This is a genomic window from Dyella sp. S184, assembly GCF_009766065.1.
Lineage (GTDB): Bacteria > Pseudomonadota > Gammaproteobacteria > Xanthomonadales > Rhodanobacteraceae > Rhodanobacter.
On record NZ_LMUE01000017.1, the window covers coordinates 1 to 54926 of the forward strand.

General features: G+C 63.7%; 61 protein-coding genes and 1 tRNA gene (1 of these 62 running past the window's edge). 40 read left to right on the plus strand and 22 right to left on the minus strand.

All coding sequences use genetic code 11. The features are described 5' to 3' along the window. Positions 1-249: 249 nt before the first annotated feature. On the plus strand, positions 250-933 hold the full coding sequence (locus GSQ75_RS17815) for a rhomboid family intramembrane serine protease (RefSeq protein ID WP_158756234.1): 684 nt from the start codon (positions 250-252) through the stop codon (positions 931-933). A 5-nt stretch (positions 934-938) separates the two neighbouring features. Here GSQ75_RS17815 and GSQ75_RS17820 read toward each other — a convergent pair whose 3' ends face one another. Next, on the minus strand, positions 939-1673 hold the full coding sequence (locus GSQ75_RS17820; protein WP_158756235.1) for a glutamine amidotransferase: 735 nt from the start codon (positions 1671-1673) through the stop codon (positions 939-941). Positions 1674-1705: 32 nt separating this feature from the next. Further along, on the minus strand, positions 1706-3526 hold the full coding sequence (locus GSQ75_RS17825) for a GspE/PulE family protein (RefSeq protein ID WP_158756236.1): 1821 nt from the start codon (positions 3524-3526) through the stop codon (positions 1706-1708). Between the two features lie 98 nt (positions 3527-3624). Here GSQ75_RS17825 and glyQ point away from each other — a divergent pair, with 98 nt between their 5' ends. Both glyQ and glyS read left to right on the plus strand, forming a co-directional pair. After that, complete coding sequence (gene glyQ / locus GSQ75_RS17830; RefSeq protein WP_158756237.1) at positions 3625-4536, plus strand: glycine--tRNA ligase subunit alpha; 912 nt, start codon at positions 3625-3627, stop codon at positions 4534-4536. Then, positions 4529-6676, plus strand: coding sequence for a glycine--tRNA ligase subunit beta (gene glyS, locus GSQ75_RS17835; RefSeq protein WP_158756238.1), 2148 nt, complete (start codon positions 4529-4531; stop codon positions 6674-6676). The genes glyQ and glyS overlap by 8 nt, the downstream gene beginning before the upstream one ends. Before the next feature lie 72 nt (positions 6677-6748). Here the strand turns inward: glyS and GSQ75_RS17840 are convergent, their stop codons facing one another. Further along, positions 6749-7318: a helix-turn-helix transcriptional regulator gene (locus GSQ75_RS17840; protein WP_158756239.1), complete on the minus strand. Its 570-nt coding sequence runs from the start codon at positions 7316-7318 to the stop codon at positions 6749-6751. A 358-nt stretch (positions 7319-7676) separates the two neighbouring features. Here GSQ75_RS17840 and GSQ75_RS17845 point away from each other — a divergent pair, with 358 nt between their 5' ends. Next, positions 7677-9551 carry an MFS transporter gene (locus GSQ75_RS17845; RefSeq protein ID WP_158756240.1) on the plus strand — a complete coding sequence of 625 codons (1875 nt, stop codon included), beginning with the start codon at positions 7677-7679 and terminating at the stop codon, positions 9549-9551. 6 nt (positions 9552-9557) lie between these two features. Here GSQ75_RS17845 and GSQ75_RS17850 read toward each other — a convergent pair whose 3' ends face one another. The 8 genes from GSQ75_RS17850 to GSQ75_RS17885 all read right to left on the minus strand — a co-directional run bounded on the left by GSQ75_RS17850 (position 9558) and on the right by GSQ75_RS17885 (position 14656). Next, complete coding sequence (locus GSQ75_RS17850) at positions 9558-10427, minus strand: beta-lactamase induction protein (RefSeq protein WP_158756241.1); 870 nt, start codon at positions 10425-10427, stop codon at positions 9558-9560. Between the two features lie 131 nt (positions 10428-10558). Beyond that, complete coding sequence (gene nudC / locus GSQ75_RS17855; protein ID WP_158756242.1) at positions 10559-11533, minus strand: NAD(+) diphosphatase; 975 nt, start codon at positions 11531-11533, stop codon at positions 10559-10561. Positions 11534-11544: 11 nt separating this feature from the next. Beyond that, the gene (gene erpA / locus GSQ75_RS17860; protein WP_077518920.1) at positions 11545-11913 is read right to left on the minus strand and encodes an iron-sulfur cluster insertion protein ErpA; all 369 of its coding nucleotides are present in this window, start codon (positions 11911-11913) and stop codon (positions 11545-11547) included. 43 nt (positions 11914-11956) lie between these two features. Next, positions 11957-12391, minus strand: coding sequence for a polymer-forming cytoskeletal protein (locus tag GSQ75_RS17865; RefSeq protein WP_158756243.1), 435 nt, complete (start codon positions 12389-12391; stop codon positions 11957-11959). Then, positions 12378-13130, minus strand: a complete 753-nt coding sequence (locus GSQ75_RS17870; protein ID WP_158756244.1) for a DUF6776 family protein — start codon at positions 13128-13130, stop codon at positions 12378-12380. The genes GSQ75_RS17865 and GSQ75_RS17870 overlap by 14 nt, the downstream gene beginning before the upstream one ends. Before the next feature lie 92 nt (positions 13131-13222). Further along, entirely contained in the window at positions 13223-13693 is a 471-nt protein-coding gene (gene bfr / locus GSQ75_RS17875) for a bacterioferritin (protein ID WP_158756245.1), read from the minus strand. A gap of 141 nt (positions 13694-13834) precedes the next feature. Continuing rightward, entirely contained in the window at positions 13835-14032 is a 198-nt protein-coding gene (locus GSQ75_RS17880) for a (2Fe-2S)-binding protein (protein ID WP_216840712.1), read from the minus strand. A gap of 63 nt (positions 14033-14095) precedes the next feature. Further along, positions 14096-14656 carry an RNA pyrophosphohydrolase gene (locus tag GSQ75_RS17885; protein WP_158756247.1) on the minus strand — a complete coding sequence of 187 codons (561 nt, stop codon included), beginning with the start codon at positions 14654-14656 and terminating at the stop codon, positions 14096-14098. A gap of 173 nt (positions 14657-14829) precedes the next feature. Between GSQ75_RS17885 and GSQ75_RS17890 the strand changes: the two genes are divergently transcribed. The 18 genes from GSQ75_RS17890 to GSQ75_RS17975 all read left to right on the plus strand — a co-directional run bounded on the left by GSQ75_RS17890 (position 14830) and on the right by GSQ75_RS17975 (position 28433). Further along, positions 14830-14906, plus strand: a tRNA-Met gene (locus tag GSQ75_RS17890). A gap of 189 nt (positions 14907-15095) precedes the next feature. Next, entirely contained in the window at positions 15096-15371 is a 276-nt protein-coding gene (locus GSQ75_RS17895; RefSeq protein WP_158756248.1) for a YlcI/YnfO family protein, read from the plus strand. After that, positions 15368-15667: a type II toxin-antitoxin system RelE/ParE family toxin gene (locus GSQ75_RS17900; protein WP_158756249.1), complete on the plus strand. Its 300-nt coding sequence runs from the start codon at positions 15368-15370 to the stop codon at positions 15665-15667. The genes GSQ75_RS17895 and GSQ75_RS17900 overlap by 4 nt, the downstream gene beginning before the upstream one ends. A 48-nt stretch (positions 15668-15715) precedes the next feature. Continuing rightward, positions 15716-16126 (plus strand): hypothetical protein, encoded by a 411-nt coding sequence (locus GSQ75_RS17905; RefSeq protein WP_216840707.1) that lies wholly within the window; start codon positions 15716-15718, stop codon positions 16124-16126. A 468-nt stretch (positions 16127-16594) separates the two neighbouring features. After that, positions 16595-16957 (plus strand): 6-carboxytetrahydropterin synthase QueD, encoded by a 363-nt coding sequence (gene queD, locus GSQ75_RS17910; RefSeq protein ID WP_158756250.1) that lies wholly within the window; start codon positions 16595-16597, stop codon positions 16955-16957. Between the two features lie 151 nt (positions 16958-17108). Continuing rightward, positions 17109-17498 carry a phasin family protein gene (locus tag GSQ75_RS17915; RefSeq protein WP_158756251.1) on the plus strand — a complete coding sequence of 130 codons (390 nt, stop codon included), beginning with the start codon at positions 17109-17111 and terminating at the stop codon, positions 17496-17498. A gap of 278 nt (positions 17499-17776) precedes the next feature. Beyond that, positions 17777-18097: an ATP synthase subunit I gene (locus GSQ75_RS17920; protein ID WP_158756252.1), complete on the plus strand. Its 321-nt coding sequence runs from the start codon at positions 17777-17779 to the stop codon at positions 18095-18097. 3 nt (positions 18098-18100) lie between these two features. Then, positions 18101-18916 carry a F0F1 ATP synthase subunit A gene (gene atpB / locus GSQ75_RS17925; RefSeq protein ID WP_158756253.1) on the plus strand — a complete coding sequence of 272 codons (816 nt, stop codon included), beginning with the start codon at positions 18101-18103 and terminating at the stop codon, positions 18914-18916. Between the two features lie 67 nt (positions 18917-18983). Next, on the plus strand, positions 18984-19262 hold the full coding sequence (atpE, locus tag GSQ75_RS17930; protein ID WP_077440243.1) for a F0F1 ATP synthase subunit C: 279 nt from the start codon (positions 18984-18986) through the stop codon (positions 19260-19262). 93 nt (positions 19263-19355) lie between these two features. Beyond that, positions 19356-19826, plus strand: coding sequence for a F0F1 ATP synthase subunit B (locus GSQ75_RS17935; RefSeq protein ID WP_158756254.1), 471 nt, complete (start codon positions 19356-19358; stop codon positions 19824-19826). A 3-nt stretch (positions 19827-19829) separates the two neighbouring features. Then, complete coding sequence (locus tag GSQ75_RS17940) at positions 19830-20360, plus strand: F0F1 ATP synthase subunit delta (RefSeq protein WP_158756255.1); 531 nt, start codon at positions 19830-19832, stop codon at positions 20358-20360. A 96-nt stretch (positions 20361-20456) separates the two neighbouring features. Next, complete coding sequence (gene atpA / locus GSQ75_RS17945) at positions 20457-22007, plus strand: F0F1 ATP synthase subunit alpha (protein WP_077518931.1); 1551 nt, start codon at positions 20457-20459, stop codon at positions 22005-22007. 113 nt (positions 22008-22120) lie between these two features. Further along, entirely contained in the window at positions 22121-23038 is a 918-nt protein-coding gene (gene atpG / locus GSQ75_RS17950) for a F0F1 ATP synthase subunit gamma (RefSeq protein WP_158756256.1), read from the plus strand. Between the two features lie 123 nt (positions 23039-23161). Continuing rightward, complete coding sequence (atpD, locus tag GSQ75_RS17955; protein ID WP_077518933.1) at positions 23162-24574, plus strand: F0F1 ATP synthase subunit beta; 1413 nt, start codon at positions 23162-23164, stop codon at positions 24572-24574. A 121-nt stretch (positions 24575-24695) separates the two neighbouring features. Further along, on the plus strand, positions 24696-25121 hold the full coding sequence (locus GSQ75_RS17960; protein ID WP_158756257.1) for a F0F1 ATP synthase subunit epsilon: 426 nt from the start codon (positions 24696-24698) through the stop codon (positions 25119-25121). Between the two features lie 145 nt (positions 25122-25266). After that, a complete protein-coding gene (locus GSQ75_RS17965) occupies positions 25267-26346 on the plus strand; it encodes a DUF748 domain-containing protein (RefSeq protein ID WP_158756258.1) in 1080 nt (359 codons plus the stop codon). A 64-nt stretch (positions 26347-26410) separates the two neighbouring features. Next, on the plus strand, positions 26411-27784 hold the full coding sequence (gene glmU, locus GSQ75_RS17970) for a bifunctional UDP-N-acetylglucosamine diphosphorylase/glucosamine-1-phosphate N-acetyltransferase GlmU (RefSeq protein WP_158756435.1): 1374 nt from the start codon (positions 26411-26413) through the stop codon (positions 27782-27784). Positions 27785-27851: 67 nt separating this feature from the next. Beyond that, entirely contained in the window at positions 27852-28433 is a 582-nt protein-coding gene (locus GSQ75_RS17975) for a hypothetical protein (protein WP_158756259.1), read from the plus strand. Positions 28434-28518: 85 nt separating this feature from the next. Here GSQ75_RS17975 and GSQ75_RS17980 read toward each other — a convergent pair whose 3' ends face one another. Continuing rightward, the gene (locus GSQ75_RS17980; RefSeq protein ID WP_158756260.1) at positions 28519-29511 is read right to left on the minus strand and encodes a pteridine-dependent deoxygenase; all 993 of its coding nucleotides are present in this window, start codon (positions 29509-29511) and stop codon (positions 28519-28521) included. 92 nt (positions 29512-29603) lie between these two features. Here GSQ75_RS17980 and GSQ75_RS17985 point away from each other — a divergent pair, with 92 nt between their 5' ends. From GSQ75_RS17985 to fabG, 8 genes are all read left to right on the plus strand, one after another. Continuing rightward, the gene (locus GSQ75_RS17985; RefSeq protein ID WP_158756261.1) at positions 29604-29873 is read left to right on the plus strand and encodes a phosphopantetheine-binding protein; all 270 of its coding nucleotides are present in this window, start codon (positions 29604-29606) and stop codon (positions 29871-29873) included. Positions 29874-29973: 100 nt separating this feature from the next. Continuing rightward, positions 29974-30693: a xanthomonadin biosynthesis protein gene (locus GSQ75_RS17990; RefSeq protein WP_158756262.1), complete on the plus strand. Its 720-nt coding sequence runs from the start codon at positions 29974-29976 to the stop codon at positions 30691-30693. Next, positions 30690-30998, plus strand: coding sequence for a hydroxymyristoyl-ACP dehydratase (locus GSQ75_RS17995; RefSeq protein ID WP_158756263.1), 309 nt, complete (start codon positions 30690-30692; stop codon positions 30996-30998). The genes GSQ75_RS17990 and GSQ75_RS17995 overlap by 4 nt, the downstream gene beginning before the upstream one ends. After that, positions 30995-31954, plus strand: a complete 960-nt coding sequence (locus tag GSQ75_RS18000) for an acyltransferase (protein ID WP_158756264.1) — start codon at positions 30995-30997, stop codon at positions 31952-31954. The genes GSQ75_RS17995 and GSQ75_RS18000 overlap by 4 nt, the downstream gene beginning before the upstream one ends. Next, entirely contained in the window at positions 31917-32558 is a 642-nt protein-coding gene (locus GSQ75_RS18005; RefSeq protein ID WP_254058645.1) for a LolA-related protein, read from the plus strand. Before GSQ75_RS18000 ends, GSQ75_RS18005 begins: the two co-directional genes overlap by 38 nt. Before the next feature lie 67 nt (positions 32559-32625). After that, on the plus strand, positions 32626-34986 hold the full coding sequence (locus GSQ75_RS18010) for an MMPL family transporter (protein WP_254058655.1): 2361 nt from the start codon (positions 32626-32628) through the stop codon (positions 34984-34986). Then, entirely contained in the window at positions 34970-35404 is a 435-nt protein-coding gene (locus GSQ75_RS18015; RefSeq protein ID WP_158756266.1) for a phosphotransferase, read from the plus strand. The genes GSQ75_RS18010 and GSQ75_RS18015 overlap by 17 nt, the downstream gene beginning before the upstream one ends. Positions 35405-35420: 16 nt before the next feature. Next, on the plus strand, positions 35421-36158 hold the full coding sequence (gene fabG, locus GSQ75_RS18020) for a 3-oxoacyl-ACP reductase FabG (RefSeq protein ID WP_158756267.1): 738 nt from the start codon (positions 35421-35423) through the stop codon (positions 36156-36158). Positions 36159-36182: 24 nt separating this feature from the next. On the opposite strand, the gene GSQ75_RS18025 is transcribed toward fabG, so the two are convergent. Genes GSQ75_RS18025 through GSQ75_RS18035 form a run of 3 tightly spaced genes read right to left on the minus strand, consistent with a single transcriptional unit; the run spans position 36183 to position 38934 of the window. Continuing rightward, positions 36183-36941 carry a glycosyltransferase family 2 protein gene (locus GSQ75_RS18025; RefSeq protein WP_158756268.1) on the minus strand — a complete coding sequence of 253 codons (759 nt, stop codon included), beginning with the start codon at positions 36939-36941 and terminating at the stop codon, positions 36183-36185. Between the two features lie 14 nt (positions 36942-36955). Next, positions 36956-37744, minus strand: a complete 789-nt coding sequence (locus GSQ75_RS18030) for a beta-ketoacyl synthase chain length factor (protein WP_158756269.1) — start codon at positions 37742-37744, stop codon at positions 36956-36958. Next, the gene (locus GSQ75_RS18035) at positions 37741-38934 is read right to left on the minus strand and encodes a beta-ketoacyl-[acyl-carrier-protein] synthase family protein (RefSeq protein ID WP_158756270.1); all 1194 of its coding nucleotides are present in this window, start codon (positions 38932-38934) and stop codon (positions 37741-37743) included. The genes GSQ75_RS18030 and GSQ75_RS18035 overlap by 4 nt, the downstream gene beginning before the upstream one ends. 170 nt (positions 38935-39104) lie before the next feature. Here GSQ75_RS18035 and GSQ75_RS18040 point away from each other — a divergent pair, with 170 nt between their 5' ends. From GSQ75_RS18040 to hemF, 3 genes are all read left to right on the plus strand, one after another. Next, on the plus strand, positions 39105-39797 hold the full coding sequence (locus GSQ75_RS18040; RefSeq protein ID WP_174236755.1) for a YdcF family protein: 693 nt from the start codon (positions 39105-39107) through the stop codon (positions 39795-39797). A gap of 105 nt (positions 39798-39902) precedes the next feature. Continuing rightward, complete coding sequence (locus tag GSQ75_RS18045; RefSeq protein ID WP_158756272.1) at positions 39903-40343, plus strand: hypothetical protein; 441 nt, start codon at positions 39903-39905, stop codon at positions 40341-40343. A 130-nt stretch (positions 40344-40473) separates the two neighbouring features. Beyond that, positions 40474-41376: an oxygen-dependent coproporphyrinogen oxidase gene (hemF, locus tag GSQ75_RS18050; protein ID WP_158756273.1), complete on the plus strand. Its 903-nt coding sequence runs from the start codon at positions 40474-40476 to the stop codon at positions 41374-41376. Positions 41377-41418: 42 nt separating this feature from the next. Here the strand turns inward: hemF and GSQ75_RS18055 are convergent, their stop codons facing one another. Then, positions 41419-42084, minus strand: coding sequence for a hypothetical protein (locus GSQ75_RS18055; protein ID WP_158756274.1), 666 nt, complete (start codon positions 42082-42084; stop codon positions 41419-41421). A 144-nt stretch (positions 42085-42228) separates the two neighbouring features. Here GSQ75_RS18055 and gpmA point away from each other — a divergent pair, with 144 nt between their 5' ends. The 3 genes from gpmA (at position 42229) to GSQ75_RS18070 (ending at position 43987) form a co-directional block, all read left to right on the plus strand. Next, a complete protein-coding gene (gene gpmA, locus GSQ75_RS18060; protein ID WP_158756275.1) occupies positions 42229-42972 on the plus strand; it encodes a 2,3-diphosphoglycerate-dependent phosphoglycerate mutase in 744 nt (247 codons plus the stop codon). Positions 42973-42981: 9 nt separating this feature from the next. Further along, positions 42982-43356, plus strand: coding sequence for a cupin domain-containing protein (locus tag GSQ75_RS18065; RefSeq protein ID WP_158756276.1), 375 nt, complete (start codon positions 42982-42984; stop codon positions 43354-43356). Positions 43357-43453: 97 nt separating this feature from the next. After that, positions 43454-43987 carry a DUF1453 domain-containing protein gene (locus GSQ75_RS18070; protein ID WP_158756277.1) on the plus strand — a complete coding sequence of 178 codons (534 nt, stop codon included), beginning with the start codon at positions 43454-43456 and terminating at the stop codon, positions 43985-43987. A gap of 10 nt (positions 43988-43997) precedes the next feature. Here GSQ75_RS18070 and GSQ75_RS18075 read toward each other — a convergent pair whose 3' ends face one another. The 5 genes from GSQ75_RS18075 to GSQ75_RS18095 all read right to left on the minus strand — a co-directional run bounded on the left by GSQ75_RS18075 (position 43998) and on the right by GSQ75_RS18095 (position 49028). Further along, positions 43998-44855, minus strand: a complete 858-nt coding sequence (locus GSQ75_RS18075; protein ID WP_158756278.1) for a type 1 glutamine amidotransferase domain-containing protein — start codon at positions 44853-44855, stop codon at positions 43998-44000. 654 nt (positions 44856-45509) lie between these two features. Next, positions 45510-46790, minus strand: a complete 1281-nt coding sequence (locus GSQ75_RS18080) for an MFS transporter (protein ID WP_158756279.1) — start codon at positions 46788-46790, stop codon at positions 45510-45512. Beyond that, positions 46774-47112 carry a dimethylsulfonioproprionate lyase family protein gene (locus GSQ75_RS18085; RefSeq protein ID WP_158756280.1) on the minus strand — a complete coding sequence of 113 codons (339 nt, stop codon included), beginning with the start codon at positions 47110-47112 and terminating at the stop codon, positions 46774-46776. Before GSQ75_RS18085 ends, GSQ75_RS18080 begins: the two co-directional genes overlap by 17 nt. 71 nt (positions 47113-47183) lie before the next feature. Then, positions 47184-48302 carry a cell division protein ZapE gene (zapE, locus tag GSQ75_RS18090; protein WP_158756281.1) on the minus strand — a complete coding sequence of 373 codons (1119 nt, stop codon included), beginning with the start codon at positions 48300-48302 and terminating at the stop codon, positions 47184-47186. A gap of 36 nt (positions 48303-48338) precedes the next feature. Beyond that, positions 48339-49028 carry an alpha/beta family hydrolase gene (locus GSQ75_RS18095; RefSeq protein WP_158756282.1) on the minus strand — a complete coding sequence of 230 codons (690 nt, stop codon included), beginning with the start codon at positions 49026-49028 and terminating at the stop codon, positions 48339-48341. Positions 49029-49076: 48 nt separating this feature from the next. Here GSQ75_RS18095 and GSQ75_RS18100 point away from each other — a divergent pair, with 48 nt between their 5' ends. Further along, positions 49077-49670 carry an ACP phosphodiesterase gene (locus GSQ75_RS18100; protein WP_158756283.1) on the plus strand — a complete coding sequence of 198 codons (594 nt, stop codon included), beginning with the start codon at positions 49077-49079 and terminating at the stop codon, positions 49668-49670. A gap of 144 nt (positions 49671-49814) precedes the next feature. On the opposite strand, the gene GSQ75_RS18105 is transcribed toward GSQ75_RS18100, so the two are convergent. Beyond that, on the minus strand, positions 49815-50336 hold the full coding sequence (locus tag GSQ75_RS18105) for a c-type cytochrome (protein ID WP_158756284.1): 522 nt from the start codon (positions 50334-50336) through the stop codon (positions 49815-49817). A gap of 514 nt (positions 50337-50850) precedes the next feature. On the opposite strand from GSQ75_RS18105, the gene GSQ75_RS18110 reads away from it, so the two are divergent. The 3 genes in view from GSQ75_RS18110 to GSQ75_RS18115 are tightly spaced (at most 15 nt apart) and all read left to right on the plus strand, a layout consistent with a single transcriptional unit that may run on beyond the window. After that, entirely contained in the window at positions 50851-52122 is a 1272-nt protein-coding gene (locus GSQ75_RS18110) for an efflux RND transporter periplasmic adaptor subunit (protein WP_158756285.1), read from the plus strand. Beyond that, the gene (locus GSQ75_RS19085) at positions 52109-52273 is read left to right on the plus strand and encodes a hypothetical protein (protein WP_216840708.1); all 165 of its coding nucleotides are present in this window, start codon (positions 52109-52111) and stop codon (positions 52271-52273) included. Before GSQ75_RS18110 ends, GSQ75_RS19085 begins: the two co-directional genes overlap by 14 nt. Before the next feature lie 15 nt (positions 52274-52288). After that, positions 52289-54926, plus strand: partial view of an efflux RND transporter permease subunit gene (locus tag GSQ75_RS18115; RefSeq protein WP_158756286.1) — the 5' portion only. 596 nt of this gene lie beyond the right edge of the window; the window shows 2638 of its 3234 coding nt (coding positions 1-2638); the start codon lies at positions 52289-52291; the stop codon falls past the right edge of the window.

A 54926-nucleotide genomic window follows, 5' to 3' on the forward strand; every position in this document is an offset into this window, starting at 1 on the left:
TGCTTGGCGTTGCTGTTGCGATCGAAGATCGCGACCCGCAACAGGTCACCGCCAGGGGCTTTATCCCCAAACCCTCGTAGCTCACGCTACGGGGGTTTGTTCTTTTTGGCGATCCGAATTGTTGCGGCGACGATGTGTGCGTTGTCGTATGCGATGGAATTGCCGCGGTGTCGATCGCCGTCGATGCTCTGCGATCACCTATGATGGACAACACGCCGCGATCCAGTCGGTGTTGGAGGGAGCGCGCTCTTGTTTGTCCACGTCGAAACACGTCGCCGTCCTCGTTGGCATTGGGCCACCTTGCTGGTGGTCACGCTGTGCGTGGCATGTTTTGTCGGACTGGCGCTGACCCCGGTACCGCAACGCGGGCCGTTGTTGCTGGAATGGGGCACCGTACCGGCCAACATTTTCAACCCGCATGAGGCGCTGCTGCCGCAGTTGGCCGACCCAGCCCTGCTGCGGCTGTTCACGGCACTGTTCATCCATGTGACCTGGCTACATCTGCTCAGCAATCTATTGTTTCTGGCGATCTTTGGCCTGCCGGGCGAGCGTGCTCTGGGCTCGCTGCGGTTCCTGCTGTTGTTCGTGCTCGGCGGGATCGTGGCGAACTTGATCGGTGCCTTGTCGCTGACCGGCGTACGGCTGCCGATCATCGGCTGCAGTGGCGCAGTATCAGCGGTGGTGGGTACCTACGTGGCGCTGTTTCCGCGCGCCAAGCTCGGCTTGGTGCTGCCGCTTGGACTCTATCTGGAGTTTGTGCGGGTGCCGGCCTTTCTGCTGATCGGCATCTGGGTACTGCTGCAATTGCTGTTCAGCTATGCCGGGCCGAGTTATGGCGCCTATGTGTGGTGGGCGCATATCGGTGGCTTTCTGTTCGGCGTGGTGTTTGCCCTGTTCTCACGCGACACGATCGCCCGCCGTCTGCGCGGCTGAGTACATCAACCGCATGCTGCGGCATGGGACCATTTGTTCTGACGCGCGAACTGCCGCAACAACTGGCGGGCGACCGGCGTGGCGGCTACGTTACCGAAGGCCTGCTTTGGATCAGCACCTTCGCGTTGCATGTCGGCATGTTTGCGCTTGATGTACGCACGCATCACCTCGGCATTGAACTCCGGATGGAACTGCGTGCTGATAGCCTCCGGCCCGTGGCGCAACAGCTGGTGCGGATCGCGAGCAGAGCGGGCCAGTACGGCAGAGCCCGGCGGCGGCTCGAGTACGCTCTGTTCGTGGGTGGTGTGTGCACGGAAACTGGCCGGGAGTGTGCAGGCCAGGGAGTCGGATGCAGCAGCATCAAGCAGTTCGATCGGCTGGGTTCCGATCTCGCGACCACCAGGCAGGTAATCGACGCGTCCGCCCAGTGCATGCGCCATCAACTGATGGCCGTAGCAGACACCGAACAACGGCAGCTCGACATCCATCGCGTTGCGGATCCAGCCTGCGGTGCGCTCGCTCCATGTCGCACGCTCCGTGACCATGGCCGCCGAGCCGGTGATCATGGCGCCGGCAACGTCCTGTACGGGCGGAAGTGCTTCACCAGCAGCGACATCAATCACCTGCAGTTGCTGCAGTCGTAGCCCTGTGCAAATCCGAAACCAATGAGGAAAGTCGCCATGCCGGCCACGGATGTTGTCCGGCGCACGGCCGGTTCGGATGATCAATACGGGTTTCATGCAGGGCAAGGTCGGGTGCGGAATGGACGTCTTTATGGTTTGGTATCGTCGAAGGCTTCGATCGGCGGCAGCACGGTAAGTATTTCCTGCACGGTGGTCAGCCCCGCGGCCACTTGATCGGCAGCGGAGATGCGCAACGGTCGCATGCCTTCGGATAATGCCGCCTGACCGAAGTTGCTCAGGTCGAGCTCGGCCGAAATGAGCCCGCGCAGCCGCGGCGAAAGCTTCATCATTTCGTAGATGCCGGTGCGGCCGAGGAATCCGGTGTTGCGGCATTCCAGGCAGCCGACCGGCTGGAATACCTTGTCAGGCACCGGTATCGACCAGCCATGGGTCAGGACATTCCATGCCTGCGGATCCTGCGTGGTTTCTTGCTTGCAGTGGGGGCATAGCGTTCGCACCAGACGCTGCGCGACCACACCGGTGAGGGTGGACTGGATCAGGTAATGCGGCACGCCGAGATCGAGCAGGCGGGTGACCGCGCTCGGTGCATCGTTGGTATGCAGAGTGGACAGCACCAGGTGGCCGGTCAACGAGGCCTGTACCGCCATCTGCGCGGTTTCGAGGTCGCGGATTTCGCCAACCATGATGATGTCCGGATCCTGTCGCAGCAGGGTGCGAACGCCTGCAGCAAAATCCAGGTCGATCGCAGCATGCACCTGCATCTGGTTGAATTCCGGCGAGACCATCTCGATCGGATCTTCCACCGTGCACACATTGAGTTCCGGCGTGGCCAGATGCTTCAGCGTGGAATACAGCGTGGTGGTCTTGCCCGAACCGGTCGGGCCGGTGACCAGCACGATGCCGTGCGGACGTTCCACCATGCTGCGCCAAAGGACGCCCTCACCGGGGGAAAAGCCGAGCTGGGCAAAATCCTTGACGACCAGATCCGGATCGAAGATGCGCATCACCACCTTTTCGCCAAACGCGGTAGGCATGTTGGAGATGCGCAGCTCCACTTCACGACCGGAAGCCGAGCGGGTCTTGATGCGGCCATCCTGTGGCCGGCGCTTCTCCGCGACGTCCATGCGCGCGAGGATCTTGATGCGCGCGGTCACGGCGGTCATTACCGGCGAGGGCAACTCGAACACCTTGAGCATCTTGCCGTCGATGCGGAAGCGGATCAGCCCGGTGTCGCGACGTGGCTCCAGATGGATGTCCGACGCGCGCTGCTCGAACGCGTACTGCAGCAACCAGTCGACGATGTGCACCACATGGCGGTCATCGGCACCGACCTCGCCACTCTTGCCCAGCTCGACCAGCTGCTCGAAGTTGAGGATCGCCGAGGCGTTGTTGTCGTTGACCTTGGCGTCCCTGGCCAGCTGGATCGAGCGCTGGACGCCGTAGAATTCCTGCAGATAACGGTTGATGTCGATCGGACTGGACACCACGCGGTGCACATCACGACGCAGCATCTGTGCCAGGTCGCTGGCCCATGCCGCATCGAACGGTTCGCAGGTAGCAAACGTCACCTCGCCCGCCGAGGCGGCGACCGGCAGGATCCGGTGGCGCAGGGCGTAGGCATGGCTCACCACCTGGGTCACCGAGGTGGCGTTGATCTTCATCGGATCGATTTTCAGATACGGCAGGCCGGCATGGTTGGCCAGCCATTCGGTCAAGGCTTCCAGCTTCAATGGCCGGCCCGGCTCTCGCTGATTCGCCAGCTTGGCATTGGCGATCAACACCAGCGGATGCAGTTCCACCGTGCTGCGGCCAGAGCGTGCGCCCATGCGTACCTGCTTGGCGTCATCGGCCAGCAGGTATCCGTCGACGACCAGCGCCGCCAGCAGGTCGTCCAGTTCCAGACGGCCACGGCGACCCAGCAGGGATGCGATTTGCGGTGATGCGGCCATCCGGATGTTCCTCCCGTAACGTCTTCTGCCGGGTGCAAACCAGTGGGAATGCAAGCTGCGGCTATACTATCGCGCTTTATCCAAGGTCACGGAAAACCATGTCCGCGCGCACCTTCCAGGACGTCATCCAGACCCTCAACCGCTACTGGGCGGCGCAGGGTTGCGTGTTGTTGCAGCCACTCGATACCGAGGTCGGTGCCGGCACGTTCCACCCCGCCACCTTCCTGCGCGCACTCGGTCCCGAGCCGTGGGCGGCGGCCTATGTGCAGCCCTCGCGTCGCCCCACCGACGGTCGTTATGGCGAAAACCCCAATCGCCTGCAGCATTACTACCAGTATCAGGTGGTGATGAAGCCGAACCCGGAGAACATCCTCGAGCTGTACATCGGTTCGCTGAAGGAGCTTGGCCTCGATCCACTGATACATGATCTGCGCTTCGTCGAGGACAACTGGGAGTCGCCAACCTTGGGTGCCTGGGGCCTCGGCTGGGAAGTCTGGTTGAACGGCATGGAAGTGACCCAGTTCACCTACTTCCAGCAAGCTGGCGGCCTGGAGTGTCGACCGGTGACCGGCGAGATCACCTACGGTCTGGAACGGCTGGCGATGTACCTGCAGAACGTGGACAACGTCTACGACCTGGTCTGGACGGATGGCCCGCGCGGTACCGTGACCTACGGCGATGTATTCCACCAGAGCGAAGTGGAGCAGAGCACCTACAACTTCGAGTACGCCAACGTACCCGAGCTGCTGCATTGGTTCGACGTGTGCGAAGCCACCGCCAACCAGCTGATTGGCGCGAACCTGCCGCTGCCGGCTTACGAGCAGGTGATGAAGGCCAGCCACACGTTCAACCTGCTCGATGCGCGCCGCGCGATCAGTGTCACCGAGCGGCAACGCTACATCCTGCGCGTGCGCACCTTGTCGCGCAGCGTGGCCGAAATCTATGTGGCGCAGCGCGAGAAACTCGGTTTCCCGGGCCTCAAGCAAGTGAAGGAACTGGCCCATGGCTGAGCACAAGCCGCTGTTGATCGAACTGGGTACCGAGGAACTGCCGCCGAAGGCGCTCGATGAGCTTTCCGCGGCATTTCTGCGCGGTATCTGTGATGGTCTGGCCAAACGCGGTATCGATGCCGCGCTGGATCAGGCGAAAGCCTATGCCTCGCCACGCCGTCTGGCGGTGCATATCCCTGGTATTGCGCAGGCGCAACCGGAGCAGACGATCGAGCGCCGTGGCCCGGCCATGAACGCCGCGCTGGATGCCGAAGGGCAACCGTCCAAGGCGCTGCTCGGTTTCGCGCAATCGTGCGGTGTCGGCGTCGAACAACTTGAAAAGCTGCAGACCGACAAGGGCGCGTGGTTCGTGTTCCGTGCGGTGAAGCCGGGCCAGCCGGTAGCCGCCTTGTTGCTGGAAATCATCGAAGAGGCACTGAAGGGGCTGCCGATTCCGCGCCCGATGCGCTGGGCCGATCACGACTACAGCTTCGTGCGTCCCGTGCACTGGCTGGTGATCCTGCATGGTGCCGAGATTGTCGACGGCGAAGTGCTGGGCCTGAAGAGCGGCCGCAAGTCGCGCGGCCACCGCTTCATGCATCCGCAGCCGGTACATGTGGCCGATGCTGACAGTTGGCTGGATGCGATGCGTGCTTCCAACGTGTTGGCCGACCCGCTGGAGCGACGCCAGCGCATCCGCGCGCAGGTCGAACAGGTCAGCAAACAGACGGGTGGCGTGCCGCGACTGGATGCTGCGTTGCTCGACGAGTTGGCCAACCTTACGGAATGGCCGGCTGCAATTGCCTGCACGTTCGAGCGCGAGTTCCTCAGCGTTCCGCCGGAGGCCTTGGTGACCACCATGGTGGCGAACCAGAAATTCGTGCCGGTGTTTGATGCAGACGGCAAACTCACCGAGCATTTCATCGGCATCGCGAATATCGACAGCAAGGATCCGGCCGAGATCCGCAAAGGCTACGAGCGGGTGATACGCCCGCGTTTCGCCGATGCCAAATTCTTCTGGGACGAGGATCTGAAGACGCCACTCGCCAGCTATCAGGAGCAGCTCAAGAGCGTCACCTACCAGCAGGCGCTGGGCAGTCTGTGGGACAAGAGCGTGCGCGTGGCCGAGCTGGCGCGCGTGATCGCCAACCGGGTTGGCGTGGATGCCGGTGCCGCCACCCGCGCGGCGAGCCTGAGCAAGTGCGACCTCCTGACTCGCATGGTCGGGGAGTTTCCCGAACTGCAGGGCGTGATGGGCCGCTATTACGCCAGCCATGATGGTGAGCCGGCCGAAGTGGCCGCGGCGCTGGACAGTTATTACCAGCCGCGCTTCGGTGGCGATGCGATCGCTCCCGGCCGGCTGGGCCAGGTACTGGCCGTGGCCGAGCGACTGGACACGTTGGCCGGCATCTTCGCGGTCGGCATGAAGCCGAGCGGCAACAAGGATCCGTTCGCGCTGCGCCGGGCTGCGTTGGGACTGGCGCGCACGCTGATCGAAGGTGGTCTGGAGCTTGATCTGCGCGGCAGCCTCGTCGAGGCGCTGGAACTGCTGCCCGACGGCGCACTGGCCGCGGGCCTGAAACCCGGCAAGGACGGCAAGCCGCCGGTCCTGAATGCGGGCCAGCGGCGGGCGATCCTGCTCGACGAGTTGTACGACTTCGTGCTCGATCGTCTGCGCGGCTACTACGCCGAGCAGGGGTTCGACAACGCACAGTTCGAAGCCGTGCTGGCGGTGCAGCCAGGCAGCCTGGCCGATTTCGATCGGCGCCTGCGTGCGGTGGCCGAGTTTGGTCGTCGTCCGGAAGCGGCCAGCCTGGCTGCGGCCAACAAGCGTGTCGCGAATATCCTGCGCAAGCAGGCCGAGGAAACCGGCGCGCCGGCGATCGGTCGCGCGGTCGATCCGGCGTACTTCGAGGTGGATGCCGAGCGTGAACTGGCTGATGCCCTCGCCTCAGCGCAACGGGACACGGCCGAACCATTGGCCGCCGGCGACTACACCGCCGTGCTGGCCCGTCTGTCGCAGCTGCAGGTGCCGGTGGATACCTTCTTCGACAATGTGCTGGTGAATGCCGAGAATCCTGCCGTGCGCGCGAACCGGCTCGCCCTGCTAGGGCAGCTGAAGGCACAGTTCAGCGCGATCGCCGATATCGCCCTGCTCTGAGCAGCGCCTACAAAAAAAGCGGCAGCCATGATGGCTGCCGCTTTTTCTTTTCTTTGATCGCTGCGCGCGGAATCAGGCGGTGCCACGATCCAGGCGGATACGTTCTGCCAAGCGGTGATTGAATGTCACCATCGCGAGCGGATCCACATGGGAACCGCCGGGGCCGAGGATTTCGTACAGCTGCGTCAGCAGGTCGGTGTTCTCCGACATCGAAAGCTGGCTTCCGGCCAGGCTCAACTCAGACTGCAGAATGCGCATGGCGGTATTCAGCCGCTGGGTGTCGACACCGGTGCTCTCGGCATGCCCCTGATGCTGCTGCGTTCCCAGCCGGTGGCGCGGCCGATGGGAGGCCACGTTTTCCGAACTGTACTGGTCATCCAGGGTGGGAACACTCGGGTCGAGCTGCAGCGTGCCCTCGCCCGCCACCAGCCAGACCAGCGAAATGCCCAAGGTGCGCGCCAGTGTCACGCAGCGCGCCCGTGAAGGGTCGGTGTTGCCATCGCGCCAACTGCGCACCACACCTTCCGAGAATCCGCACATTCTGGCGATCTCGGTAGCGCTGCCGACGCGCTGGATCAGCAGTTTTATGCGATCCGAGAAGGTCCCTGCGGTGGTGGGGAGCGTGTTTTTTTGCGTATTCATCGGCGGTGGCCAGGGCGATGATAATGGGGGCAAGCGCGCCTATCGTAATACCGAAAGCCAGCGAAATGCTGAAGGTTGCATAAAGTTGCGAAGTGTTGCGCGTGTAAATTACCGCAAAGTGCAATAACACGACATCAAAACGCAGCAAATTACGATAAATGCTCAGAGTTGGCGGGAATGCTTGGCCGGCCCGGGTTCCGTACTTCGACGTGGTAAGCGCTCAAAAGTTTCATGGCTTCGGTCCGAGTCGAATCAGCTCTTGCAGCTTGCGTTGTGCATGCGACTTGCACATGGCAATAATCCCTCCGGACGTGAAGGCCTGCGGGCTTACGCGGATATTCCTTCACCAGGGCTTCGCATGAGCCAATTCGCACTGCTGGGCAAGCGGCGCTTTGCGCCGTTCTTCTGGACCCAGGCGCTGGGCGCGTTCAACGACAGCGCGTTCCGCAATGCGATGGTGATGCTGGCGGCGTTCCAGATGGGGCTGCCGGAACGACAGGTGTCGCTGTACACCAATCTCGCGCCGGCGCTGTTCATCCTGCCGTACTTCCTGTTCTCGGCCACGGCGGGGCAGCTCGCTGAAAAGTTCGAGAAGACGCGGATCATCCGCTACGTGAAGCTGTTCGAGGTCGCCGCCATGCTGCTGGCGGCCTGGGGTTTCCACACCCACCATCTGGTGCTGCTGCTGATCGTGCTGTTCATGATGGGCGTGCACTCAACGGTGTTCGGGCCGATCAAGTACGCGATCCTGCCTCAGGCGTTGAAGCCCACTGAACTGGTCGGCGGCAACGGCATGGTCGAGATGGGTACCCAGCTGGCGATCCTGATCGGCATGATCGTGGGCAATGCGTTGATGCTGCTTGCCGGGGTGGGGCCGCTGGCGTCGGCGGCGCTGACCATTGCCGTGGCGCTGGCCGGCTACAGTACAAGCCGGGCGATTCCTCCCGCACCGGCAACGGCGCCCGAGCTGAAATTCAACTGGAACCCGGTGACCGAGACGGTGCGCGTGCTCGGCATCACGCACAGCGATCGTGCAGTGTTCAATGCGGTGCTGGGCATCTCATGGTTCTGGTTCTTCGGCACCGTGCTGGTGGCGCAGCTGCCGATCTACACCAAGTTCAACCTTGGCGGCGACGGCTCGGTGAGTACGCTGGTGCTTACCTTGTTCTCGCTGGGTACCGGCGTGGGCTCGCTGCTGTGCGAGAAAATGTCGGGCAAGCGGGTGGAGATCGGGCTGGTGCCGCTGGGTGCGTTCGGGCTTACCGCTTTCGGCATCGACCTGTATTTCGCACGGCCAGGTGCGGCGGTGCTGCAGGGCCTGGACTGGCTGGCTTTCCTGCATGCGGCCGGCAGCTGGCGGATCGTGCTGGATCTCACCGCGATCGGCGTTTTCGCCGGCTTCTACGTCGTGCCGCTGTTCGCCTTCGTGCAGGCACGCGCGCCACGGGAAAAACTGTCGCGGATCATTGCCGGCAACAACATCATCAATGCGCTGCTGATCGTGATGGCCTCGATGTTCGGGCTGATGCTGAGCCGGCTGGGGATGAGTGCGGCAGAGATTTTCGCGGTCGATGCGCTGCTCAATGTGGTGGTGGCCGTCTACATCTTCACCCTGGTGCCCGAGTTCCTGATGCGTTTCATCACCTGGGTGCTGGTTAACACGCTGTATCGGGTGCGTGCGGACGGCGCGCAGCACATTCCCGAGGAGGGTGCTGCCCTGCTGGTCTGCAACCACGTCAGTTTCGTGGATCCGCTGCTGCTGATGGCGAACCTGCGGCGGCCGGTGCGCTTCGTGATGTATTACAAGATCTTCAATATCCCGCTGTTGAGCTTTGTTTTCCGTACCGCGAAGGCGATCCCGATCGCGGGCTACAAGGAAGATCCGGCCGTGCTGCAACAGGCTTATGACGCCATCGACGAGGCGCTGGCCGCAGGCGAAGTGGTGTGTATCTTTCCCGAGGGCGGACTGACTGGCGATGGCCAGATCGCGACGTTCCGTCCGGGCGTGGAAAAGATCCTGGCGCGCCGGCCGGTGCCGGTGGTGCCGATGGCGTTGCGTGGCCTGTGGGGCAGTGTGTGGAGCCGGCGCGACTCGATGTTGCGTCGCGCGCGATTGCCACGGCGCTTCCGCGCCCGGGTGGAGCTGGTGGTCGATGCACCGCTGGTGCCGCAACAGGTCAGCGCGGCGACGCTGGAAACGCGGATTCGCGAATTGCGCGGCGATCTCGCCTAGGACGGGTCAGCTCACCCAGCCGCCGAGCACGATCAGCGCCACCACGCTCAGCCATGCCAGCAGTGCGCGCAACAGTGCGCTGCGCAGGCGCACCAGTTCAACCAGCGGATCGCTGTGTTCCTCGGCGTAGCCGTCGCCAGCCTCGATATCGATCAGCACATCGGCCTGTGCTGCCGCACCAAGAAAACCTGGGCCGACGCTGTACCAACTGGTAGCTGCCGCCTGGCCGTGCCAGCGCTTCCAGGCACCAATCACGGCTTCCCAGTGGCCGACTATCGCCAGGGTGAAGGTCAGTAGCTGCGCTGCGGGCCAGTCCAGTGCATTGGCCACGTAACGGGCCGTCGTGCGACTGCCTGGGTCGAGGCGCAGCGTGTCGTCGCGGCCGAGCATCTGTGCCAGGCGATACAGCAGCGCACCGACCGGGCCGAGCAGAACAAACCACAGCAGCGCGCCGAAGCGGCGACGCAGTGCGGCGTAGGCAATCGCGACGCCCAGCGCCGCCGCGTTCCAGCTGACGGTGTCGCCATCATCGACCAGGGCCTGCGCCGCAGCTTCACGACTGGCGCCGTCGGGCGCCTTCAGGATCGCTTCCAGATCAGCCTCGAAATCGCGCGGGCCGAAGCAGTACAGCAGCACCACCAGCGAGAACAGCATCTGCAACAAATCGCCCAGCAGCAGGTGGCCGAGTAGCCACCAGAGCAGCGCGCATAGTGCTATCGGCAGCAGCAGGGCCAGCAGCACGCGACCGCTGCCGCTGGTATCCGCCAATTGCGCCACCCAGCGGCGGAACCAGCCGTCGCCGCGCCAGCGTGCCAGCTGCGGCATGACATGCAGCAGCCCGAGGGCGATGAGAATGACAAGCAGACGGATGGCCATGACGGACGGACTCGCGGACAGTGGCTACATTGTATGCGAGTGGTCGGCCCGTTCGCAGATGGAACATGGCGAGGCGTGTCAGACGTTCTCGATGAGCCGATAAGCGGCTGCGGTGGCGACACGCACGGGAATCAGTGCGAATGGCTGCCGGCAACTAGGCCACCCAGATCAAGTCCGGCACGCTGCTGCAGCCAGTACGCCAGCAACTGGTACGACACCGACAGCGCGGTGGAAGGCACGAAGCTGCCATCGGCGATGCCGTCGATGATCTGCTGTGGCGCGAACCAGCGGGCGTCTTCCAGTTCGTGGTCGCGCATGATGATTTGCCGCGACCGCGCGGTGGCGATGAAGCCGACCATCAGTGAGGCGGGCATCGGCCACGGCTGCGAGGAGTGATAGTGCACCTCGTCGACGATGACACCGGACTCCTCGGCCACTTCGCGACGCACCGCATCTTCCAGCGATTCACCGGGCTCGACGAAACCGGCCAGCGTGGAATAGCGGTTCGGTGGCCAACTGGCCTGGCGACCGAGCAGGCAGGCACCGTCATGCTCGACCAGCATGATCACAGCAGCGTCGGTGCGCGGAAAATGCAGGTGGCCGCAGTTCGGGTTCGTGCACTGTCCCCGGTGGCCGGCGGCGACCAGTTGCAGCGGGAAGCCGCAACGCGTGCAGTGGCGCGTCTCGCGCTGCCAGTGCGACAGGCCCTTGGCGTAGGCGAACAGCCCTGCCTCGTGCGCCGGCAGCAGCAAGCCGGCGGCACGCAGACTCACGCGGCGCGCGTCGAGTGCGGTTTCCAGTGCCGTGATGCGCGCCGGGTCGTCCAGCACCAGCAGGAAGTGCGGGCGTCCATCGGCGATGCCGAGCAGACTGGTCGGCAAGTCGTCGAGCCAGCGTTCGCGTTCGCTGACGTCGAGCCAGCGCAGTGCCTCGTGATCGCCCTGCAGGAATGCCTCGCCAGCCGCGTCCAGCAGCAGGTAGCGCGCCTCGGCGGAGCGTGCCTGTTCGGCAACCCACCCGGAGTCATCGCGTCGCTCGGCGACCCGGTCGAGAACCAGGCTGAGTCCAGCGAAGGTATTGGGAGGCGGCAGTTTGGCCCGATCCATCGGACGGCCTTTCAGGTGGAGAACGAGGAGCCGCAGCCGCAGGTGGTCTTGGCGTTCGGGTTGCTGATCACGAACTGCGCGCCGCTGAGATTCTCGGCGTAGTCGATCTGCGCGCCGGTGAGATACTGCAGCGACAGCGGATCGCACAGCAGGGTCACGCCCTCGCGCTCGACCGCAAAGTCGTCTTCGGCCTGGGCCTCGTCGAAGGTGAAGCCGTACTGGAAACCCGAGCAACCGCCGCCGCTGATGTAAACGCGCAGCTTCAGCGCCGGGTTGCCTTCTTCGGCAATCAGCTCGTGCACCTTGTGCGCAGCCGCAGCGGTGAACAGCAGCGGCGCACCGCTGCTGCGGTAATCGGGGATTGAGAGCAGAGTTTCCATGACGTTCAAGTGGGGGCGTTGCCGGTTGATGCAAGCATACCGCTTAGGCCGGCATGGCGTCGTCGAGCAGGTCGGTGGCCGCTGCCTCCGGCGCCGGCAGCTCACGCGGGCTCTCTTCGGCCTGGCGCGAGATACGCCCGTTGACCTGGGCGCCAGCGGCCATTTCCAGCGTGTGATAGCGCAGGTCGCCATCGATGCGCGCTTGCGCCGCCAGTTCCAGCCGGGCGCTGATGTGCACGTCGCCGGTAACGTGGCCGTTGATCACCGCGTGCGGCACGCGGATCTCACCTTGCACCTGGCCGTGCTCGCTGAGCGTCAACATCGCATCCTCGCCTTCGGCGAACACGGTGCCTTCGATGCGGCCATCCAGATGCAGCGCACCGCTGAAGCGAAGGTCGCCGCGGATCACCGTGCCGCGGGCGATCAGGCTGGTTTCGTGGCTGGTGTTGTTGCGCTCGTTGCGTTTACGGTTGAGCATCTTGGTCCCCCTGGGCTGTGGTGATGTCGCCGCTCAGCGCGGCGCCCCAGGCGACGGTACGGTCAACCGGATCGCCGCTGCTGGGCTGAATGAGAATATGCAGCCGCGTCGGGCGGAAATCCGCCGGCAACACGAAGGTGCCGTGCAGCTGCTGGAAATAGACGAAATGGAACGGCAGGCCATCCTTCAGCGCTGCATCGCCGAGCGCCGGCCAGTCGAGCGTGACCACCTTGTCGCCGCGCAGGCCTTCCACGCTGATCAGCGCGTTGCCGACGGTTTCCTCGTCGCGCTTGGCGTTCTGGGTCAGGCTGAGGGTGAGGTTCCAGCCGTGCGAGCCGGTGATCGGCTGCAGCTTCACTTCCTGCAGTTTCAGGCCGGCCCGTTGGGCATCGCCGCCCACCAGTCGTGAATAGAAACCCAGGTCGGCGCGCAGGCCGCTGAGTTCTTCCTCGCGCTGGGCCAGAGTGCCGCGCAGCGAGCGGGTGGCGACGTCATTGACCTGGGCCGCGCGCTGCAGATTCGCGACCTGCTGCTTGAGATCATCGATCTGCGCGTTGAGTGCGCGCAGTTGGCGCTGGTCGTTCGCCGCCGGGCTGCTATGCCGGGTCAGCAGGCCAACCAGCAAGCCGGTCAGCAGCAGGCTGGCTAGCCACGCCGAACCCAGCCACAGCCAACGCTGGCGCGGGCCGGCATCATCGTGCCGACGCACCACAAAGCGCGGTGGGGGTCGTGAAGCCATGCAGGCCAGTCCGGGTAAAACCCAAGGTATAGCCCTGCGATGACGAAAGCGTCAAGGAACCGGCGCACGCTTCGGTGCGCCGGTGGGGCGGCTCAGCTCTGCATCTTGTTCTGCAGGTAGCGCTCCGCGCCGATGTCCTTGACCAGGCTGAACTGGGTTTCCAGCCAGTCGATGTGTTCTTCCTCGTCGTGCAGGATGTTCTTGAACAGGTCGCGGCTGATGTAGTCGGCGATGCCCTCGCTGTGCGCGATCGCCGCGCGCAGGTCGACCACCGCGGCCATTTCCAGATCCAGGTCGCCCTGCAACGCCTCCAGAGCGTTCTCGCCGATGCGCAGCTTGCCCAAATGCTGCAGGTTCGGTAGGCCGTCGAGGAACAGGATGCGTTCGATCAGATGATCGGCGTGCTTCATCTCCTCGATCGATTCCTTGTATTCGTGCTCGGCCAGCTCGGTGTAGCCCCAGTCCTTGTACATGCGGTAATGCAGGAAATACTGGTTGATCGCGGTCAGCTCGTTGTAGAGCACCTTGTTGAGGAACTCGATGACCTTGGCATCACCTTTCATGGGGCTCTCCGGCGGCTGACTCAGGCCACACTATACAAACTCTGCGCACGCACGGACGTAATGCGAATGGCAATGGTTTGCCTGCGCCTTGTCCGCGCTGAACGAGCCAGCCACGACGACTGTTTCGAAGGAGGTTGAAGCTCAGGCCGTGAGGATTGGCAGCTGGCCGAGCGCGTGTTCGATCGCATGATCCAGCGTGGCGCGGGCTTCCTGCTCGCAGCAACCGCAACAATCCGAACAGCCGGTGCGCGCCTGCAATTCCGCAAACGTGTGCACGCCATCGGCCGCTTCGCGGCGGATGTCATGGTCGGTAACGGCGTTGCACAGGCAGATATACATGCGCATATAAGAACGCGAATGCGAATGATTGTCAACAATCAGACGATGGTCGTCGTCGCCCGTTCAGGCGGCCTCGCAGCCGTCGCGCGGCGGGGTGGGCGGCGTATCGGCGCTCTCCCGCGGTGGCAGGTTGCCGAGCTCGACACTGAACAGCCCCTCCACCAGCGGTGCAAAGTGGCGCAGCGCCCGTTCGTAGACCTGTCGCTTGAAGTTGACCACGTGCGCGGCCGGGTACCAGAAATCCACCCAGCGCCAGATGTCGAACTCCGGCTTGTCGCAGGCATCCAGCTTCAGTTCCTCCTCGCTGGCGACCAGTTTGAGCAGGAACCACACCTGCTTCTGGCCGATGCAGGTGGGGCGCTGGTGATGGCGCACATAGCGGCTGGGCAGGCGGTAGCGCAGCCAGCCATGGGTGGCGGTGATCACTTCGACGTGGTGCGGCGCCAGTCCGGTTTCCTCTTCCAGCTCCCGGTACATGGCTTCCAGCGGGGTTTCGTCCGAGCGCATGCCGCCCTGCGGAAACTGCCAGCCATCACGATTGACCCGGCGCGCCCAGAACAGCTGCCCGGCTGCATTGAGCAGCACGATGCCCACGTTCGGACGATAGCCATCAACATCAATCATGTCGCCTCCTGGAGCCGTATGGCGCGGTATCCGCAGGCAAGGCCGCCCCACTCCTGTAACTGATTCAACCACAGCGCACGAAGCAGCAGCAAGCATCAGACTTGAACGTACCAGTCGACACGACTACACTGCCGCGCCCCGCTCGAGATCGGTACGGTGGATATCCTTTTCGAGGCTATGTAGCTCAGCTGGTTAGAGCACAGCACTCATAATGCTGGGGTCGGTGGTTCGAGTCCACCCATAGCCACCACTTCTCTTGGCTGATCAAGCCATCAGGCGAAGACAGATAACCCCGCGAAATCGCGGGGTTTTTTGTGTCCTATGGGTCGGGATCGTCCCTGAGAAGACCATCGGTATTCACGATTCCACTTGAGGAATGAAAGGTCGAACGCCCCATGCTAGTCTTGCGTTGCAAATGCAATGCAAGAGGTGCGTGCCCATGAAATCCGCTTCAATCCCTTCGCTTCGAGTCGATCCAAAGCTGCGCCAGGCAGCTGAAGCCGTCCTCCGCGAAGGCGAGAGCCTGTCCAGCTTCATGGAACAGTCGCTGCGTGACCAAGTGGCCCGGCGCCAGTTGCAACAGGAGTTCGTGGCGCGTGGCCTGGCTTCGCGCGACGAGGCACGACAGACGGGTGAGTACTACGAGGCTGAAGCGGTGCATGCCGAGCTGCGTGGCTTGCTGACCAAGGCAATGGTCGGCAAGGTCAAACGGTGAGTTGGCGCGTCCGCTACACGCGGGCGGCCCATGACGATCTGCTGCGGTTGTACGGCTTCCTGCTGGAGCAAGACATGGAAGCGGCACAGCGAGCAATGGATGTCATCAATAAGAGCTTGGAGCTGCTCCAGTCGTTTCCCTTCACCTGTCGTAAGGCCGATCCAGACAACCCGTTCCTGCGAGAGCTGCTGGTTTCGTTCGGCGCATCCGGATACGTGGCGTTGTACGAGATCGAGGACGATCGCACGGTGACAATACTCGCCGTCCGCCACCAACGCGAAGACGACTACCACTAAACAAGTAAGCTTTGCACTTTCGATGCAGCAAAGCCGGTTTTGATTCCTATGGAAGCCGCGCTCGACTTGTTGTGGATGATCAGTCCAACCCTAGAGTTTCCAGAAGACGACGCACCGGAGTTCAACTGGGTCGCAGCAGAGGCCGTGCTGACGCACTTGAGCCAACAACATCCCGACAAATCCAAGCGCGGGAAGGTTTTGCTATGGGCTGCTGAGGGCCGCAATTCAGCGAGGCTAGCGGGCGCAGGATCACATGCAAAGTACATCGAGACGCCTGACTCCGAAAAAACCGAAGGCCAGGTAGCGAAAACTTATGCGATCGACCAGCCGATTCTTTTCTTGCTTCGGCAAGAGGGTTCTACAGAGAAGGGCTGGCGTGGCACACCTTTCTACTGGCCGGTGACCCGTGCACAAAAGAACACTCCAACCGCTATCTATGCCGCGGAAACGATCGACTAGGCTGGATGAAGTGAAGATACGTGGACGCATCCAAGGTTGGTGGAAGCATTAACCCGGATGCGGTTTCGGCAGCCTCATCGAATCCAATGCTCGTGCTGTCTTCATGTGGCGGGGCGCGGGAGGTCTACCGCCTGACGGACTCCGAAATCGCAGAGCTGCGGGAAAAATCCCGGAAATCGAGCGAGTGGGCGCTGTAGCAACTGGCGATCGACCCAGAGGTGGAGCACTTAGGGCCTGCGGGCGGGTAACCGAGCTCGTTGGAAGTCCCCCCAGGGGCATCAGATACAATTATCTGACGCAACGAAGCAGCAAGCATCACCTTGGGGTATTTCAGGAGGTGGCTTTCAAGGTGTTGCGATACAACGCCTGTAACTACGCGGCTTTGGGACATCTATTCGGATGCACTCATAACTCGCAGGCGTATTTTCTCCCGCCAAACCATACGTTTTTTACACGCAGGCGTCCGCCATGCAGATCTTCAAGGTGTTTCAGCTCGAGGCCGCGCATCGGCTGCCGAATGTGCCGGCCGGGCACAAATGTGCACGGCTGCATGGGCATTCGTTTCGTATTGAGCTCCATGTGGCGGGCGAGCCTGACCCGCAGCTGGGTTGGGTGATGGACTTTGCGGATCTGAAGACGGCGTTTGCGCCGCTGTACGACCAGCTTGACCATCACTACCTCAATGACATCGAGGGGCTGGAGAATCCGACCAGCGAGATGCTGGCGCGCTGGATCTGGCAGCGGCTGCTGCCGAGCCTGCCGGGGCTGGACAAGGTGGTGGTGCATGAGACCTGTACGTCGGGTGCCAGCTGCAGTCGGGACAGTTTTTGACGCGGCGCGATATTTTTCAAATTGTCATAAATGACCGTTTTACATGAATTTTTTATTAACGGTCTTGCCGATGTGGAAAAATATATTGCACTGCACAAAAGTTGCTGGTATAGTGCGTCCCACTACCCCAATCCTCAGTGAGGACGCCATCATGACTCAGCAGATCAACAACCAGATTTTCGCTTTCACCAAGCAGTTCACCGACAGCGCGTTCAAGGCGCAGGCGCTGGCCCTGAAGGGTCTGGAGACGGTCGCCGAGCTGCAGCTCAAGGCGCTCGAGCAGCAGTCCAAGGTTTCGGCCGAGTTCGTTGCCGAGGCGCTGGAAACCCGTGACGTCAATGGTCTGCGTAGCCTGTGGGAGAAGGGCACCAGCCTGAGCCGCGACAACGCCGAGCGTTCGGTGGCTGTTTCGCAGGAAATCCTCGCGATCACGCAGAAGACCGCCGAGTCGCTGAATGCTCTGGTGCAGGAACAGCGCCAGGCTGCCAACGAGGCCGTGGCTGCTCCGATCGCCGCTGCCAAGAAGGCTGCTGCCAAGTAATACCGCTGCATCGTCGCGGTTTGCCGCGACTATCAAGGGCCGGACTTCATGTCCGGCCCTTTTTTATGCACCTGAAAACATGCCGCAGAAGGCCTGAATCTGCGTTCCCGGAACAGATGTCGCAGGCGGCGCGGCTTGTCGATGCGCGAAGGGCACTGCTATACTTTTACGGATTGGATCGTGGCCCGTAGCTGTATCGGTGCCGCCTGGTGTAAACCGCGCGGGGACGTTACGTGCTCAACAGTCTAGCCTCTGGTCGACGTCTCGCCTTGCGTATCATGCTGCTGCAGCTCGCTGTGGCGCTGTTGGCCGGCCTCGTTTTCCTGATGCTGGGGCGTCGTGAAGCGATATCGGCCGCTGCGGGTGCGGCGATCGTGGCGCTGGGTACCGCGCTGATGTCGGCACGCTTCTTCAGTGGTTTGGGTGGAGCGGGTCTGGCGCTGAGTCGTTTGCTGACGGGTATGCTCCTGAAATGGATCGTGATCGTCGGGGGGCTGATCATGATCCTGGTTCAATACAAGTTGCCGCCGCTGGCCGCCATCACGGGGTTGGTGGCTGCCTACGCGGTTTATCTGCTGGCGTTCAGATTCAAGGGTTGAGACATGGCGAGCGAGTCGGGTGGCCTTACCGAATACATCCAGCACCATTTGACCCACCTGCGTCCGCAGGCGAGTCCGGAAGGTTTTTGGGCGGTGCATATCGACTCGATTAGCGTGTCGCTGGCGCTGGGCGTGATCTTCTGCCTGCTGTTCTGGCTGAAGGCACGCAAGGCCACCGCCGGTGTGCCGGGCAAGGGTCAGGCGTTTGTCGAACTGGTGCTTGAGTTTGTCGATGGCCAGGTAAAGGACGTGTTCCACGGCGATCGTCGTTTCCTCGGTCCGCTGGCGCTGACCGTGTTCGTCTGGGTTTTCCTGATGAATGCGATGGATCTCTTGCCGGTCGATCTGCTGCCCTGGATCACCCAGAAATTCGGCGTGGGCCATTTCCGTGCCGTGCCGACCGCCGACATCAACATGACGTTCGCGATGTCGCTGACCATCTTCGTGCTGATCATTTTCTACAGTTTCAAGGCGAAGGGTGCCGGCGGCTACATGCACGAGCTGTTCACCGCTCCGTTTGGCGCGCATCCGCTGCTGTGGATCCCCAATTTCCTGCTCAACGTGGTCGAGCTGCTATCCAAGCCGGTGAGTCTGGCGATGCGACTGTTCGGCAACATGTATGCCGGCGAGTTGGTCTTCATGCTGATCGCTGGTTTGTTCAGTGCAGGCGCTGGCCTGGCAGGCTGGGCGCTGTATGGCGCGGGCATCATCGGTTACACGGTGTGGGGCCTCTTCCACATCCTGATCATCGGCATCCAGGCCTTCATCTTCATGGTGCTGACGATCGTCTACATCTCGATGGCGCACGATCACCACTGAACCAGTTTTCGAATCATCCGTTTCAACCATTTTGATCTTTCAAGTTTCAATTTCTCAGGAGACCGTCGTGGAACTCATCGCTCACATTGCTCAAGTGCAGTCCTTCACCGCCATCGCGCTGGGTCTGATCATCGGCCTCGGTGCCCTCGGTGCCTGTATCGGTATCGGCGTCATGGGTTCCAAGTTCCTCGAAGCCGCTGCACGTCAGCCGGAGCTGGTGCCGCTGCTGCAGGGTCGTATGTTCCTGCTCGCCGGCCTGATCGACGCGGCGTTCCTGATCGGTGTGGCGCTGGCGATGTACTTCGCCGTGGCCAACCCGCTGCTGTCGAAGCTCGTCGCAGGTTGAGTTGCTGGCGGCGCCGTGGCGCCGCCGTCCGTCTGGCACGGGCATCAATAGTGCCCGTGTCTGTTTCATCCCGTATCTACAGGTAACGCAGCGATGGATTTCAACGCGACCTTGATTGGCGAAATGATTTCGTTCGCCATCTTGATCTGGTTCTGTGTCCACTTCATCTGGCCGCATATCAACAAGGCCATCGAAGATCGACAGATCAAGATCGCCGAAGGCCTCAATGCGGCCGAGCGCGCGCATGCCGAATTGAAGAGTGCCGACGTGAAGGTGGCTGCCGAGATCAAGGTGGCCCGTCAGCAGGCCTCCGAGATCATCGACAAGGCCCAGCAGCAGGCCAATCAGATCATCGACAAGGCCCGTGGCGAAGCCATCACCGAGATCAACCGGCTGAAGGCGAGCGCACAGGACGACATCGCGTCGATGGCCCAGCGTGCGCGTGACCAGCTGCGCGACCAGGTTGGCGCACTGGCGGTGCAGGGTGCCAGCAAGATCGTGCAGCGCGAGGTCGATGCGTCCACGCACAAGGCCTTGCTCGACCAGCTTGCGGCCGAGATCTGATCGATGGCACAGGCAATCACCCTCGCTCGCCCGTACGCACGCGCTGCCTTTGAAGTGGCGCACGCCGCCGGTTCGCTGGCTGCGTGGTCGCAGGCGTTGGCCTTCGCCGCTGCGGTGGCGAAGGATTCGCGCGTGGCCGGCCTCGGCAACGATCCGCGGGTGCTGCCGGCCCAGCTGGTGGCGTTGCATCTGCCGACCGGTATGGCCGCCGATGCGCCGTTCGCGCAGTTCCTCACCGAGATGGCCGAGCAGCGCCGCATGGCGCTGTTGCCGGAAGTGGCCGAACTGTACGAGGCGTTCAAGCGTGAGTCCGAGTCGCAGCTGCTGGTCAAGGTGACCAGCGCGATGGCGCTGGACGCGGCGCAGGCCGAACAGCTCAAGGTATCGCTGAAGCGTCGCTTCAAGCGCGAGATCGAACTGGAAACCCGGGTCGATGCCTCGCTGCTGGCCGGCGTGGTGATCGATACCGGCGAGCAGGTGATCGACGGCTCCGCCCGCGGACGTCTTGAGCAGCTGGCCAGCGCTCTGAGTTGATTTAACGCGAAGTCCATTTCGCGAAGAGCAAAACCGGCCGTCCGTGGCCGGACTCGGTGAAAGAGCTTCGTTTCTAACATTTCGAGATAAATGACCATGTCCAGCACCACTTTGAATCCGTCCGAGATCAGCGAACTGATCAAGAACCGCATCGAGCAGTTCAAGCTCGGCGCGGAAGCACGCAACGAAGGCACGATCATCAGCGTGTCCGACGGCATCGTGCGCATCCACGGCCTGGCCGATGTGATGCAGGGTGAAATGATCGAGCTGCCGGGTAATTCGTTTGCCCTCGCCTTGAACCTTGAGCGCGACTCGGTCGGCGCGGTGGTGCTCGGTGAATACCAGCACCTGCGTGAAGGCGACACCGCCAAGACCACCGGCCGCATTCTCGAAGTGCCGGTCGGCCCGGAGCTGCTCGGCCGCGTCGTCGACGCGCTGGGCAACCCGATCGACGGCAAGGGCCCGCTCGGTGCCAAGCTCAACGCGGCGATCGAGAAGGTCGCGCCGGGCGTGATCTGGCGCAAGTCGGTCGACCAGCCGCTGCAGACTGGCTACAAGTCGGTCGACGCAATGATCCCGGTCGGTCGTGGCCAGCGCGAGCTGATCATCGGCGACCGTCAGACCGGCAAGACCGCGCTGGCGATCGACGCGATCATCGCGCAGAAGGATTCCGGCATTAAGTGCATCTACGTCGCGATCGGCCAGAAGCGTTCGTCGGTGGCCAACGTCGTGCGCAAGCTTGAAGCGAACGGCGCACTGGCCAACACCATCGTCGTGGTCGCCTCGGCGTCCGAGTCGGCCGCGCTGCAGTACGTCGCCCCGTACTCCGGTTGCGCGATGGGCGAGTACTTCCGCGATCGCGGCGAAGACGCGCTTATCGTGTATGACGATCTGTCCAAGCAGGCCGTGGCCTATCGCCAGATCTCGCTGCTGCTGAAGCGTCCGCCGGGCCGTGAGGCGTATCCGGGCGACGTGTTCTATCTCCACAGCCGTCTGCTCGAGCGCGCATCGCGCGTGTCCGAGGAATACGTCGAGAAGTTCACCAACGGCGAAGTGAAGGGCAAGACCGGTTCGCTGACCGCGCTGCCGATCATCGAGACCCAGGGCGGCGACGTGTCGGCGTTCGTGCCGACCAACGTGATCTCGATCACCGATGGCCAGATCTTCCTGGAAACCGACCTGTTCAACGCCGGTATCCGTCCGGCCGTGAACGCCGGTATCTCGGTGTCCCGCGTCGGCGGTGCCGCGCAGACCAAGATCGTCAAGAAGCTCTCCGGCGGCGTGAAGCTGGCGCTGGCGCAGTACCGTGAGTTGGCCGCGTTCGCGCAGTTCGCCTCGGATCTGGATCCGGCCACCCGCGCCCAGCTCGATCGTGGTCAGCGCGTGGTCGAACTGATGAAGCAGGCGCAGTACTCGCCGCTGTCGATCGCCGAGCTGGCACTGTCGGTGTACGCGGCCGAGAAGGGCTACCTCGACGACCTGCCGGTCAACAAGGTGCTGCCGTTCGAGAAGGGCCTGCACGCGTTCATGCACCAGAACCATGCCGAGCTGATGGCCAAGATCGTGGCTACCGGCGACTGGAACAACGACATCGAAGCCACCTTCAAGGCCTCGCTGGACGAGTACAAGAAAACCGGTAGCTGGTAAGAGAGCAGGGAATAGAGAATCGGGAATAGGGAATCGGAAGAGCATCAGCGCAGCGCGCTCCGCTTTGAACCATTCCCGATTCCCACGAAGTGAGCACAGCGAGCGAGTAAAGCATGGCCAGCGGACGCGAAATCAAAACCAAGATCAAGAGCACGCAGAACATGCGCAAGGTCACGCGCGCGCTCGAAATGGTCTCTGCGGCAAAGATTCGTCGCGCGCAGGACATGATGAAGGCCTCGCGTCCGTATGCCCGCTCGATGCGCAAGGTGATCGCGCACGTGGCCCAGGCCAGCACCGATTTCAGCCATCCGTTCCTGACCCAGCGCGAGAAAGTGGCGCGGGTCGGTTACATCGTGGTGTCGACCGATCGCGGTCTGTGCGGCGGTCTCAATTCCAATCTGTTCCGTCGCCTGTTGCCGGCGATCGCCGAGTGGCAGCAGCAGGGCGTGCAGGTGGACGTGGTGGCGATCGGCCAGAAGGCGATCTCGTTCTTCCGTCGGCTGAAGGGCATCAACCTGATCGGCAGTGTCAGCCATCTCGGCGAGAAGCCCAAGCTTGAACAGCTGGTCGGCGTGATCAAGGTGATGATGGACGCCTATACGTCCAACGGCCTGGATCGCGTGTTCCTCGCCTACAACGACTTCGTCAACACCATGACGCAGAAGCCGACCATCGACGCGCTGCTGCCGTTGCCGCTGGTGGCGGCGGAAATGGAAGCGCACCAGGCGGCCGGCGAGTCGGCCTATGCCGGCGTCAAGCTGGAAGCGAGCCACGACTGGGACTACATCTACGAGCCCGATGCGCAGACCGTGCTGGAGCATGTGCTGGGTCGTTACATCGAGTCGGTGGTGTACCAGGCGTCGCTGGAGAATCTGGCCAGCGAGCATGCCGCGCGGATGGTGGCAATGAAGAGCGCGTCGGACAACGCGAACAAGGTGATCGGTGAGTTGACGCTGATCTACAACAAGGCGCGTCAGGCGGCGATCACCCAGGAAATTTCCGAAATCGTCGGCGGCGCAGCGGCTGTATAAGTGCGATCGTCCGTGATCGCAGAGCAAGATCAAAAAGCGGCCATCCGTGGCCGCATTCTTAAATAAGAGCGACGCTATAAACGGCGCTTAGACAGAACCTTAAAGATCCATCCGGAGCATTCCATGAGCCAGGGTAAAGTTGTTCAGATCATCGGCGCGGTTATCGACGTCGAGTTTCCGCGCGATCAGGTACCGCAGGTGTACGACGCACTGAAGATCGACGGCACCGAGATCACGCTGGAAGTGCAGCAGGTGCTGGGCGACGGCATCGTGCGCACGATCGCGCTCGGTTCCACCGACGGCTTGCGCCGCAACCTGATCGCCCGCAACACCGGCGAAGGCATCAAGGTGCCGGTCGGCAAGGCCACGCTCGGCCGCATCATGGACGTGCTCGGCAACCCGATCGATGAAGCCGGCCCGATCGGCGAGCAGGATCAGTGGGTGATCCATCGCGAGGCGCCGAGCTATGACGACCAGGCGGCTGCGAACGATCTGCTGGAAACCGGCATCAAGGTGATCGACCTGATGTGCCCGTTCGCCAAGGGCGGCAAGGTCGGCCTGTTCGGCGGCGCCGGCGTCGGCAAGACCGTCAACATGATGGAGCTGATCAACAACATCGCCAAGGCGCACGAAGGTCTCTCCGTGTTCGCCGGTGTGGGTGAGCGTACTCGTGAGGGCAACGACTTCTACCACGAGATGAAAGACTCCAACGTGCTCGACAAGGTCGCGATGGTGTACGGCCAGATGAACGAGCCGCCGGGCAACCGTCTGCGCGTGGCGCTGACCGGCCTGACCATGGCCGAGTACTTCCGCGACGAGAAGGACGCTTCCGGCAAGGGCCGTGACGTGCTGTTCTTCGTCGACAACATCTACCGCTACACGCTGGCCGGTACCGAAGTGTCCGCGCTGCTCGGCCGTATGCCGTCGGCGGTGGGTTACCAGCCGACGCTGGCCGAGGAAATGGGCGTGCTGCAGGAGCGCATCACCTCGACCAAGACCGGCTCGATCACCTCGATCCAGGCCGTGTACGTGCCTGCGGATGACCTTACCGATCCGTCGCCGGCGACCACCTTCGCCCACTTGGACGCGACCGTGGTGTTGAGCCGTAACATCGCTTCGCTGGGTATCTACCCGGCGGTGGATCCGCTGGATTCCACCAGCCGTCAGCTGGACCCGAACGTGATCGGCGTCGAGCACTACGACGTTGCCCGTCGCGTGCAGGGCACGCTGCAGCGCTACAAGGAGCTGAAGGACATCATCGCGATTCTCGGCATGGACGAGCTGTCGGAAGAAGACAAGCAGGCCGTGTCGCGCGCGCGCAAGATCGAGCGCTTCTTCTCGCAGCCGTTCCACGTGGCCGAAGTGTTCACCGGCTCGCCGGGCAAGTACGTGCCGCTGAAGGAAACCATCCGCGGCTTCAAGATGATCGTCGACGGCGACGTCGACCATCTGCCGGAGCAGGCGTTCTACATGGTTGGCGGCATCGACGAGGCGGTCAAGAAGGCCGAAGAGATGGGCGCCAAGAAGGCTGCCTGATTCTTTAGCCGGGAATCGGGAATGGAGAATAGGGAATCGTAGAGCCGCACCGCCGCGCTTTTGACCACTCCCGATTCCCAACTCCCGATTCCCGTTCGACCGAGCAAAGCGAGAGAGAATCATGACCCAAACCATACGCGTCGACATCGTCAGTGCCGAAGCCGAGATCTATCACGGCGACGCCGTGATGGTGGTCGCCACCGGTGAACTGGGCGAGCTGGGCATCACGCCCCGTCACGCCCCGCTGATCACCCGCCTGAAGCCCGGCCACGTCGACGTGGTGCTGGCCGGTGGTGAGCGTCAGCAGTTCTGGGTGTCCGGCGGCATCCTGGAAGTGCAGCCGCAGGTGATCACCGTGTTGGCCGACACCGCTGCCCGCGCGTCCGATCTGGACGAGGCGTCCGCGCAGCGCGCCAAGAAGGAAGCCGAAGACGCACTGGCCAATCGCACCGACGCGGTGGACATTGCCGAGGCCCAGGCCAAGCTGGTCCAGGCGATGACCCAGCTGCAGGCGCTGGAGCGTCTGCGCAAGAGCCTCAAGCACTGAGGGGCATCGCGGTTCGCATCGAGACAAAACGCCGGCCTTGTGCCGGCGTTTTGCTATCCAGGCAAGGCATCGTGCGTCAGCCTTCCACACCGCGCGAACATTCCTACGCCTAGAATCGACGGACTCGCACCGTGGATCGCTCCCCATGAAGCCTCATCATCGCCGCCATCTTGGCTGGCTGCTGGTCGTCATCCTGCTGCTGATCGCACGCGCGCTGTTGCCCTACGCGGTGAAGCACTATCTCAATGCCCGCATGGACCGGATGGGGGACTACCACGGCCAGATCGCGGACATCAGCCTGCACCTGTGGCGTGGTGGCTACACCATCAACGGACTGCGCATCGTCAAGACGACCGGCAAGCTGCCGGCGCCCTTGCTGGATACCCCGCGTGCCGATATCGAACTGAGCTGGTTCGCGCTGAGCCATGGCGTGTTTCGCGGCAAGGTGAATTTCAGCACGCCCACGGTCAACTTTGTCGAGGGCCATGGCGAAGGGGACAGCCAGACCGGCAAGGGCGTGGACTGGCGCGCCGAGCTCAGACTGCTGGCGCCGATGCGGCTGGACGAGGTCAACGTAAGCAACGGTACGGTCACCTTCCAGAGCTTTGTGTCGAACCCGCGCGTCGATTTGAAAATGACCGATGTCAACGGCACCGTCACCAATCTAACCAATATCCAGCGGCGCAGCGGCAATCGGGTGGCGACCCTGCATGCCACCGCGAAGATTCTCGTCGATGCGCCGTTCGAGACCGATGCCAGCTTCGATCCGCTGAGTCACTTCGGCGATTTCTCCTACCAGCTGCGGGTCACCGGCATCCAACTGACCCGGGCCAACGCCCTCGCGCAAGCGTATGCAGGGCTGGATTTCGCCGGTGGCACCGGCACCTTCTCGATGGAGCTAGAGGCCAGGAACGGCCAGCTGGACGGCTACGCCAAACCGATTTTCCATGACCTGAAGCTCTTCAGCTGGAAGCAGGATGTGGTGCAGGACAAGAAGGGACCGATCAAGCTGGCCTATGAGGCGCTGGCCCAGGGTGTGGTCACCTTGTTCGAGAACCATGCGAACGATCAGTTCGCCACCCGCGTGCCGATCAGCGGGCGTATCGATGACAAGCAGCTGGATACGTCCCAGGCGATCATCGGAGTGCTTCGCAATGCCTTCATCAAGGCCTATACGCCGCAGCTGCAGAAACTGAAGCCCGCCGCCGAAGCCACCACGCAATGAAACGCGGTCTGCAGGGACTGGTTGTATCCTGCGCGATCATTGATCCCTGATGCGTGGTACCGAAATGGAAAGCCCAGCCTTGCACGTGATTGTCCTTGCCGCTGGCGCCGGGACGCGGATGAAATCGAACCGGGCCAAGGTGCTCATGCCACTGGCGGGCAGGCCCTTGCTGGCTCATGTGATCGTTGCGGCGCGTGCACTGCAGCCAGCGGCGATCCACATTGTCTACGGCCATTGCGGCGAGCAGGTCCAGGCGGCGTTCGCCGATCAGCCCGACCTGCGCTGGGTGCTGCAGGCCGAACGGCTGGGCACTGGCCATGCGGTGGAACAGGCACTCGCCGGCATACCCAACGGCGCGCAGGTGCTGGTGCTTTATGGCGACGTACCGTTGACCCGGGTGGCGACGCTGCAGCAGCTGGTGGAGGCGGAAGGCGGCTTCAGCCTGCTCACGACCCGACTCGCCGATCCGCATGGCTACGGCCGGGTGTTGTGCGACGGCAATGCCAAGGTACGCGCCGTGGTCGAGGAGAAGGATGCCGACCCCGCCCAGCGTGCAGTCAACTTGGTCAACACTGGCATCCTTGTCGCCGATGCAAAGGCACTGCGCGGCTGGATCAAGCGGCTCGATCGCAACAACGCCCAGGGCGAGTATTACCTTACCGACATCTTTCGCATGGCGGCCGAGGAAGCCCGCGCCGCGCTCAGTGTCGAATGCGCCGATCCGGTGGAGGCCGCCGGTGCCAACAATGCGCTGCAGCTGACCGAGCTGGAAGCGGCCTATCGCCAGCGCGCTGCGCATGCGCTGCTATCCGCGGGCATTCGACTGGCCGATCCGGTGCGCATCGATGTCCGTGGCACGGTGAAGGCCGGTCACGATGTCGAGATCGACATCGACGTCATCCTCGAAGGCAAGGTGATCCTCGGTGACGATGTGCGCATCGGCGCCTTCACCCGGCTGAAGGACGTGCAGCTGGCAGCCGGCACCGTGGTGCAGTCGCATTGCGATCTGGAGGGCGTGATCACGCATGGTCCGTGCACGATCGGCCCGTTCGCGCGGTTGCGCCAGGGCACCGAACTGGATGCGGGCGTGCACGTCGGCAATTTCGTCGAGACCAAGAAAACCCGCATCGGCGAAGGCAGCAAGGCGAACCACCTCAGCTATCTCGGCGACACCGAGATCGGCCGCGACGTGAACGTCGGCGCCGGCACCATCACCTGCAACTACGACGGTGTGAACAAGCACCTGACTCGCATCGGCGATGGCGTCTTCATCGGCTCCAACAGCGCGCTGGTGGCGCCGGTGGCGATTGGTGCACAGGCCACGATTGGCGCCGGCTCGGTGATCACGCATGATGCGCCAGCGGGCGAATTGACCGTGGCGCGCGGTCGACAGCAGAGCTATCCAGGCTGGAAGCGGCCGGTCAAGAAAACGGATTGACAAGCTTCGGCGTCGCTCCATTTCCTTTTAGCGGCGTTGCCAACACAACCAAGCAAAGGAGTGTTTCATGCGTCTTCGGGTATGGATCGAAAGCACGCTCATCGTGCTTGCATTGCAGGGTTGCGCTGGAACGGACACCGTAGTCAATCAGACTCAGCAGAAATCCCTGCAATCCCTGCAGCTGTTCAATGCGGACTCGAGTCCGCGATTCAGTTTCTATCTGGCCTGTACCAGCGAGGATGCCAGTTGCGTGACGGCCGAGAATGCCTTCTCCACCTGGTCGCGAAGCCGGGGCATCGCCATGCGACCGATCGAGCCTGGCGACGCCTTGTTCACTGGCGGCATTCCATCGTCCGGGCGACATGATGCTTTGCCTTACCGCGTGGCGATCCGGCTCGCACCGCTGATCGTGCCCAGTTACGACGGAAGCGGCGGTGTTGGCGGGGACATGCGCGGTGGCTACCAGCCTCCGAAAGTCGGCTACACCGGGACGATCTATGTGTTCGATTCAGCAACCGGCAAGCTCCTGCTCAACACGAGCGTCCACGAGCAACGTGATGCCAGCTACAAAGGCGACGCGAGTGAATACGTCCGTTCCGAGATGAATACCCTGATCGGCAACCTGGATCCTGCCTATTCGCGCAATTGAAGCGATGGCGGAACAAGCATAGGTTGCTCGCCGCCAGAAGATGGGTGCCGTGGTCGCTTGGGCCGGGACTGCCTGACTTGGTTAATCAGGCATATCGCCAGCCATCGATCTCCACCAGCAGCTCGCTGCGGCAGATATCGCCGTGCAGTAGCAGTACCGGCACGCTGGGCAGGCGCTGCCGGAAGAATTCGCGCACGCGCGGCGCATCGGCGGCATGGCGCACGTAGGCCTTCAGCGTGGAGTGGGTGTCGAAGCCGGCGCCCATGTCGGCACTCGCCAGTAGCGCATCGAGGTTGGTCAGGGTTTCGTTGAGCTGGGCATCCAGATCGTCATGGTGCGCCGAGGCATGCCCCACCACCGCGGCGGTGCCTGAGATCGCCAGCGCATCCTGGGCCGGCAGCACCATGGCGCGGGCAAAGCTGGGCGGCGTGCGGCCGTACTGGCGCGGGTAGCGCCAGGCGCTGACCTGGCGCGGATTTTCCACGCGCGTGCCGCCCTGGTCGCAGGCCAACAGGTAAACCTGCAGCCGGTGCGGATCGCCGTGATGGCCGATGGCGGTGGCGGCGGGGAAGCCTTCGGCGAAGAAGTCGCCCATGCCGGCGGCACGGCCGTCGCAAAAGTGCTTGTAGCGTTCGGCATCGCCTTCACCGCGGTTGATCGCACCGAGGTAGTTCCACACGCGCAGCACGTGTTGCGCGCCACGTGCGGCGACGAAGCGGTGCAACTGCTCGTAGGCCAGCTGTGCGGTGGCGCTGGGGCCGCCGTGTTCGACCTCATCCAGCTCGATCGCGGCAAACAGCCAGCCACCACCGGCCGACCAGTGCAGGGCGCCGTCGGTGCCGTGGGTCACGGGTGCATCGACCTGCCAGATTTCCAGCGGGGCGGGGGCATCAAAACATTCCAGCGCCACCTGCAGGCAACGTGGATCGTCAGCCAACGAGCTGCCTGCGCCAAAGCCGAACAAGGCCAGCGTGCCCGGTTCCTTCAGCGCCGCGGCGGCATCCGCGATCCGGTAGGAAATGCGTGGCGCATGGCGGTGGAGTGGGCCGGGCAACGGGTCTTCACATCCCTGAATCATTGCGTACAACCGGGAACGACAAGGGCGCTATGTTACACTCCGCGGCCACTGCCACCGGGGGGAGGCAATGAATTTTGAGTACGGAATCGAGCATGGCAGAGCAGACAGCGGCGCAGCGCGAATTGGCCACGTTGATCGTGGAATGCCTGAATCTCGAGGCGGTCACTCCGGAGCAGATCGAGCCCGATGCACCGCTGTTTGGCGGCGAACTGGGGCTGGACTCGATCGATGCACTGGAAATCGCGCTGGCCGTCTCAAAGCGCTACGGTTTCCAGTTGCGCTCGGACAATCCGGACAACCGGCAGATCTTCACCAGCCTGCGCACGCTGTCCGCGCATGTCGAGCAGCACCGCGTCGGCTGATGCCGGTTCGTGAGCGACACGGTGACGCCCGTTTCGTCACGCAGTATTCCCCCGTCAGTGGCAGGCTTGCGCAACCGGTGCTGCCATCGCGGAATGCTGCATGACGTCTTCATCTCCACCTGCTGAAAGTGCGACGCGGCGTTATGTGCTGCCGTTGCTGCTCGCCTATCCGTTGCTGGCGATCGCCGGCGCGGTGACGCAGCGGCAGATTTTCCCGCTGGCGGCGCTGCTGTTGCTGCTGACGGCCGTGATGTTGCCCCGGTTGCAGACGCATCGTGCCGGGCCATGGCTGGTCTGGCTGGGCGTGCTGGTGGCGTTGCTGCTGCTGTCGCTGTATGGATTCGCCGGCCTGCTGCTGGAAACCGTGCCCGTACTGATCAATGCGCTGCTGGCCTGCTGGTTTGGCAGCACGCTGGGTACGTCCGAACCGCTGGTGGCGCGTTTCATCGTCGCCATCGAAGGTACCGATCGGTTGTCGCAGCCTGGCGTGGCGCGTTATGCCCGGCAGCTCACCTGGTTCTGGACCTTGTTGCTGGCGACGCAGGCGGTGGTACTCGCGGTGTTGCTGCTATGTGCCGAGCACAGCGGGCTGTTGGCGCGTTTCGGCATCGTCTCGCCGCTACTGGTATCCGATCGCTGGGCCACGGCCTGGCTGCATGTCGGCGGTTACCTTTTGCTTGGCGCGGCATTTCTGCTGGAGTATGGCTACCGCCGCTGGCGCTTGCGCCACCTGAGCCACCCCGGCCTGCACGACATGCTGCTGCAGCTGGCTCTGCACTGGCCGCAGCTGGTGCACGGCAACCGGACCGCCGCATCATGAATGGCGCCGGCTTTGAACAGGTGCTGTGCATCGACGCCAGTCATCCGGCGCTGCCGGGGCATTTTCCGAGTCATCCGCTGGTGCCGGGAGTCATCCTGCTGGAGCAGGTGGCCTTGGCCTTGCGCGCGTGGCGTGGGCAGCGGCTGGCGCGCGTGCTGGAAGCGAAATTCGTGGCACCGTTGCTGCCGGATGAGGTGGCCACCGTGTACCTGACGGAAACGGATGCGGTCCACTCGCGGTTCCGTTTCGAGATTCGGCGTGACAGCAGCCTGTTGGCACGCGGCTTGGTCGAGGGAGCGACATGAGCACGAACGAACATTGGCAGAGCCGCCCGGAAGGCGGTGGGCGTTTCGCGATCTGGCTGATCCGCGCGATCGCGTTGTACGGCGGTCGCCGCGTGGCACGGGTGTGCCTGTATCCGATCACGCTGTACTTCTACCTGCGCCGCCGGCCGGAACGAGTGGCGTCGAAGCAGTATCTGCAGCGCGTGTTTGGCGAGCCGGTGATGCCGTGGCAGGTGTTCAAGCACATCCATTGTTTCGCGGCCACGATCATGGATCGGGTGTTTTTGCTGGCGCACGGCGAGAAGCCGTTCCAGATCGAGACCGAAGGCCTGGAACTGCTCGACCAGCGTATCGCGCAAGGCCGTGGCGTGCTGCTGTTCGGTTCGCATCAGGGCAGCTTCGAGGCATTGCGGGCGCTCGGCGCGCGCCGTCCGGAAATGCCCTTGCGGGTAGTGCTGGACAAGCAAAAGACCCCGGCGATGACCGAGCTGCTGGAGGCGCTGGCACCGGACATAGGTGCTTGCGTGATCGATGCTGCGCAGGATGGCACCTCGATCGCCCTGGCCATGTCCGAGGCCTGCCAGAACGGTGCCGTGGTGGCGATGCTGGCCGACCGCGGGCGCGGGCATGAGGTGTTGCGGTATGCGCCGTTCCTCGGTTCACCGGCACCGTTCCCGGTCAGCCCGTGGCTGCTGGCGCACACGCTGCAGGTACCGGTTGTGCTGTGCTTTGGCCTGTACCTGGGCGGCAACCGTTACCGGTTGGTCTTCGAGCCGCTGGCCGACCGGGTGGAGATTCCGCGGCAGCAACGTGGCCCGGCACTGGATGCGCTGATTGCCCGCTACGCGCAACGTCTGGAACATTATGTCCATGTCGCTCCCTACAACTGGTTCAACTTCTATGATTTCTGGCAGCAAGATATGCGCGCTCCTGCTGAGCATGTCGTTGCCGCTGTGGGCGAACGCGTCGGCGCCTGAGGCCAGTCCCGCCGCGCCTGTCCCAACCGCGGCATCGTCATCGGCGCAAGCGTTGATCACCGGCCTGGGTCAACCGGCTCCAGCTCGCACGCCATTCGCCGAAGCGCGTTTCATGCAGGTGCTGGATCGTCCGCTGGTGGTGTCCGGCGAGCTGGCCTGGCTGGGCGGCGACAAGCTGCAACGGCATGTCGAACATCCGAATGACGAAACCGCCACCATCGCCGACGGCGAGGTAACCCAGCAGCGCGCGGGCAAGAGCCCGCGGCACTTCTCACTTAGCCGCGCACCGCAGTTGCAGGTATTGCTGGACAGCTTCGTGGCGTTGCTGAGTGGCGATGCCGGGCGCCTGCAGCAGGCGTTCGAGATCCGGCAGGGCGGCGATCCGGCAGCAGCGTGGACACTGACCCTGGTGCCACGCGATGCAAAGGTGGCCAAGACGGTGGCCGGCATCACGATCGACGGTGACGGCAAGACCTCGCGCTGCATGCGCATGCAGGAGGCGGATGGCGATCTCGCGATCGACATGCTCGGCCCGCTCGCGGCGAAGATGCCTGCACAACCGACGCGCGAGGCGCTGCTGGCCCTCTGTCAGGGCGCGCACTGAAGTGCGCCGCGGCGGTCGCGCCACGCTGCTTGTGCTCTGGCTGCTGGCATTGGCAGGGCTCGGCTGGATGGTCAGCCAGCGGTTGAAGGTCAGTACCGATCTGCGCAGCTTCATGCCGGCACCGACCACACCGGATCAGCGGCTGCTGATGGAGCAGGTGGGCGATGGACCGGGTTCGCGGCTGCTGTTGCTGGCGATCAGCCGCTCCTGCCCCGCTCCTGCGCTCCCTGCGCCCGCGGGACTCGCGCATCCTGCGCAGCGCGCATCCTGCGCCCGCGGCACTGAGCCATCCATGGCTGGCGCCGGCCAGTCGGATGCGCAGCTGGCCGCGCTGAGCCAGGGTCTGGTCGGCGCGCTGCACGGTGACAAGCGCTACAGCCAGGTACTCAACGGCAGCTTCGATCTGGGTGCGCTGCCTTCCGGCCTGCTGCCGTATCGCTACCTGCTGTCGCCAACGCTGGATACGCAGCCGCTGGACGAGCCGTATCTCGCCGATCAGCTGCAGCAGCGGCTCGATGATCTATCCTCGCCGGCGGCGAGTTTGCTGAAAGGCTTGCTGCCACGCGATCCCACCCTGGAAGTGCTGAAGCTGGCCGAACGCTGGACGCCGGCGAAATCGCCCGAGCTGCGCGAAGGCGTGTGGTTCTCGCCGCAGAACGAAGCCTTGCTGCTGGTGCAGACCGCCGCCGCAGGCTTTGATCCGGACGCGCAGCAACAGGCGATCGACGGCATCCAGCACGCGTTCAATGCCTTGCCAGGCCATGCCGGCGCAAAGCTCGAGTTCAGCGGCCCTGGCTATTTCAGCGTGGTGGTCGGTGCACAGACGCGGCATCAGGCCGACTGGATCGGACGGATTTCCAGCGTGGGTTTCATCGTGCTGCTGCTGCTGGCATATCGCAGCCTGAGTTCCTTGCTGCTATCCGCGCTGCCGATCGCCAGCGCGGCGCTGGCCGGTATCGCGGCGCTGACCGTGGTGTTTTCCGAAGTGCACGGCATCACTTTGGCATTTGGCTTCACCCTGCTCGGGGTGGCGCAGGAGTATCCGATCCGCGTACTCAGCCATCGCCGTGCCGGCGAGGATGCGGTGCAGAGCGTGCGGGCGTTGTGGCCGCTGCTGCTCACCGCGATCGCTTCGGCGTGCATCGCCTACCTGGCGTTCTATGCGTCCGGCGTGAATGGACTGAAGCAACTGGCCGTGTTCACCATCGTCGGCTTGCTGGTGGCCGGTTTCAGTACGCGCTACCTGCTGTCGCGGTTGCTGCCGGTGCGTGTGCGCGATGTGGCCGACATGCGCTGGCTGGCGAAGGCGCGCGATCTCGTCGATCGGCTGCCACGGCCGCGCTGGATTCCTGTGGTGGTGGCATTGGCGATTATCCTGATGCTGGCCGTCGCACCAGGCCCGTTCTGGCAGAACAATCTCGCCGCGCTGACCCCGCTGCCGCAGGACATGTTGCTGCGCGACGCACGTCTGCGCGAAGCGCTGGGTGCCCCCGACGTGCGTTACCTGCTGGTATTGCAGGCATCCACCGAGCAGGGCGTGCTGGCGCTGTCTGAGCAGTTGCAGCCGAAGGTGGATGCGCTGGTGGCGCAGCACGCTGTCGATGCGCTGGAACTGCCGTCGCGTTATCTGCCGACGGTCGCATTGCAACAGGCGCGGCAGCAGAAGCTGCCGGATCGCGCCAGCTTGCAGAGCGAGTTGAACCAGGCCTTGCAGGGCTTGCCGTTTCGGCCCGATCTGTTCCAGCCCTTCCTTGATGACGTTGAAACGGCACGGCAATTGCCGCCGTTGACACCCGAGCTTTACGTGCAGACACCGCTGGGTCAGCGCCTCGCGGCGATGTTGATGCAGCGCGATGGGCATTGGCTCGGCCTGGGCACAGTCAGTGGTGTGCACAACGTTGCGGCACTGCAGGCGCTGGGTGCAGACAGCGGCGGCAACGTGCGCCTGCTCGACCTGAAGGTCGCCTCGGAATCGCTGGTGGCGGCGTATCGCACGCGCATCCTGCAAGCGCTGCTGGTGGCCAGTGTGTTGCTGGTGCTGACCATTACGTTCGCGCTGCGCAGCCTGCGGCGTGCCTGGCATGTGCTGGCGCCGATGACGCTGGCGACCTTTCTGGTGCTGGCGGTGGAGCGCATGATGGGCATCGAGATTTCGCTGTTCCATCTGGTCGCGCTGATCCTTGCCGGTGGCCTCGGCCTGCATTACGCGCTGTTCTTCGAACGCGATACCGGCGATCCAGCGGAGCAGCGGCGCACCCTGCATGCCACGATCGTGTGCGTCTTGTCCGCGTTGCTGGTGTTCGGCATGCTGGCGTGGGCAACGATTCCGGTGCTGCGCGCGATCGGCCTCACGGTGAGCCTTGGCGTTGCCTTCCACTTCTGCCTGTCGATCCTGATGGCGCCACATACGCATGCTTCCGAAGACTGACTGGGCAGCGCTGATCCCGCACGCTGGCAGCATGTGCCTGCTGGATGCAGTGCTGGCGTGGGACGAGCACACGATTCACGCGATCAGCGCTGGCCACACGCGTGCAGATAACCCGTTGCGTGGCCCGCAGGGTTTGCATGCGGTGCATCTGGCCGAATACGGTGCACAGGCGATGGCCGTGCATGGCGGCTTGCTGGCGCGCGCGAAGGGTGCGCAGACGGCACGACCGGGCCGGCTGGTCAGCCTGCGCGATGTGCAGTTGTTTGAAGAATATGTCGATCGGCTGGACAGTCAGCTCGACATCCATGCCGAATGCCTTTATGCCGATGATGGTGGTGCGCAATACGCGTTCCGCGTCGAACATCGCGGTCGCCTGCTGGCCAGCGGGCGCGCCGCGGTCATCCACCCTGAATCCTGAGTCGCGAGGTCACGTCATGTCAGCAACATCTGCGGTGCGTCGCGCGCTGGTCACTGGCGGCAGTGGCGAACTCGGCGGTGCGATCTGCGAGGCGCTGGCTGCTGGCGGCTATCACGTCATCGTGCACGCCAATCAGAGCCTGTCGCGCGCGGAAGCCGTCGTGGCCGCGATTCACGCCGCCGGCGGCAGCGCGCAGGCGACGGCCTTCGATGTCACCGATGCCGAAGTGACACGTGCGGCACTGGACGTGCTGTTGTCCGAAGGCCCAATCCACGCGGTGATCAACAATGCCGGCGTGCATGACGACGCACCAATGGCGGGGATGAGCGCCGAACAATGGCATCGGGTGATCGATGTCTCGTTGCATGGTTTCTTCAACGTGACCCAGCCGCTACTGCTGCCGATGGCACGTGCGCGCTTCGGTCGCATCGTCTCGGTGAGTTCGGTGGCGGCCCAGCTCGGTAATCGTGGGCAGACCAACTATGCGGCCGCAAAAGCCGCATTGCACGGTGCCAGCAAATCGCTGGCGCGTGAGATGGCTTCGCGCGGCATCACCGTGAACGTGGTCGCGCCGGGCGTGATCGAGGGGCGCATGATCGGTGCGGATTTCCCGCCCGAACGCATCCGCGAGATCGTGCCCGCGCAACGCGCCGGCAAGCCGGAAGAAGTCGCCGCGCTGGTGGCTTTCCTGTGCAGCGATGCAGCGGGATACATCAATGGCCAGGTGATCGGCGTCAACGGCGGTATGGGCTGACTGCGCTTCGCGGAAGCGGAGGCGTCAGCCGCCAGAGCGATCGCTGACGATGATCGGTGCGGCATGCGAACGGCGGCGACTGGCCATGATGTCGCCGTAGTGAAAAATCCGGCCGATGGTGTAGAAGGTGATGCGGGTGACGTCGCCCACCGGATTGAAGTGGCTGAGCCGGAATTCGCCGTTGTAGCGAGAGGCGATGGGTACCGAGACCACGCCAAGTTTCTTCTCGCGTGAGGCGGCGATAAGGATGGCGGCCTCGAACACGAAGTTCTCGGCTGGCAGGTCGACCAGGTCCAAGGCTGCGCGCGGATACCAGCGCTGGCCGCTCTGGGTGTCGGCGATCGGCTGCGCGCAGGCCCACGAAATGCCCCAATCGGCGACGGCGTTGGCGCGGCGGCGCCCCCTTGGCTGTTGCGCGCGATCGAGCAGGCGCGCGCCGATCACGATGTGTTGCGGATATTTCGCCGCGGCCGCCACGATGTGTGGAATATCGCTGGCCTGATGCTGGCCATCGCCATCCATCGTCAATACCGCGTCATAGCCTTGCCGCAGTGCTTCACGAAAACCGTGGCGCAAGGCCTCACCCTTGCCATGTCGCTCGCTGTGCCGCAGCAAGGTGACCGGCAGGGCGGCGACGATCTCCGGAGTGCGGTCGTCGGAGCCGTCGTCGATCACGATCACCGGCGCACCGAGCGCGAGTACGGATTCGACGACCGACTGGATCGCGGCCTCCTCGTTGAGGCAGGGAATCAGCACGCACCAACGCGCAACAGCGGTGTTCAAGCGACCAGCCCCATTTAGATGTGATCCATGTCGATCTGCAGCCCCAGTGTGGCGGCGGCGTCCAGTTGGCAGCGGCCGTGCCCTTCGGCCAATAGTGCCAGCAATGGCAACGCGCCGGCCGAGGCATTCGCTTCGCGCCAGTGCGCCAGTGGTTCGGCCAGCGACGAGATGACCCGGCTCGTGGTCAGCGACAGCCGCAGCGACGCCATCGTCGTCGCGCTGGACTCCGGTGCCAGCACCAGCGCACAACCGAACGACTGGGTGCAGCCGGTGACTTCCAGCAGTGGTCCGCTGCTGGCGGTATCGCTGCATACCAGCAGCACCGGGCGTTGCTCCACCAGCACCTGGCTGGCTGCCTCCAACAGGCTGGCGCCGAAACTGGCGCGCTGTGCCGCCAGCGCGGTGGATGGCGCATGGCACCCGGTGGCGATCGTCCAGTAGCCAACCGGCGCGTTGTGCACCGAGTTGTGGAAACGGATCGGCGACAGCTCGGCCGGCGTCTGTGCGAGTGTCGCGCACATGTAATCGGTGATCGGCTGGTCGCCGTGCGCGGAGGCGAATATGCAGGCCAGTTCGCTCGCGCTATGTCCGCTCATCGCTACCGCCTGGCCAGCGACTTCGATCGCCAGCAACACGCTCTCCGGTGCGCGGCGGCGTTCGTTTGGCGGCAGCGTGGCCGCGGCCGGCCTGGCCGACGGCGGCTCGGGTGTGTTGCCGGCCAGCAGTGAGCGGAGCGCGGCGAAGTCGGCCAGCTGAGGCGACCACAGGCCGACGCCTTCGATGTAGACACGCAGTGCGCTCATGCGGCAAATCCCGCACGCGCGAACGCGAGGCAGGCATTGTTGCCGCCGAAGCCGAACGAGTTGCTGAGCGCCACGTCGACGCGCTGGTGCTCATTGCGCCAGGCGAATTGCGCGCCGCAGATCGGGTCGGGCGTGTTGCCACCGAGATTGCCGGGAATCAGGCCGTGTTCGATCGCCTGCAGCGCGATCGTCGCCTCGACGATACCGGCTGCACCCAGGGTGTGGCCGGTGAAGCCCTTGGTGGAGCTGGCCCGTGTGCGGGCCGGGAAGGCGCGATTGACCAGCGCTGCTTCCACTTCATCGTTCTTCTGGCTGGCCGTGCCATGCAGGTTGATGTAGTCGACCTGGCCTGCGTCGAGTCCGGCGCGCATCAGCGCATCGCGCAGCGCCAGCTCGGCGCCGAGTCCATCGGGATGCGGGGTTGACATGTGGTGCGCGTCGCTCGCTTCGCCGTAGCCGAGCAACTGCGCCGCATCGGGCGCGGCATCGATCCGTTCCAGCAGCGCGAAGCCGGCCGCCTCGCCGATCGAGATGCCATCGCGCGCCGCATCGAACGGGCGGCATGGTTCAGTCGATACCAGCTCCAGCGAGTTGAAGCCGAACAGCACGCTGTCGCACAGGGTATCCACGCCACCCACCACGGCGGCATCGACGAGGCCGAGTCGGATCAGGCGTTCCGCGCTTGCGAAGACCTTGGCGCTGGAGGAGCAGGCGGTAGAGATGGTCATGCACGGGCCTTCCAGGCCCAGTGCGGCGGTGACGAAGGCGCTCAGCGAATGCGGTGCGTGGATTGCCGGCCGCAGCATGTCGTCGGCGAAACCGCCGTCCGCGTCGAGCCGGCGATAGGCTTCCTCGGTGGCGCCGATGCTGGCGGTGGAGGTGCCTAGCAGCAGCGCGATGCGCTGCGCGCCGTAACGTTCGCGCGCGGCCAGCACGCGGGCAAGAAAACCGTCCTGGTTCAGGCCCAGCCACGCCAGCCGGTTGTTGCGGCAGTCCCAGCCGGCCTGGGCGACGGGCAGCGCCGTGTCCTCCACGCCAGCGACGCGGCCGATCCAGCACGCCAGCGGCGCGCTGCTGAAATCGTTGGGACGCAGGCCGCTGCGGGTGTGCTGGATCGCGTCGAGCTGGGCGGCGAGGCCGTGGCCCATGGCCGAGGTGGTGGTATAGGCGGTAATCGCGAGGGGAGTCATCAAAACAGGCATCACGAAAGCCTAGCGGTCACCCCTAGGCTTGCCTAGCCTGCGACCCGGTTACCGTACAGGCGGGCGTTCAGCGTGACCACGGGCACATGAAGGTGCCGCGAACACCGGGTCCGCCCGCTAAGCTGAAGTATTCGCCTGCACGAGTACAGTTCGTCCCCATGCCTGCAGCACGAAGCCCCTGGCGCTATCTGCGTGACCACGACATCCAACATGCGGGTGTGGTGACCGTGCTGGCGGTGTTGCTGAGTGGCGGCCTGGTCTGGCTGGGCTATCTGATCCATGTCTATCGGGTGGCCACGCGTAGTCCGCTGGCACCGCCGCGGCGGATGATCGCGTTGGTATTCGGCCGTCGGCTCGAGAATGATGCGCCGGAGCACGACTACCAGCTGCGCCTGCAGCGCGTGCTGACCCTGACCGGGCAGGGGCAGGTCGACCATATCCTGCTGCTCGGTGGTTGCAGCGGCAGTCAGTGCAGCGAGGCCGCGGCTGGCCATGCATGGCTGCAGCAGCGTGGCCTGTCTGCCAATGTGCGGGTGGAGCTGGAGCAGGATTCGGTCGATTCGCTGGAGAACCTGCGTCAGGCGCGCCGGCTGCTGCAGGCGCAACCCGATCGCACCGGGTTGCCGCCAGTAGCCCTGGTCACCAGTCGCTATCACCTGGCTCGCTGCCTGTTGCTGGCGCGGCGGCTGGGTTTCGATGCCCTGCCGATCGCGGCCGAACCGGTCATGCCATGGCATGGGCGCTACTTGCGACTGCTGCTGCTTGAAGCAGGCTTTCTGATGTGGACCGACCTGGGCCTGCGCTGGGCGCAGCTGATCGGCAACCGTCGTATGCGTGATCGCATCAGTTGATTCGCAGCCTGATGCGAGCCATGACTCGTGCAGGCTTGTATGCATCGCGATGCCTCGGCAGACTGCGCGAGCCGTGCAATTTGCCGGCCATTCAGGGGGAAGACGATGTCACGTTCAAGGATGTCATTGCTGTTGCTGCTGCCTTTGCTGTTGCTCACCATGGCATTCCGTCAGGTGCCGCTGGCTGACCCGCCGCCGATCGACGTGCCCGCCGGCCTCACTGCGGTGCAGGTGGGCAAGGCAGTCAAGGGTGGGCTGATCGGTCGCGGCTGGACCGTGACGGCCGAACAGGCCGATGGCATTGATTCGACCCTGACCGGGAACGACTACACCGCGAGGATCCATGTCGCTTTCGACACCCGGCAGATCAAGATCAGCTATGTCGGTAGCACCAACCTCAAATACGAAGTGAAGAAGAACGGCCAGCGCATGATCCACACCAACTACATGGGCTGGATGCGCTACCTGAGCGACGACATAGGCCGCAATCTGCAGCTGATTTCCGCGGGTGCGGGTTCGACTCCGGTTGCTGCCCCCGTCGGTTGAGGCCGGCCGGCATGCCGACCCTGACGGCCCCGCATCGGGGCCGTCATCGTTTGAGCGCGCGACGTCTCGCCGCAGCCGCCATGCGCGTCGCCTTGCTAAGCTCACCACTATCAGCGAATCCGGGAATGTGATGAGCGAGCAAGCCAACCTTGCCGAAACTTTTCTGCGCGGCCTGCAGGATCGCATCTGCACTGCGATAGAACAGGTCGATGGCGGCGCGCGCTTCGAAGAGGATGCGTGGCAGCGTGCAGCCGGCGGCGGTGGCCGTACCCGTGTGCTGCGCGACGGCGCGGTGTTCGAGCAGGCCGGGGTCAACTTTTCGCGGGTCAGTGGCAACCAGCTGCCACCCAGTGCTACCGCGCATCGGCCAGAACTGGGCGGCGGCAGCTTCATCGCCACCGGCGTGTCGCTGGTGCTGCATCCGCGCAATCCACACATCCCGACCACGCACGCCAATGTTCGTTACTTCGAAGCCAGCAAGGAAGGGGTGGAACCGGTGTGGTGGTTCGGCGGTGGCTTCGACCTCACCCCGTTCTATCCGGTGGACGAGGACGTGGTGCACTGGCACACCGTCGCGCGCGACCTGTGCGCGCCGTATGGAGCGGATGTCTATCCGCGCTACAAGCAATGGTGCGATGAATACTTCTACCTGAAGCACCGCGACGAAGCGCGCGGCGTTGGTGGGTTGTTCTATGACGATCTGAACGAGGGTGGCTTCGAGCGCTGCTTCGCATTTACCCGCGCGGTGGGCGACGGTTTCCTCGATGCCTACCTGCCGATTGTCGAACGTCGGCGCGGCTCTCCCTATGGCGAGCGCGAGCGCGAATTCCAGCTGTACCGGCGCGGCCGCTACGTGGAATTCAACCTGGTCTACGACCGCGGCACGCTGTTCGGCCTGCAGTCGGGCGGCCGCACCGAATCGATCCTGATGAGCCTGCCGCCGCGCGTGCGCTTCGAATACGCCTATACACCCGAATCCGGCACGGCCGAGGCACGACTGGCCGATTATCTGAAACCACGCGACTGGCTGTAAAAGCACGGCCCCGCCATGGCAGCGGGACCGCTGTCACCAAACTCAGTTGGTCGGCATCTCGCCGCTGAACTTCACCACCGTGGCGCCCTTCACCGGGCCGATCTGCGCGCTGTCGCTGACCTTCAGCACCACCTCACGGCGAAATTCCAGCGTGCCCTGCACCACGGCATGCGGGCCGATCACCACCAGCGGATTGCGGCTGTTCCAGTTGAACCAGCCGCCCGGCTTGTCGACCAGGATGCCGCCTTCCACGTGCGAGTTGGCGCCGACCGTGATGTCGCCGCTCACCGTGCTGATGCCACCGGCGACATGCGCGCCATCCAGCGTGATCGAGCCGTTGACGTTGTCCAGCTTGCCGCCGACCTCGGCACCCCGCGCCAGATGAATCCCGCCATTGGTGGCGTTCACTTCACCGCTGATGCGGCTGCCGTCGCCCAGGGAAATCCCCCCGTTGACGGTGCTGATTTCGCCGGCCTGCGCCTTGTCGCCCAAATCGATCGACCCGTTGACGGTGCTGGCCTTGCGCACGACGGCGCCGTCGGCGATGTGCACGGCCCCGTTGACGGTGCTGACCGCCCCGGCATGCTGGCCAGCCTCGACCCGTACCGAGCCGTTGACCTTGTCGATATCGCTGTCCTGCGCGGTCGCCAGCAATGGCAGGCCCAGCGCAAGCGCAGCGGTGATGAGTACCGTCGAAAGACGACGCATGGCAAGTCTCCGTAAATGAGTGGTGTAACTAGGATGCCTCGGCGCCGCCATCGGTTTAGCATGACCTGTGGCAGGGTCGGCATTTGACGATGCCGGCCCCCGCCTTCACCATTCCCGGTTTACCGCATCCTGATGGGCGCACCCATGCACAAGCTCGTACTGATCCGCCACGGCCAATCGCAGTGGAACCTCGACAACCGCTTCAGCGGCTGGGCTGACGTCGATCTCACCGCACAGGGCATGGCCGAGGCGCAGGAGGCGGGTCGATTGCTGCAGGCGGAGGGTTACACGTTCGACGTGGCGCATACCTCGGTGCTCAAGCGTGCCGTGCGCACGCTGTGGGGCGTGCAGGACGCGATGGACCTGATGTGGCTGCCGGTCGTCACCGAATGGCGCCTCAACGAACGCCACTACGGTGCGCTGACCGGCCTCAACAAGGCCGAGACCGCGGCGAAGTACGGCGAGGATCAGGTCAAGATCTGGCGCCGCAGCTACGACATCCCGCCGCCGCCGCTGGAGCGTAGCGCTAACGAGGCGGTACACGACCCGCGTTACGCCGGCCTCGATCCGCACGACATCCCTGACACCGAATGCTTGAAGGACACCGTGGCCCGCGTGCTGCCGTACTGGTACGAGGTGCTGGCGCCGGCGATCCGCACCGGTCAGCGCGTGCTGGTCGCCGCGCACGGCAACTCGCTGCGCGCGCTGGTGAAATACCTCGACGGCATGTCCGACGAAGTCATCGTCGAACTGAACATTCCCAATGGCGTGCCGCTGGTGTACGAGTTCGACGAGCATCTCAAGCCGTTGCGCCACTACTACCTTGGTGATGCCGATGCGATCGCGGCGAAGATGGCCGCGGTGGCGAACCAGGGCAAGGCAAAATAGGTCGATACGATGCCCAACGCGAGTTCGCCGAAAGCGATTGCCGCCGCACTCACCGACTACTGGTCGCCACGGGTCGTTGGTGAAGTCGATGACAGCTACATCAAGGTTGCCAAGGTCCGCGGTTCGCTGTGCTGGCACAGCCACGACGACGAGGACGAGCTGTTTCTCATCCTCAAGGGGCATCTGCGCATCGAGCTCGAACATGCCGCGCCCGTCGAGCTGGATGAAGGCGAGATGTTCGTGGTGCCCAAGGGCATGCGGCACAATCCGGTGGCCGAGCAGGAATGCCTGCTGATGCTGATCGAGCGCAAGTCGACCCGTCATACCGGCGACGTCGTGACCGAACGGACGCGCTCGTTGGCCGAGCAGCTGGGTACCGGCTGACACGCTGCAGGATGCCTGGACGACGGGTGACAAACGTCAGTCGCCAGCCGCGGGTTGCTCGATTAAGCTGGGCGCAGTCCATCCTACGGCGATGCCCATGCCTGCCCATCTGACCAATTACCTGATCATGCTGCCGCTGCTGGCGTGGATCGTGTGGCGGCGCGTGAGCCGCCAGTTCGGCCGCCAGCCGATCCAGCGCAAGCGGATGATCGCGCGCATCGCGATCTTTGCGGTGGTGGGCTGCCTGCTGAGCCTTGCCGGCTTGCACAGCATCCAGCTGCTCGAGGGACTGCTCGTGGGAGTGCTGATCGGCGCGTTGATCGGCATGGTCGGGCTCAGGCTCACCCGCTTCGAAGTCGATCCGGTGAAGGGCGACTGCTATGTGCCAAACCCGTGGATCGGCGCCCTGCTTACCGTGCTGCTGCTGGGGCGGCTGATATGGAAGTTCATGGAAATGCAGCAGGTGTCCGCGGCCGCGCAGGCAGCGGGGTATCCGTCGAGCTACACCTATAGCCCGTTGACCATGCTGGTGGTCGGCCTCTTGGTCGGCTACTACATCGTCTACTTCAGCGGCCTGCTGATCCATCACCGCCGTTTCCAGCAAACGCATCCGGGCGCGACCGCCCTGTAATAGGCGGTAGTTACGGCTTGGCGAACATCGCCGAAAATTCCCGCGCGAAGCGATGCACGTCACCGGGCCAGCGCGCGGAAAGATAGTTGCCGTCGCGCACCACGAAGGCCGGCGAGGCATCGCGCTCGCTGTCGCGGGCCAGCCCGTTCGTCTTGCGGCGGTAATCCGGTGCGTCGCGCGGTACGTCGAGAAAATCGGCCGGCTCGGCCAGCGCACGCGTCACCTCTTGCTGCACCGACATGTAGCCGACCGGCTGGCCCGGTGATTCGGCATAGGTGCGGTAATAGAGCGGATCCCAGAAGCGGCTGATCCGTGCCGTCGCCCAGGCTTTCTTTTCCAGTGCCCAGGTCAGTGCGGTGGTGCGGCGCCCATGCAGCACGGACGTGCCATCCGCCGACCGACTGCGCGCGGCCAGCAGCACACCATGACAGATCGCGGCGACGGGTTTGTCAGCCGCAAAGAACGCAGCGACCAGCTTCTGCAGCAGCGGACTTTCCAGATACTCGCGCATGCCGCGCGCGCGATGTCCGCCCGGCAACAGCAAGCCATCAAACGCCGCCGCGTCCAGCGCATCCCAGCGCAACGGTGCGCGGAACGTGGCATCCTGCAGCATCGCCGCATAGGCCTTGCGCGCATCGGCATTCGCGCGCAGCAACAGACCGACTACACGTAGTTGATTCAGCCCCGGCAGCCAGCCCCACGGATCGAGGCCGACGCCGCTAAGCATCAGCTCGTCGGCGCTGGCGGGTTGTCCGTCGGGCGTTGCGAAGATCACTTCATGCCCGTCGGCGTGCAGCGTGTACCAGCTCACCGCGACTTCGGATGGATCGAAATCACGATGCGGCAGCGGGATAAAAATACGGGCCATGGCGTCAGGCTAGCGCAGATCGGTTGGCATCAGCACGGGACCGTGGTGTTGAAAGCTTTCTAAGTCGTGATGCTGGCGGATGGTGCGCCGCCAAGTTCAAGTCACAACGGCAGCATGCAAAGCGCCGATGCTCCTCTTCCAATGGCCAATGGCAGCATTATCTAAGGAGCAGTTATGACTGCTTTCGGCCAGAAGCGCTCCTATAGAGACCGTGTCTTTACGACTGTGAGGCCGGCCTTATCGACCGTATAGGTCGATACGCCATCGAATACGCGCCGCCCCTGATAGGGCTTGATTCTGAAAGTGAAAGAGAAAGATTTCTCGCTCTCGCGAAACACGACGTCATAGTTGTCAGTCGAGGAAGCAAATTTTTGAAAATCGTTCTCGGTCGCCTGCCCTTTCAGCTCGCCCGAAAATTTTTGAAGTGCTAGGCAGCCCGCCTGCAACTCTCTTGCGGACATCGTCGATGGCGTAGGAGGCAAATCAGGTGCCCTCGAACACGATGTCAGGAATATCAATGCGAGCATCGCGAGGGCCACAATTGTCCTTAGTCGTTGCCTCATGAATCTCCCTCCGCCACGGCGCATTTCTGCGCTATCTGTAATGTTACCTATGAGTCGAAAGCAGACCTTAGCTCAAACGAATCACAGCAACCTACGTTCGATAAAGCTTCCGTCGTTCCGGATTGCGATATATCAGCACGGTGGCGGTCAATCCACACAGCGCCGCGAACGACAGCCACAGCCCGGGCGCGGCATTGTTGCCGGTGAGATGGATCAGCCATTGCGAGATCGCCAGGCTGGAACCGCCGAGCGTGGTGGCGAGGCTGTAGGCGAGCGAGAAGCCGGCGGTGCGCACCTCGACCGGCATGATTTCGGTGAGCGCCACCACCAGTGCGCCGTTGTAGCTGGCGTAGATGAAGGACAGCCACAGCTCCACGCCGAGCAGCCGATCGAAGCCGGGCTTGGCCACCAGCCAGTGCAGTACCGGGTACGCGGTGAGCAGGGCGAGTACGGTGCAGGCGAGCAGCAAGGGCCAGCGACCGATGCGGTCGGACAGCGCGCCCATCAGCGGCAGCCAGATCAGGTTGGAGATGCCGATGCACAGCGTCACCACGAACACGTCCGACTCCGACAGCTTCAGCACTTCCTTGCCGAAGGTCGGCGTGTAGGCGGTAATCAGATAGAACGACACCGTGGTCATCAGCACCATTGCCATGCCGAGCAGCACGATGCGCCAGTGGGTGAGCATCGAGCGGTAGATTTCGCTGGCGCTGAGGCGATGCTTGCGGGCGAGGAAGGCTTCGGTTTCCTGCAACGAGCGGCGGATCAGGAACACGAACGGCACGATCAGGCAGCCGATCAGGAACGGCACGCGCCAGCCCCAGTCGTTCATCGCCTGCGGCGACAGCCAGCGTTGCAGCAACAGGCCGAGCAGGGCGGCGAACATCACTGCGACCTGCTGGCTAGCCGATTGCCAGGAACAGTAAAAGCCGCGATGCCCGGGCGTGGCAATCTCGGACAGGTAGACCGACACGCCGCCCAGCTCGACGCCGGCGGAGAATCCCTGCAGCAGGCGTCCGGCCAGTACCAGCAGCGGCGCCAGCGCACCGATGGTGGCGTAACCCGGTACCGCCGCGACCATCAAGGTGCCGACGGCCATCATCGCGAGGGTGAGGATCAATCCCTTGCGGCGGCCGTGATGGTCGATGTACGCACCCAGCACGATCGCGCCGATCGGCCGCATCACGAAGCCGGCGGCGAAGGTCAGCAGGGTCAGCAGCAGCGACGCATACGCATTGTGGCTGGGGAAATACGTGCGTGCGATGGCCGAGGCGTAGTAGCCATAGACCATGAAGTCGTACATCTCGAGGAAATTGCCGCCAACGACGCGGAAGATCGCCAGGATGTTCTGACGCCTAGTGTTCTCCACCATGCGGCCCCCAGAACACGACCCACGTGGCGAAGTCGGCAGAGAAACTTTCAAACCGATGCTCGGCACCGGCCTCCACAAACAGGACATCGCCAGCTTTGAACGGAATGCGTTCCCCGTTTTTTGAAAACTCACCGTTGCCACTGATGACGATGTAGAGCTCGTCCTGCTGGTGCGGCGACTGTGGGTCCGTGCCCCGCGGCGCATAGAGTCCGACTTTCATCGAACCTTGCCTCAAACCGTAGTGGAAACGGAATTCATCCGGGCCGTCCGGAAGTTTTTCCAGGGCATCTGCAAGCCCGAACATCCAGTCGCTAGCTGACATGGCGTGTCGACCTTCCATCGGTGTGCGGGGCCGCATACATGGCAGGATCCCGCGGAGGCAGGGCATCAAGGCTAGTCCGCACGATGCTCCAGCGCCAGATAGTCCTTGCTTTGCATCTCGATCAGGCGTGACTCGGTACGGCCGAATTCGGCGCGCAGGCGCTCGCCGTCGTACAGCTCGGTGATCGGTGCGGCGGCGGACAGCACCAGCTTGACGTGGCGGTCATAGAACTCGTCGACCAGCTGCACGAAGCGCTTGGCGGCGTCCTCGCTGTAGATGGTGAACTGTGGCACGTTGGAGATGATGATCGTCGGACCGGCCTTGGCCAGTGCGATGTAATCGGCGACCGCGCGCGGGCCTTCGCACAGCGCGTCGAAATCGAACCACAGGATATTGTCGGCGCGCTTGCGATAGGGGATGTCACGACCGTTGATCTGCAGCGCGCCGTCCTGCTGGATGGAGCCGCTCGCCTGATTGTTGAAGATGCGCCCCAGCGCTCGCTCGGCTTCGGCACCCGGTGGCGTCAGATACACCGGCGCTTGCGCCAGTGCGCGTAGGCGCCAGTCGTGCGACGAGGCCATCTCGACCACGTGGCAGTACTGTTCGATGAGTGCGATCGCGGGCAGGAAACGGGCGCGCTGCAGGCCGTCCTTGTAGAGATTGGCCGGTGCGGTGTTGGAGGTGGTGACCAGGATTACGCCGCGCGCGAACAGTGCGTCGAGAAGGTTGGCCAGGATCATCGCATCACCGATGTCGTTGACCAGGAATTCGTCCAGGCACAGCACGCGGCAGCGTGCAGCGAGTTCGGCCGCAACGTCGACCAGCGGACTTTGCCGCTCGCCCAGCGCGCGCAAGCTTTCGTGCACCTCGCCCATGAAGCGGTGGTAGTGCCGGCGCAGCGCGATGCCATGCGGCAGACTGGAGACGAACAGATCCATCAGAAAGGTCTTGCCGCGACCGACGGTACCCCACAGGTACAGGCCGGGCACGGCTTCGGGCTGATCGTTGCCGAGCAGCGATTTCAGCCGCCCGAACAAACCGCTGCTGGTGTCGGGCTGCACGCATAGCGCCGCATGCATGCGGTCGAACTCGGGCAGCAGCGCGAGCTGGGTGGGATCGGACTCCCAGCGATGCGCGGCGACGCCTTCCTGGTAACGCGCACTCGGCGCTAGCGGTGGGGTTTCACTCATGGATCGGACAGGTCTTGGATGGAGTGATGACGGTCGTCAGGCCAGACGTGTCGGCGGCAGCCAGTCGCGCACGGCGTGCTTGATCGCACCACGCAGATCCATCAGCCGGCGGTGGAAGAAGTGGCTGGTGTCGGGCATGCGCACCAGTTCCGGCGGGTGCTCCAGCGCATCGACCCAGTCGAACACGGCTTGCGGTTCGACCACCTCGTCGGCTTCACCCTGCACGACCAGCCACGGACAGGTGGGCAGGGCGAGTTGCTCGAACGCCCAGCGCCCGACCGGCGGCGCGATGCTGATCAGCGTATCGGCATGCAGCCGCACCGCGTTGGCGATGCTCACGTAGCTGCCAAACGAGAAACCGGCCAGCCACAGCGCGTCGTCCGGACGGGTGCGGCGCACCCAGGCGACCACGGCAGCCAGATCGTCACCTTCGCCGTGGCCTTTGTCGTAGGTGCCCTGCGAGTTGCCGGCTTCACGGAAATTGAAACGCACCGTGTCGAGACCGGATTCGCGCAGCGCGCGCTCGACCATGGTCACCACCTTGTTGTGCATGGTGCCGCCTTCCGGCGTGAGCGGATGACAGATCACCGCCACGCCGCGGCGCGCGCAGGCAGCCTCGGCGATATCGCTGATGGTTTCGAGCTTGCCGGCGGGGCCGTCGAGTATGAAACTGGCGGCGATATCAGGAAAGCTGGCAGGTTCGGCGGAGAGCTCGGTGGGATTCATGTACAGGATGATAACCGTCGCCGCGATTTGCCGCCGCGGGCGCCGTCGATGAACCACCTGGCGCATGCGCTGCTGGCCGGCGACGACGAGTGGTTGCAGCTGGGCGGCATGCTGGGCGACTTCGTGCACGGCCAGCCCGATCCCGAGTTGTTTCCGCCGCGGGTGATCGCCGGCATCCGCCTGCATCGCGCCATCGACGTGTATACCGATGCCCACCCCGAGGTGCTGGCGGCCAAGGCGCAGCTGTCACCGCCGTACCGGCGCTATGCCGGGATCCTGCTCGACATGTGGTTCGACCATTGCCTGGCGCAGGACTTTGCGCGCTGGTGCGCGCAGCCGCTGGACGATTACTCCGATGCGTTGCGTGCGCTGCTGCATCGTCACGATGGCTTGCTACCACCGGCACTGCGGCGGTTTCGCGGTTATATGGAAGCGCATGGGTTGCCAGCAGGCTATGCCGATCGCGCGGTGTTGGGGCAGGCGTTGGCAGGGATCGGGCAACGCTTGAGCCGGGACAATCCGCTGGATTCGGCACTACCGGTGCTGGTGGCGCGGGAGTCGGTGCTGCGGCAGCATTTCGAGGTGTTCTTTCCGCAGTTGCAAGGGTTTGCGCGGGAGTGGGTTGAGGTGCATGGAGGTTAGTGAGGCGAATCCCCGCGAGCACCCACCTCTCATCCAACCTTACTCCTCCCGAAAAGGGGACTTCCTTCGGTCGCCGGAGGGGAAAAGGGATAAACGAAAACGCCGCCCGAGGGCGGCGTTTGGTTTTGCTGTATTGAAGCTGGCTTACTTGGCCTGGCCGACGATCCAGGTGACGGCGGCCTTGACCTGCGCGTCGGTGAGGGCCGGGTTGCCGCCCTTCGGCGGCATGAAGTTGCCGTCCGGGCCGTGGTAACCCTCGGTGGCATGCTTGATCAGGGTGTCCAGGCCTTCGGCGATGCGCGGCCCCCACATGCTCTTGTCACCCAGCTTCGGTGCACCGGCGATACCAGCGGTATGGCAGCTGGTGCACAGGTTTTCGTAGATGGTCTTGCCGTCAGTGGTGCCGCCGTAGGCGACCTGCGAGGCGGCTGCCTTGGCGGCGGCATCGGCCGCGGCCTGCATCGCGGCGCGACCGGTATTGCCGGCATACACCGCGCCAGCTGGCGCGATCCGCTCAGTGATCTGTGCGGGCTGATCCGGATTGGTTTCATGCGGCGCATGTTCGTAAATCGCCAACGCCGACAGGATCAGCACCAGCGTCAGCACAGCCAAGCCGCCGATCATGAGCGTAAGTTGGCGGATGGTTGCCTGATCGGTTTTGTTCATAGGACCACTCACGCACGTACTCCTGTCAGTGGGCAGGCGGCGAGGCCACGATGGCCATCCCGGCATGCCTGAGTTGCTTGTACTGAATCACCGGTCTGGCGAACCCGTTCCGGCGTGGGTCCCGCACTGCGGATGGATGGTGTGGATGCCCTGTCACCGCCAGACCCGTGATCCGGTGCGGACTGGCAACCAGTCGCGGATTATAAACGAAGCGCGCGGCAAGTTTCAGGCCTTCGTGAGAGTACCTGACGATGCCGGCCGGGTTCCGTACAATCGGCCGGCAGCCTGAGAGTACGTGGCGTGGGCCGTTCACCCTGCCATCGGTCATGCCCGACCCCTGTCAACCGGCATTGTCAAAGTTCGTTCAACTGCCCCTATGCTCTCACCCCGAGAGGAGTCGTTCGGACTTTGTCCAGGCGGGTGAAGCCGACAAGCTCCGGACACATTAGATATGCATGCTGCGTGGTGGTGTGCCGGGTAGCCGCGCGGTTCCAGTTCAGTCCAGGAGTTTTACATGTCGCGTTTTTGGAAGATCGCATTGATCGTCATCGCCGTGATCGTGGTGGTCGCGATCGGCTTCCGGTTGCTGCACACGCCGGCGGCAACCAGTGGCAGGCATCGGCATGGTGCGAGCGCAGATGCAAGCGCTGATTCGAGCAAGAGCGGGCAGGCGGGCCAGGACAAGGACAATGCACCGGTGCCGGTCACGGTCGAGCCGGTGGTGAGCGAGAGCGTGCCGATCTACCTGACCGGACTGGGTACCGTGCAGGCGCTCAACACGGTGACGATCAGCTCGCAGGTCGCCGGACAGATGATGAGCATCAACTTCACCGAGGGCCAGTCGGTGAAGAAGGGCGATCTGCTGGCGCAGATCGATCCCCGCACTTTCCAGGCGAACTATGACCAGGCGGTCGCCAAGCAGAAGCAGGACCAGGCCCTGCTCGCGACCGCGCAAAGCACACTCAAGCGCAACCAGGCGCTGGTGGCCAGCGGCTACGTGGCGGCGCTGGACATGGATACCTACCGCAACAACGTGGGGCAGCTGGTCGCCACGGTCGCTGCCGACGAGGCTGCGATGCATTCGGCCAAGGTGCAGCTGGATTTCACCCGCATCATCGCGCCTTGCGATTGTGTCACCGGTATCCGCAGCGTGGATCCGGGCAATGTGGTGACCACCACCACCGCCATCGTCACGCTGACCCAGGTGCATCCGATCTACGTGATCTTCTACCTGCCCGAGCAGAACCTGGAAACCGTGCGCAATGCGTTCAAGGGCGGCGCCCAGCTCGAGGTGGCGGCGCTGGATCGCACCGACTCGCATCCACTCGCCGGCGGCGGCGTGCTGCAGGTGATCGACAACCAGATCGACACCACCACCGGCACGTTCAAGCTGCGCGCGCAATTCCCGAATGCCGACAACGTCCTGTGGCCGGGACAGTTCGTCAACGTGCAGCTGAAGGTCAGCACCACGGCCGGTGGCCTGGTGATCCCGGCGCAGGCGGTGCAGCGCGGTCCGGATGGCGACTACGTCTACCAACTGCAGGACGACCAGACGGTGAAGATGCAGCCGGTCACGGTGGCCAACGAGGTGGGCGCCAGCAAGGTGATGATCAGCAAGGGTCTGGCCGTGGGTGAGCAGGTGGTCACCGAAGGTCAGTTCCGACTCAAGCCCGGCAGCAAGGTGCAGGCGCTCAAGCCCGGCGAAGTGCCGGCGGCGCCTTCCGCGGCCGAGTTGCAGAAATCCAAGCAGAACGGCCAGAAGGGCGGCCGCCGTGGCGGTGGCTGACAAGTCCAGCCACGCGTTGCAGGTGATCACGGCGTACCCGCCGATCACCTGCAACGACTGGTTTTCGCGAAACCTGTATTTGCGCCGGCTTGATTCGCCCGGATTTTATTCAGTACATCCATTGCTGGTCGCCCACGACCACGCCTACTGACGGTTGCGACGCCCCATGGGATTTTCGACACTCTTCATTCGCCGGCCGATCGCCACCTCGTTGCTGATGGTGGCGATCCTGTTGCTCGGCATCCTCGGCTACCGCCAGCTGCCGGTGTCGGCGTTGCCGGAGATCGAGGCGCCCAGCCTGGTCGTGAGCACGCAGTATCCGGGTGCCAGCGCCGCCACCATGGCCTCGCTCGTCACCACGCCGCTGGAGCGCAATCTCGGTCAGATTTCCGGTCTGTCGATGATGACCTCCGATTCGTCGGCCGGTCTGTCGACGATCGTGCTGCAGTTCAACATGGATCGCGACATCGACATCGCGGCGCAGGACGTGCAGTCGGCGCTCAACCAGGCACGCGGCACACTGCCCAGCACGCTGCCGTATCCGCCGGTGTACAACCGGGTGAATCCGGCCGATGCGCCGATCCTCACGCTGGAACTGACTTCCACCAGCCTGCCGCTGCGTGACGTCAACAATTACGCCGATTCGATCCTGGCGCAGAAACTGTCGCAAGTGCAGGGCGTGGGCCTGGTCTCGATCGCCGGCAATGTGCGCCCGGCCGTGCGCGTGCAGGTGAATCCGGCGCAGCTGGCCAACCTCGGCCTGACCATGGAGGACGTGCGCAACGCGCTCACCGAGGCCAACGTGAACGCGCCCAAGGGCACGCTCAACGGCGCAACGCAGAGCTACAGCATCGGCACCAATGATCAGCTGGCCACTGCCGAGGAATACAAGAACACCATCATCAGCTATCAGAACAACTCGGCGGTGCGTCTGTCCGACGTGGCCAGCGTGGTGGATGGCGCGGAGAACGACCAGCTCGCCGCATGGGCGAACGGCAAGCCGGCGGTGCTGCTGGATATCCGCCGCCAGCCCGGCGCGAACATCGTGCAGACGGTGGAATCGATCCGCCAGATCCTGCCGCAGCTGCGCGCGGTATTGCCGGCCAACGTGCATCTGGATGTGTTTGCCGACCGTACGGTGACGATCCGCGCCTCGGTGCATGACGTCGAGTTCACCCTGCTGCTGACCATCTTCCTGGTGGTGGCGGTGATCTTTGTGTTCCTGCGCCGCCTGTGGGCCACGATCATCCCGTCCGTCGCGGTGCCGCTGTCGCTGCTGGGCACGTTCGGCGTGATGGCGTTCACCGGCATGTCGCTGGACAACCTCTCGCTGATGGCGTTGACCGTGGCCACCGGCTTCGTGGTCGACGATGCGATCGTGATGATCGAGAACATCGTGCGCTACATCGAGCAGGGCAAGGACGGCAAGGAAGCCGCCGAGATCGGCGCGCGGGAGATCGGCTTCACCGTGCTGTCGCTGACCGTGTCGCTGGTGGCGGTATTCCTGCCGCTGCTGCTGATGCCCGGCGTCACCGGCCGCCTGTTCCACGAATTCGCGTGGGTGCTGACCATCGCGGTGACCATCTCGATGCTGGTATCGCTGACCCTGACGCCGATGATGTGCGCGTATCTGCTCAAGGCCGACCAGCTGCCCGAAGGCGACGATGCGCATGAGCGTCATGCCGCGGCCGGCAAGAAGAATCTGTGGACGCGCACGGTCAACGTCTACGAAGGCTCGCTGGACTGGGTGCTCGATCACCGTCCGTTGACCATGCTGGTAGCCGCCGCCGCGGTAGTGCTTACCGTGTTCCTGTATATCGTGATCCCCAAAGGCCTCCTGCCTGAGCAGGACACCGGCCTGATCACCGGCGTGGTGCAGGCTGACCAGAACGTGGCGTTCCCGCAGATGGAGCAGCGCACCCAGGCGGTGGCCGATGCACTGCGCAAGCAGGCTGGCGTGGCCGGCGTGGCGGCCTTCATCGGTGCCGGCTCGGTCAATCCGACCCTGAACCAGGGTCAGCTCAGCATCGTGTTGAAGGATCGTGGTGACCGCGCCAGCCTGGACACGATGGTGGAGAATCTGCAGGCCGCCGCGGCGGGCATTCCAGGCATCGCGCTGTATCTCAAGCCGGTGCAGGACGTGACGCTGGACAGCCAGGTGTCCGCCACCGAATACCAGTACTCGATGTCCGATGTGAACGCGGCCGAGTTGTCCGGTTATGCCAACCAGATGACCCAGGCGATGCGCCAGCGACCGGAACTGTCCGATGTCGGCAACAACCTCGCCGACCAGGGCACCGCACTCAAGCTGACCATCGATCGCGACAAGGCCAGCCGGTTGGGTGTGCCGGTGCAGACGATTGACGACACGCTGTACGACTCGTTCGGCCAGCGCCAGATCTCGACCATCTTCACCCAGCTCAACCAGTACCGCGTGGTGCTCGAAGTGGCGCCGCAATTCCGCAACAGCACGTCGCTGCTGAACCAGCTGGCGGTGAAGAGCAACGGCAGCGGTGCGCTGACCGGCAGCAATGCAACCAGCTTCGGTCAGGCTGCCTCGAGCAATTCGTCCACCAGTACCGGTATCAACGTCGCCAATACCGGCGTCATCATCGGCACCGGCAGCATCATCCCGATCGCCTCGCTGGCGACGTCCGAGATCACGACCGCGCCGCTGGTGATCAGTCACCAGCAGCAGCTGCCCGCGGTGACGGTTTCGTTCAACCTGGCGCCGGGCTATTCGCTGTCGGAGGCGGTGGATGCGATCCACGATATCGAGAAGCAGATGAACTTCCCGGCGCAGG

Bases quoted from the DNA above. Each gene is read 5' to 3' on its own strand.
- bfr (WP_158756245.1), bottom strand. From the start codon at position 13,693: ATGAAAGGTGATGCCAAGGTCATCGAGTTCCTCAACAAGGTGCTCTAC.
- GSQ75_RS18035 (WP_158756270.1), bottom strand. From the start codon at position 38,934: ATGACTCCCCTCGCGATTACCGCCTATACCACCACCTCGGCCATGGGC.
- GSQ75_RS17990 (WP_158756262.1), top strand. From the start codon at position 29,974: ATGACGTCTTCATCTCCACCTGCTGAAAGTGCGACGCGGCGTTATGTG.
- GSQ75_RS17975 (WP_158756259.1), top strand. From the start codon at position 27,852: ATGCGTCTTCGGGTATGGATCGAAAGCACGCTCATCGTGCTTGCATTG.
- GSQ75_RS17870 (WP_158756244.1), bottom strand. From the start codon at position 13,130: ATGGCTTCACGACCCCCACCGCGCTTTGTGGTGCGTCGGCACGATGAT.
- GSQ75_RS18030 (WP_158756269.1), bottom strand. From the start codon at position 37,744: ATGAGCGCACTGCGTGTCTACATCGAAGGCGTCGGCCTGTGGTCGCCT.
- GSQ75_RS17905 (WP_216840707.1), top strand. From the start codon at position 15,716: ATGGAAGCCGCGCTCGACTTGTTGTGGATGATCAGTCCAACCCTAGAG.
- glmU (WP_158756435.1), top strand. From the start codon at position 26,411: ATGGAAAGCCCAGCCTTGCACGTGATTGTCCTTGCCGCTGGCGCCGGG.
- atpA (WP_077518931.1), top strand. From the start codon at position 20,457: ATGTCCAGCACCACTTTGAATCCGTCCGAGATCAGCGAACTGATCAAG.
- fabG (WP_158756267.1), top strand. From the start codon at position 35,421: ATGTCAGCAACATCTGCGGTGCGTCGCGCGCTGGTCACTGGCGGCAGT.
- GSQ75_RS18005 (WP_254058645.1), top strand. From the start codon at position 31,917: ATGTCGTTGCCGCTGTGGGCGAACGCGTCGGCGCCTGAGGCCAGTCCC.
- GSQ75_RS17825 (WP_158756236.1), bottom strand. From the start codon at position 3,526: ATGGCCGCATCACCGCAAATCGCATCCCTGCTGGGTCGCCGTGGCCGT.
- queD (WP_158756250.1), top strand. From the start codon at position 16,595: ATGCAGATCTTCAAGGTGTTTCAGCTCGAGGCCGCGCATCGGCTGCCG.
- gpmA (WP_158756275.1), top strand. From the start codon at position 42,229: ATGCACAAGCTCGTACTGATCCGCCACGGCCAATCGCAGTGGAACCTC.
- atpB (WP_158756253.1), top strand. From the start codon at position 18,101: ATGGCGAGCGAGTCGGGTGGCCTTACCGAATACATCCAGCACCATTTG.
- GSQ75_RS17960 (WP_158756257.1), top strand. From the start codon at position 24,696: ATGACCCAAACCATACGCGTCGACATCGTCAGTGCCGAAGCCGAGATC.
- glyS (WP_158756238.1), top strand. From the start codon at position 4,529: ATGGCTGAGCACAAGCCGCTGTTGATCGAACTGGGTACCGAGGAACTG.
- GSQ75_RS18055 (WP_158756274.1), bottom strand. From the start codon at position 42,084: ATGCGTCGTCTTTCGACGGTACTCATCACCGCTGCGCTTGCGCTGGGC.
- GSQ75_RS17920 (WP_158756252.1), top strand. From the start codon at position 17,777: ATGCTGCTGCAGCTCGCTGTGGCGCTGTTGGCCGGCCTCGTTTTCCTG.
- GSQ75_RS17965 (WP_158756258.1), top strand. From the start codon at position 25,267: ATGAAGCCTCATCATCGCCGCCATCTTGGCTGGCTGCTGGTCGTCATC.
- GSQ75_RS17865 (WP_158756243.1), bottom strand. From the start codon at position 12,391: ATGCTCAACCGTAAACGCAACGAGCGCAACAACACCAGCCACGAAACC.
- GSQ75_RS18105 (WP_158756284.1), bottom strand. From the start codon at position 50,336: ATGAACAAAACCGATCAGGCAACCATCCGCCAACTTACGCTCATGATC.
- GSQ75_RS17995 (WP_158756263.1), top strand. From the start codon at position 30,690: ATGAATGGCGCCGGCTTTGAACAGGTGCTGTGCATCGACGCCAGTCAT.
- GSQ75_RS18010 (WP_254058655.1), top strand. From the start codon at position 32,626: ATGGTCAGCCAGCGGTTGAAGGTCAGTACCGATCTGCGCAGCTTCATG.
- zapE (WP_158756281.1), bottom strand. From the start codon at position 48,302: ATGAGTGAAACCCCACCGCTAGCGCCGAGTGCGCGTTACCAGGAAGGC.
- GSQ75_RS18075 (WP_158756278.1), bottom strand. From the start codon at position 44,855: ATGGCCCGTATTTTTATCCCGCTGCCGCATCGTGATTTCGATCCATCC.
- GSQ75_RS18045 (WP_158756272.1), top strand. From the start codon at position 39,903: ATGTCACGTTCAAGGATGTCATTGCTGTTGCTGCTGCCTTTGCTGTTG.
- GSQ75_RS17850 (WP_158756241.1), bottom strand. From the start codon at position 10,427: ATGGCCATCCGTCTGCTTGTCATTCTCATCGCCCTCGGGCTGCTGCAT.
- GSQ75_RS18110 (WP_158756285.1), top strand. From the start codon at position 50,851: ATGTCGCGTTTTTGGAAGATCGCATTGATCGTCATCGCCGTGATCGTG.
- GSQ75_RS18065 (WP_158756276.1), top strand. From the start codon at position 42,982: ATGCCCAACGCGAGTTCGCCGAAAGCGATTGCCGCCGCACTCACCGAC.
- atpG (WP_158756256.1), top strand. From the start codon at position 22,121: ATGGCCAGCGGACGCGAAATCAAAACCAAGATCAAGAGCACGCAGAAC.
- GSQ75_RS18085 (WP_158756280.1), bottom strand. From the start codon at position 47,112: ATGTCAGCTAGCGACTGGATGTTCGGGCTTGCAGATGCCCTGGAAAAA.
- GSQ75_RS17915 (WP_158756251.1), top strand. From the start codon at position 17,109: ATGACTCAGCAGATCAACAACCAGATTTTCGCTTTCACCAAGCAGTTC.
- hemF (WP_158756273.1), top strand. From the start codon at position 40,474: ATGAGCGAGCAAGCCAACCTTGCCGAAACTTTTCTGCGCGGCCTGCAG.
- GSQ75_RS17885 (WP_158756247.1), bottom strand. From the start codon at position 14,656: ATGATTGATGTTGATGGCTATCGTCCGAACGTGGGCATCGTGCTGCTC.
- GSQ75_RS18070 (WP_158756277.1), top strand. From the start codon at position 43,454: ATGCCTGCCCATCTGACCAATTACCTGATCATGCTGCCGCTGCTGGCG.
- atpD (WP_077518933.1), top strand. From the start codon at position 23,162: ATGAGCCAGGGTAAAGTTGTTCAGATCATCGGCGCGGTTATCGACGTC.
- GSQ75_RS17895 (WP_158756248.1), top strand. From the start codon at position 15,096: ATGAAATCCGCTTCAATCCCTTCGCTTCGAGTCGATCCAAAGCTGCGC.
- GSQ75_RS17985 (WP_158756261.1), top strand. From the start codon at position 29,604: ATGGCAGAGCAGACAGCGGCGCAGCGCGAATTGGCCACGTTGATCGTG.
- GSQ75_RS18000 (WP_158756264.1), top strand. From the start codon at position 30,995: ATGAGCACGAACGAACATTGGCAGAGCCGCCCGGAAGGCGGTGGGCGT.
- glyQ (WP_158756237.1), top strand. From the start codon at position 3,625: ATGTCCGCGCGCACCTTCCAGGACGTCATCCAGACCCTCAACCGCTAC.
- GSQ75_RS18080 (WP_158756279.1), bottom strand. From the start codon at position 46,790: ATGGTGGAGAACACTAGGCGTCAGAACATCCTGGCGATCTTCCGCGTC.
- GSQ75_RS17980 (WP_158756260.1), bottom strand. From the start codon at position 29,511: ATGATTCAGGGATGTGAAGACCCGTTGCCCGGCCCACTCCACCGCCAT.
- GSQ75_RS17840 (WP_158756239.1), bottom strand. From the start codon at position 7,318: ATGAATACGCAAAAAAACACGCTCCCCACCACCGCAGGGACCTTCTCG.
- GSQ75_RS18015 (WP_158756266.1), top strand. From the start codon at position 34,970: ATGCTTCCGAAGACTGACTGGGCAGCGCTGATCCCGCACGCTGGCAGC.
- erpA (WP_077518920.1), bottom strand. From the start codon at position 11,913: ATGGAAACTCTGCTCTCAATCCCCGATTACCGCAGCAGCGGTGCGCCG.
- GSQ75_RS18040 (WP_174236755.1), top strand. From the start codon at position 39,105: ATGCCTGCAGCACGAAGCCCCTGGCGCTATCTGCGTGACCACGACATC.
- GSQ75_RS17935 (WP_158756254.1), top strand. From the start codon at position 19,356: ATGGATTTCAACGCGACCTTGATTGGCGAAATGATTTCGTTCGCCATC.
- GSQ75_RS17880 (WP_216840712.1), bottom strand. From the start codon at position 14,032: ATGTATATCTGCCTGTGCAACGCCGTTACCGACCATGACATCCGCCGC.
- GSQ75_RS18100 (WP_158756283.1), top strand. From the start codon at position 49,077: ATGAACCACCTGGCGCATGCGCTGCTGGCCGGCGACGACGAGTGGTTG.
- nudC (WP_158756242.1), bottom strand. From the start codon at position 11,533: ATGGATCGGGCCAAACTGCCGCCTCCCAATACCTTCGCTGGACTCAGC.
- GSQ75_RS17820 (WP_158756235.1), bottom strand. From the start codon at position 1,673: ATGAAACCCGTATTGATCATCCGAACCGGCCGTGCGCCGGACAACATC.
- GSQ75_RS17845 (WP_158756240.1), top strand. From the start codon at position 7,677: ATGAGCCAATTCGCACTGCTGGGCAAGCGGCGCTTTGCGCCGTTCTTC.
- GSQ75_RS18095 (WP_158756282.1), bottom strand. From the start codon at position 49,028: ATGAATCCCACCGAGCTCTCCGCCGAACCTGCCAGCTTTCCTGATATC.
- GSQ75_RS17940 (WP_158756255.1), top strand. From the start codon at position 19,830: ATGGCACAGGCAATCACCCTCGCTCGCCCGTACGCACGCGCTGCCTTT.